This is a genomic window from Burkholderia sp. AU31652, assembly GCF_002223155.1.
Classification (GTDB): Bacteria; Pseudomonadota; Gammaproteobacteria; order Burkholderiales; family Burkholderiaceae; genus Burkholderia.
Genome location: NZ_NKFG01000005.1, coordinates 2,504,821 through 2,561,459 on the forward strand (window position 1 = coordinate 2,504,821; position 56,639 = coordinate 2,561,459).

The window sequence follows — 56,639 nt, forward strand, 5'->3', positions numbered from 1 at the left end:
GAAGTTGTCGGAGTTGTTCAGGACCTTGACCTGGTTGTCGAAGGACAGATCCTTGAACCCGGGCATCTCGGTGATCTCCTTCATCGATACGATGTGGTCCGCATGCAGCGGCTTGTCGATCGTCAGGCCCGGCAGCGCGGGATCGTCCATGCCCGGCTCGTAGTTCTCGTTGACCATCTTCTGGATCTTCGAGCTCGGCGTCTTGGCGCGCAGCTGATCGTACAGCGTGCGCGGCACGCCCTTGGTCGTGACGCGGACGTTGCCGCCGTTCGCGCCGAGCGTGTTCGGCTCGATCTCCACCTTGGTGCGGTTCAACACATCGACCGCGTTCTTCGCGGCTTCCGTGTCGGCGCCCTTCGCGCCCAGGCCGAGCAGCGCGAACCCGGCGACACCGACCATGATGTCGCCGTAGCCGGGGCCCAGCGACTCGCCCCATGAATGGAGCGCATTCAGGCCGACGTTGGCGCCGATCACGGTGCCCGCGAACAGTGCGGTGGCGCCCAGGCCGGCCGCGAGCGCGCCCAGCCCGGCCGCGCCGAGCGCGACGAAGCCAAGCACTTCGAGGGCCGTCTCGAACATCGCTTCCGTGTCGTGAATCTCCACGACGGTGACGGTCTCGCCGCCGACCGTCACGTTGTCGCTCGCCGTCTTGATGGCCGCGCCGCATTCCATCTTCATCGACAGGCGCGCCATCGGCTTGCCGTTGACGGTCACGGTGCGCGACCCCTGCGCGACCAGCAACCGCGTCTGCGGAAAATGATTGAACGGCAGGCCGTTGCATTCGTCCGCATAGTCGACGCCGGCGCGCAGCGCGGAGCGACTGTTGACCGTGACGTTCGGCGATCCCTGATGCAGCATGCCGGTGGTTGGACCGGGCAGGTTGGCCGCTTTCTGGATGCCGCGGACCAGCGCGCCGCCGGCAAGGCCGCCACCCGCCACGCAGCCGCCGATGATCGCGACGAGCGCGAGGCCGCCGGTGGCCGCGGTCGCCGTCACGATGGCCGCCGCGACCACCGCGCCGACCACCGCGCCCGCGATCATGCCGAGCAGGCCGAAGCCATGCCCGATCTCGTCGCCCATGCGGGCCGCGCGCAGGGCGGCCTCGGCACCGCTCATGACGACGCGCCGTCCGGCCGCGCGGCGGCCTGCTGACGCAGATGTGCTTCGATATCCTGCAGCGAGACCAGCGGCGGCACCCCCTCCACGGCCGTGACCGCGTCGAGCCGGCGCAGCAGCGGGAGCCCCGAATAGCCACGGCTGGGCCTCAACTCGTAGCGCCCTTCCGCCTTGAACAGCCCCTGGCGGCTGTGCTGGACAATGCTCGGTTCGAGCGGCGAGCCGTCGCTCGCGAAGAACACCCAGTCGTGACCTTCGACTTCGCGCGTGCTGATCCGCTCGCACACCGTGCGCAGGTCCGGATAGACGCGCAGCACGCGTGTCTTGGCCGACAGCGCGAACACGTGCGGCAGGCTTTCGTGCGCGGCCGCCGGCGTATCGGCTTCATCCGGCACCGGAGGCATCACGACGAACGACGCCAGGATCGACGTCCACGCGGGCACGTGCCGCTCGAAATCCTCCACGCGTGCATTGAGCGTGAACACCAGCATCGCGTCGTCGAGGCGGACCATCGCCTGCCGCTGCCGCAGCACCGTCTTGTCGCTGCGCCACTGGTAGTCGAGCATGATGCCCGGCAGTCCGCCGATCGTGACGGCCTCCCGCGCGAGCGGCTTGTAGCCCGGAAACTGGCGCTTGAACGCCGTCTGCTGCACATCCGCGTACGCGCCGGCGTCATCGAGCGGCGTGTCGTAGTCGCGCGTCACCACGAATGCGACGTCCTTGCGACCGGACGCATCCGGCAAATGGAACACATTCATGGTCTGGTCTCGCCAGCCGTCGGGCAATGCCATGCGCCCCTCGTGCAATCGGTAAGCCGCCATTCCGTTTTTCCTTTTATCGATCCACGCACATGCGTGAGGGGCGCGCGTTACTTCGCCTTCTCGCCGAAACCGACGCTCGACAGGCAATCGGGGTTGCGCTCCGCGAACCCGAACACGAGTTCGCCCCAGGGGGTCTCCGAGCGGAACGTCGTCTCCTCGTTCGGCGAGCGGCCCGTCGGCGTACCGGCGATCCGCATCCCGGCGAAATGCGCCTTCACGTCGTCGCGGCCGACGCAACGGCCGGACAGCGTCAACGTCAGCGCACCCTGCGCGCCGCCTTCATTGCTCGTGCGCAGCACGACGCGCTCGATCTGCGTGCCGTCGTCGAGCTTGATCGGCGCGCCATCGTCGTTGCTCCAGAACGTGAAGTATTCGTTGCTCGATTCGCTGCGCGCGAGCTTCGCGTGCAGCAGGTGCTCGACGGGTTCGCGCCGGATCGGCTGATGCGCGCCGATCTGGTCGATCACTTGCCAGAGACTGAGTTGAACGGTGGTGTGCATCTTCTTCGATCCTTGCGAACAAGCCGGTGTCATGCCCAGCGACAATGCGAGCAGCAGCGAGGCGGCGATCGCCGCGCCGCGGCCGCGCTTAATGGGACGGGGGGTAAGTACGGTCATACCAGCTTCCGTAGTACGTTTGATAATTGACATACTGGCCGTTGACGGGCACCGACGCGTATTCTCCCGTGCCATAGACGTGGCCGATGGCGGCCCGTGCCGCGTTCGCGTCGCCGTTCTTCACGAACTGGTTGTACGCGGCATTGTAGGCCGGCGAATTGGCCGGATTGCCGGCGATCTGGATGTCGGGGCCGCCGTGCGCGAGGATTTCGCGCTGCACCTTGATGTTGTTCATCGTCGCCGCGCCTTCGTCCGCCAGTTCGCTGTTGACGTAATTGGTCTTGCTCGATAAATCCGGCGCGCCCGGGTACAGCGCGTGTCCGGTTTCATGCGCGAGCCCCTGGACGACGGCCTGCGGATTGCCGCGGTCGTTGCCGTCGATCACGATCGTCGGCGGCTGGCCGTGCTTGTTCGTGGACGACCCCTGATTCGCCGGACCGTACTGGATATGCCAGCCGTCCTTCTGCAACTTGGCGATGTCGTGTTCGAGCGTCGGCGACTTCGCGGCGAGCTTGTCGACGTCGGCGCCGAGCCCGGTCGCCACGGCTTTCTTCGGCGCGCCTTTCGCCTGCTTTTTCCCGTGCGCCGGCGCAGCGGCGGCTGCCCCTCCGCCACCGCCGCCGCCCCCTCCTCCGCCCCCCCCTGCCGCCGGCGCGGCGGCGTTCGGCCCGGGATCGGTCGGATCGTTCACCGGCACGAGCGGCGGCGCCGCGGGCCCGGTCGCGCCATCGGGATTCAGGTCGACACTTTGTGAGCCCAGCACGACCACGCGCGTGCCGTCGAGCACGATCTGCCCGTCGGCCGACAGCGTGATCTTCGCCTTCCCGCATTCGAGCACGATCGACTGGGAGCCCTTGACGTGCACGTGCTCGGTATCGGATTCGATCTGCACGGGGCCCTTCGCCTTGAGCGCCATGTGCTGTTCCTGCGCATGCAGGATCACCGCCGTCTTCGCCGTGTGCTGGATGTGCTCGTCCTGCGACTGCACGGAAATCGCCTTGCGCACGATGCTCGCGTGCTGGCCCTGCGTGACGACGTTGGTCTGGTTCGGGCCGTTCACGACCGTCACGTGATTGTTCTGGACCGTCGTGGCCATATCCTTCTGGCTGTGGATATTGACCAGTTCCTCGCCCTTCTTGTCGTGGATCACGACTTCGCAGAACCCGCCGCCGCCGGGCGTGGAGTTGCTGTGAAAACCCATCTGGTGCGCGCCGTCGGGCAAGTCGTAGGGCGGCGTCTGTTCCGCGTTGAACATGCGGCCGACGATGATCGGCCGGTCGGGATCGCCGTTGAGGAAATCGACGATGACCTCCTGGTTCACGCGCGGAATCGCAACGGTGCCCCAGCCGCGCCCTGCCCACGGCTGCGACACGCGGATCCAGCAGGAGCTGTCCTGGTCGTTCTTGCCGTAGCGGTCCCACGGGAACTGCACCTTGATCCGGCCCATGCCGTCGGTATGAATCTCCTGCCCCTTCGGGCCGACCACGATCGCGCTCTGCGGGCCGGGCATCACCGGCTTGTCATGTTGCCGCACCGGACGATACGGAATCTTGCTGCGGATCAGCGTCAGTTCGTTGCGGAAACTGCCGGGCTGCGCCGAGGCATCGTCGAAGTTGTTCTTCGCGTCGATCCGGATCCCGACGACCAGGAACGTGTTGTCGTCCTGCTTGGCCGGGTCGAACCAGAAGTGCCCGTCGATCTTGAACTTGCGGCCGACCGTGAGCCCGCGGCAACCGGATTCGCCGCGAAATACCTTGGCCTGCCACTCGTACACCTCGAGCCGGCGCTTGGCTTCCGCCTCGCCCGCGCGGGTGTCCTTGTAGGCGAATGCCGAACTGCCGTCGTACACCTCGAGCTTCGGTGCATTGCCCTGATCGGCCAGCGTCGGCAGTTCGACGTAAGGCCGGCCCTTCGGGTGCTTGTAGTCGAACGTATGCAGCGCCACCACGCCGGGCTGGGTTTCACGGCTCGCCGATAGCGCGGTCAGGCGGTCCGCCTGCTGCACGCCGCTCGCCGCGTTGTAGGTCACGACGGGATCGTGCGCCTGGTCGGGACAGGACGCCGAATCGTCAGCGATCACGAGCGTGTGACCGTCCTGCCGGTATTCGAAGTAGTAGAACAGCCCGTGCCGCTCGAGCAGCCGGCTGACGAAATTCAGGTCGCTTTCCTGGAACTGGACGACGTAATCCTCGGGCTTCAGTTCCTGCTTGATGTGCGTCTGGTAATCGACCAGCGCGCCGTAATCGGCGAAGACCTTGCGCAGCACGTCGAGCACCGTGACCTGCTGATAGATCCGGCTGTTGACCCGCTTGCCGAGATACCAGAGCCACGGCGCCAGGTCGCCGCGATAGTGCGCGATGCCGCCGTCGTTGCGCTCGAAGCCGAACCGGACCAGATAGCCGTGAATCTGCCGCTCCGATCCGTCCTGGAGCGTGATGTTCACGGCGACCGCCTGGTTCAGCACGTCCTTGAGGTCGATCGACGGATTCTGCGTGATCAGGTCGAGCGTGTAGCCGGGCATTTCCGACAGCGCTTCGCCACCGGTGATCGCCGCGATCGACAGCGCGCGGTTGCCGGTCAGCGACGACTGGAAGCGCAGCAGGCGCGTCGTCTCGCTGAACGGCAACGACGCGGCCGAGGCGCCGGGCTGCGCGGCCGTCTGGCCCGGAACGAAGAATTGCGGTGCGGAAGCGAGATCGGAAAGCGGCTGCCCGGCGAGCGGGTGATCGTCGACAGCCGGCGGCGCGTCGGCAGCCGCCATCGGCATCGCCGAGGCGCCCGCGCCGCGCATGCCGGCCATCGCGCCGGACGCGAGTTGCCCGGCAAGCGGATTCAGCATGCCGGCCGCCGGTGCGGCCATCGACGCCGCGATCTGCGCCGGATTCCCGCCGGCGGCCAGGGCCTGCATGACGGCCGATGCGGTCGGCGCGATCTTGCCGACGACGGGATTCGCCGCCGCGGCCATTTGCATCGCGCCCGACTGCAGCGCGCCGGCAAGCGGGGACGATCCCGCGGACTCGGCCAATCCGGCGATTCCTGGCAACTCTTTCATGGGCCCTCTCGCTTTCTTTTCTGATTGCCGCGACGCAGGCGACGCGGCATTACTACATGTCGATGTCCGAAATATTAATTTCCGAATGCATCTTCGACGGAATGCGATTCGCGGCTTTCAGGCAATCAATGCAATCGCATTCGCCAGCAGGCAAACATTCGAGAAAATCGGCATTTTCTCCCACGCTTATGTCTTTTTCTTGGCGGGGATCGGCTGTCTCTCACGACAAGCGGCGCCATCATAACGGGCCGCCTCGGGCGAGTCCATACCTTTCAATTAAGTAGTCCCCTCGAATTCCGGCAGCCAGCTGATTATGCAGCCGGCCTTCATTTCCCGGGACGGGTAACTTTGACATTTCCGCGATGCAGCACGGGATAATTTACCGATACGGTAAATAACCACAAGTCGGCAATTTAAAAACAAACGAGTCCCGGCGAATCGCGCCGCAACGCGGTTTTCCGGCATTGTCAGTCATTCCGGAATGACTGGAGCCGCACACCTGTCGATCACGCAATCGACTATCGCTGGCGAATTGCGCGCGCGCATGAGATTGACGCATTTCCGGACGAAACGCCAACGGATTGTCGCCGGCGAGCGAACGTGTCGCTTCGTGGCATGACGCGCATGAAACCCGATGCGCGCCCAACCGTCGGGCATCGCGCGACGCACCCGTGCGCTCCGGAGGTATCCTCGGGTTCTGAACGGACCATGCATCTTCACGCAAGCGGTCCATCCGCTAACCCTACTCTGTCACCGTCATTCATGGATTTCGACGTCATCGTTCTCGGCGCAGGCATCGTCGGCGTCTCCGCGGCACTCCACCTGCAGGATCGCGGGCGCAAGGTCGCCCTCGTCGATCGCGGCGCGCCCGGCGAAGGCACGAGCTTCGGCAACGCGGGGCTGATCGAGCGCTCGTCGGTCGAACCGTATCCGTTCCCGCGCAGCCCGTTCACGCTGATGCGCTATGCGCTGAACCGCTCGACCGATCTCTACTGGCACAGCGCGTCGCTGCCCGCATTCGCGCCGTGGCTCGCGCGATTCTGGTGGGAATCGGCGCCGCTGCGTCACGCGGCGGCGTCGCGCGACATGCTGCCGCTGATCGAGCGCTGCATCGTCGAGCACGACGCGCTGATCGCGCGGGCCGGCGCCGGCGAGCTTATCCGCGCGAACGGCTGGCTGGAAGCGTTCCGCACGCCGGCCGCATTCGAACGCGGCGTGGCCGAAGCCGGGCTCACCGCGCGCCGCCACGGGCTCGGCATCACGCCGCTCGATGCGGCCGCGCTGAGCGCGCACGAACCGAGCCTCGCGCCCGGCTTCTGCGGCGCGCTGCACTGGCTCGATCCGAAAAGCGTCGTCGACCCGTCCGCGCTCGTCAAAGCGTACGCGCAACTCTTCGTGCAGGGCGGCGGCACGCTGCTGACGGGCGACGCGGCGAGCCTCGACGCGCTGTCGCCGGGCTGGCAGGTCAGGACGCAGGACGGCCTGGCGGCCGCGCCGGCCGTGGTCGTCGCGCTCGGCCCGTGGTCCGACACGGTGTTCGGCAAGTTCGGCTACACGATCCCGCTGCGCGAGAAGCGCGGCTATCACATGCACTACGCGCCGTCCGCGCGCGGCGTGCCGTCGGCGCCGATCGTCGATCGCGAATACGGTTACGTGATCGCCCCGATGAAGCGCGGGCTGCGGCTGACGACCGGCGTCGAGATCGCGCGGCGCGGCGTGCCGCCCACCGGCGTGCAGCTCGAACGCGCGGAACGCGTCGCGCGGCCCGTGTTCGGTTTCGGCGAGCGGCTCGACCCGCAACCCTGGCTCGGCTTCCGGCCGTGCACGCCCGACATGCGCCCGGTGATCGGCCCCGCGCCCGCGCATCGCGGGCTGTGGTTCGCGTTCGGGCACAACCATCACGGGCTGACGCTCGGCCCCGTCACCGGCCGCCTGCTGGCCGAGATGATGACGGGCGAAGCGCCGTTCACCGATCCGGCGCCGTATCGCGCGGATCGCTTCTGAACGGGCAACCGGTCACGCTTCGACGCGCGCTCAATCGAGCGCGCGGCCGAAGATGCGGATCACTTCGTCGAGATGCTCGGCCATCGCGCGGCGCGCGGCGTCCGGGTCGCGTGCGCGGATCGCATCGAGGATCGCGCGGTGTTCGAGTTCCGACCGGTGCGGCATGTCGTTCGGCATGTACAGCGACTGCAGCCGCTGGAACATCAGGTCGTACTTGTGCGCGAGCAGCTGCTTGATCATCAGCGCATACGCGGCGTTGTCGCTCGCCTCCGCGATGCGGATATGAAACAGCCGGTCGCCCGGATGCGTAAGCGAGCCACTGAGGTTGTCTGCCTGGTTGCGCAGGAACGCCTCGTGGATCCCTTCGATCTGCTCGTCCGAGCCGTGCTTCGCGGCCAGCGACGCCGCTTCCGGCTCGATCAGCCGGCGCGCCTGCAGCAACGCGAACGGCGGGATTTCGGTATCGAGGTCGAGTGCGATGCCGAGTTCGGGATCGATCTCGACGATCGTGAACGGCGCGGCCTTCTCCGCAGCGACAGGCGCGGGCTCGGGCGCGGCGGCCGCTTCGGGATGGCGCACCTTCACGCCGTCGCCGACGCGCACGCTCACGAGTCCGCTCACTTCGAGCGCGATCAGCGCCTCGCGCACCGAGGTGCGCGACACGCCGAACTGTTCGGCCAGTTCGCGCTCGGGCGGCAGGTAGCTGCCCGGCGGAAAATCGCCGGACTCGATCATCGCACTGAGCTTGTCGGCGATCTGCTGGTAGAGGCGGCGGTTCTGAATCGGCTGGATGGACATACGTCGGGACTGGTGATCGGTTTCGTTCCGGACGGCCGCGCGCATCGCACGCAACCGTTTGCGCCTATTCTAAAGGTTCGGCCCCGGGCATCGGGCGCAGCATCGATGCGGCCGCAACCATCGACACACCGTGGCGCCCGTCGTCATTCGTCCGACGAAGCCACGCCCCAACGCACACGACCGCGCGCTCACGTCGGCACCGCGTAGCAACGCGCGGCGGTGCCGCCCCACAGCGCGGTGCGCTCGGCCGCCGACAATCGCGATTCGGCCCAGCGCTCGATGATCGACGCCACTTCGTCATACGACGCGGCCAGCAGGCACACGGGCCAGTCCGACCCGAACATCAGCCGCTGCGGGCCGAACGCGTCGAGCGCCGCGTCGAGACACTGCTCGATGCGCCGGACGTCCTTCCCGCGCAGCCCGCGCTTCCAGTCGGCCTCGGTCACGAGCCCCGACAGCTTGCACACGACATGCGGCAGCGCGCCCAGCTCGCGCAACGCGGCGCGCCAGCGCGCGAGCGCCGTGTGGTCGCGCTCGAAGTCGGCGAGTGCGGGCTTGCCGACGTGATCGAGCACGAGCCAGTGCGTGTCGTGCCGCGCACAAAACGCCCACACCTCGCGCAACTGGCGCTCGAACACGAGCACGTCGTACACGTAGCCGTTCGCCTGCAGCCACGCGATGCCGCGATTGAAGCCCGGCTCCGCGACGAACGCGCCGGCATCGGCTTCGTCCTGCACCTGGTGACGAAACCCGCGCAGCTTCGGGCTGCGCCATTGGGCAATGCGATCCGCGAGCTGCGGCGCGGCGAGATCCTCCCAGCCGACCACCGCCGCGATGCGCGCATCGTCGCGCGCGAGATCGAGCAGGAACGCCGTCTCGTCGCGCCCGGCGCGCGCCTGCACCGCGATCGACGCGCCGATCGCCTGCGCATGCATCAGCGGCCACAGCGCATCGGGCAGGTAGTCGCGCGCGAGCACGCCCATGCCGGGGCCGATCCACGGGTAATCGGCGGCGCGATAGCGCCAGAAGTGCTGATGCGAATCGATACGCACTGCGCCCATGATGCCCTCGTGTCCGGTCGCCGCGGCGGCGGCGCGCGCCACCGCCGCGCGACGCAACGTTCAGTCGTACAACACCGCCGTGATCTTCGGATCGTCGATATTGGTCTTGTCGTACCAATAGAAACCGGTATCGATGACCTTCGGCAGCTTCTCGCCCTTGATCGCCTTCACGGCCGCCTCGACCGTCTTGTAGCCGATCCCGACCGGGTTCTGCGTGATCGCGCCGGCCATCAGCCCGCTGCGGATCGCGTCCTTCTGCTGCTTGCCGGAATCGTACCCGACGATCACGACCTTGCGCTTCATCTCGCGCACGCCGTTGACCACGCCGATCGCCGAGCCTTCGTTGGTGCCGAACAGCCCCTTGAGCTTCGGATACGCCTGCAGGATCGACTTCGTCACCTCGGTCGACTTCAGCTGATCGCCTTCGCCGTACTGCACGGTGACGACCTGCACCTTCGGATGCGCCGACTTCATCCGTTCGAGGAAGCCGTCGCGGCGGTCGATGCCGGTGCGGCTCGTCTGGTCGTGCGCGACCACGGCCACCTCGCCCTCGTCGCCGATCAGCGCGGCGAGCTTGTCGGCGGCGAGCGCCGCGGCGGCCTTGTTGTTGGTCGCGGCCGTCGTCACCGGGATGTCGCTGTCCACGCCCGAGTCGAACGCGATCACCGGGATCTTCTCGGCCTGCGCCTTCTTCAAGAGCGGCAGCGCGGCCTTGCTGTCGAGCGCCGCGAAGCCGAGCGCGGCCGGCTTCTTCGCGATCGCGGCCGACAGCATGTCGATCTGCTTGTCGACCATCGCCTCGGTCTCCGGCCCGTCGAACGTCACCCTCACCTTGTAGTCCTTCGCGGCCTGCATCGCGCCCGCTTTCACGGCCTGCCAGAACTGATGCTGGAAGCCCTTCGAGATCAGCGGGATGTAGGTTTCCTGCGCCTGCGCGCCGGCCGTGACGCCGACGGCAAACGTCAGCCCGACGATCGCGTTCAACACCTTGCTCCTGATCACTTCGCGTCTCCTTTTTTCGTATCGACTCAACCGACTGGAACGACTGGGACGCCGGCCGGAACCGGCGATGAAGCACCTGCCTGCGTGAATGCGACCGTCAGCGGCGCCGCCGGCGCAGGATGTCGACGTAGACGGCGAGGATGATGATCACGCCCGTCACGACCGTCTGCCATTCCTGTGCGACCGACATGATGCGCAGGCCGTTCGTCAGCACGCTCATAATGAACGCGCCGATGATGGTGCCGACGATGCTGCCCGCGCCGCCCGACAGCGACGTGCCGCCGATCACGACGGCCGCGATCGCATCGAGCTCGTAGCCCTGCCCGAGCGCGGGCTGCGCGGAATTCAGCCGCGACGCGATCAGCAGCCCGGCGATCCCGCACACCGCGCCGCTGAACGTGTAGACCGCGATCTTCCACGCATCGACGTTCACGCCCGACAGCCGCAGCGCTTCCTCGTTGCTGCCGAGCGCGAACGTGTAGCGGCCGAAGATCGTGCGGTTCAGCACGATCGACGCGCCGATCGCGACGAGGAACAGGATCAGCACCGCGTTCGGAATCGGCAGCGCGGGAATCAGGTCGCCGATCAGCGAATCCTGCGCAATCGACGTGAAGCCCGGCGTGTCGTTGAAATAGATCGGCCGCGTGCCCGAGATCACGAGCGACAGCCCCTTGAGCAGCATCATCATGCCGAGCGTCGCGATGAACGGCGGCACCTTCATCTTCGCGATCACGAAGCCCGATACGCTGCCCGACAGCGCACCGAAACACAGCGCGGCGAGGATCCCGAGCGGCAGCGGCAGGCCCCACTTCGTCAGCACGACGCCGGCCATCACCGCGCAGAACGTCATCAGCGTGCCGACCGACAGGTCGATGCCCGACGTGATGATCACGTAGGTGCAGGCGACGGCCAGCACGCCGTTCACCGCGGTGGCCTGCAGGATCGCGACGAGGTTGTCGACCTCGAGGAAGTTCGGCGACGCGACGCTGAAGAACACGATCAGCAGCACGAGGCTCGCGAACGCGAGCAGCTTCTGCCGCGCGGCCGGGTTGAAGAAGCGCGACTTCAGGCTCGATGCGCCGGCCGGCGTGTCGCCGGACGCGAGGGGCGGAACGGGATGCGTATCGTTGGACATGTCGGGTAAGCGTCTCGGCGTCTGATTCAGGACAATACGGTCGACTCGCGCTGCGTCGCGAGCTGCATGATCTTTTCCTGCGTGGCGTCGGCCGCGCGCAATTCGCCGGTCACGCGCCCTTCGCACATCACGAGAATCCGGTGGCTCATGCGCAGCACTTCCGGCAACTCCGACGAAATCATCACGATCGCCTTGCCGTCGGCGGCGAGCGCGTCGAGCAGCTTGTAGATCTCGCTTTTCGCGCCGACGTCGATGCCGCGCGTCGGTTCGTCGAAGAACAGGATGTCGCAGTCGCGCAGCAGCCACTTCGCGATCACGATCTTCTGCTGGTTGCCGCCGGACAGCAGCCGCGCCGGCTGCGCGACCGACGGCGTACGGATCGCGAGCTGCCGCACGTACGACTGCGCGGTGTCGCGCAACGCACGCGCATCGAGGAACACGCCGCGGCGCACGAAGCGGCGCATGCTCGACAGCGCGATGTTGTTCTGCACGTCCATCCCGACCGCGAGCCCGAAGTGCTTGCGATCCTCGGACAGGTAGCCGATCCCGTGCTTCACCGCATCGGCCGGCGTGCGGATCGTCACGGTCTTGCCGTGCACGCGGATCTCGCCCGCATCGACCGGGTCCGCGCCGAACACCGCGCGCGCGACCTCGGTGCGCCCGGCGCCCATCAACCCGGCGAAGCCGAGGATCTCGCCGCGCCGCAGCGTGAAGCCGACATCGCGGATCGCGCGGCCGCGCGACAGTCCGCGCACTTCGAGCGCGACGTCGTTCGCGGACGTATCGGGCGGCGTGCGGAATTCGGTCGCGAGCTGGCGGCCGACCATCATCGCGATGATCGTGTCCATCGACGTGTCCGCCATCGGCACGGTCGCCACGGTCTTGCCGTCGCGCATCACGGTCACGCGATCGGCGATCTGGCGCAGCTCGTCCATCTTGTGCGAGATGTAGACGATGCCGACACCATGCGCGCGCAGGTCGCCGATGATGCGGAACAGCTCGGCGATCTCCGCGTTGTTGAGCGCGGCGGTCGGCTCGTCCATGATCAGCACGCGCGAGTCGAACGACAGCGCCTTCGCGATCTCGACCATCTGCTGCTTGGCCACCGTGAGCCGGCCGACCGGCGTACGCGGGTCGAGATCGAGCCGCATCCGCGCGAAGATCGCGGCCGCGTCGCGATTCAGCTTGTCTTCGTCGACGAACACGCCGAAGCGGCCGCGCGGCTCGCGGCCGATGAAGATGTTCTGCGCGACGCTCAGGTGGTTCATCAGGTTCAGTTCCTGATGGATGATGCCGATCCCGAGCGCCTGCGCGGCGCGCGGATCGGCGATCTCCACCGCGCGGCCGTCCATCCGGATCTCGCCGTCGTCGCGCGGGTAGACGCCCGCCAGGATCTTCATCAGCGTCGACTTGCCGGCGCCGTTCTCGCCCATCAACGCATGCACTTCGCCGGCACGCAGGTCGAAGCGGCAGTCGTCGAGCGCCTGCACGCCCGGGAAGCGCTTGCCGATGCCGGTCAATGCGATCAACGGTGGCGCGGCGTTCGGAGTCAGGTCGGGTTGCATGGATCGCCGCCCTCAGCTGATCGCACGGTCGAGATGCGTATAGCCGCCGTCGACGAACAGCCACTGGCCCGTCGTGTGCGAGGCACGTTCCGACAGCAGGAACACGGCCGTATCGGCGATTTCGTCGGCCGTCGTGAAGCGTTGGCCGAGCGGCACCTTGCCCGCGATGCCGGCCAGCTTCGCGTCGGGGTCGTCGAAACTGTCGAGCCATCGCCGGTACAGCGGCGTCATCACCTCGGCCGGAATCACCGCGTTCACGCGCACGCCGTCGTCGCGCAACGCGACGGCCCATTCGCGCGTCAACGCGAGCTGCGCGCCCTTCGACGCGCAATAACCGCTCGTGTTGCCCTGCCCGGTGACGGCCGTCTTCGACGAAACATTGACGATCGCGCCGCGCGTCGCCTTCAGGTGCGGCACGCTGTAGTGCGCCATCACGTAGTAGTGGATCAGGTTGCGTTCGAGCGACGCGACGAATGCGTCGCGCCCGGCATCGAGCCCGATGCTGTCGTTGACGCCCGCGTTGTTGACCAGGCCGTCGAGCCGGCCGAAGCGCGTGACCGTTTCCGCAACGGCATCGCGGCACTGCGCATCGTCCTGCAATTCGACCGAGAGGCATGCGGCCTGCGGCTGCTTCTGCACGAGGGCGCGCCAGAACGCATCGTCGGGCGCGTGGCGCGCGAACACCACCGGAATCGCACCTTCTTCGGCCAGCCGCATCGAGATCGCGGCGCCGATGCCCGACGCGCCGCCGGTCACGATCACGACCTTGTGTCGCAGATTCAAATCCACTTCGCGTCTCCGTCGTTCATGTTGTCGGCACGCTCGACGCGTGTCAGCCGCGGAACCGGTACTGCTCCAGCGATTCGGGCTTCATCTCGATCGAGAAACCGGGCGCCGTCGGCGGCATGTAGGCCGCGCCGCGCACGACGCACGGTTCGACGAAATGCTCGTGCAGGTGATCGACGTACTCCGTCACGCGCCCTTCCTTCGTGCCGGCGATGCAGATGTAATCGATCATCGACAGATGCTGCACGTACTCGCACAACCCGACGCCGCCTGCATGCGGACACACGGGCAGCCCGTACTTCGCGGCCATCAGCATCACCGCGAGAATCTCGTTCACGCCGCCGAGCCGGCACGCATCGATCTGCACGACGTCGATCGCGCCGCGCGCGATGAACTGCTTGAACAGCACGCGGTTCTGGCACATCTCGCCGGTCGCGACCTGCACGGGCGCGATCGCCTCGCGGATCTTGCGATGCCCCTCGACGTCGTCGGGGCTGGTCGGCTCCTCGATGAACCACGGCCGCGCGAACGCCAGCTCGCGCACCCAGTCGATCGCCTCGTCCACCTCCCACACCTGGTTCGCGTCGATCATCAGCTTGCGGTCCGGGCCGATCACCTCGCGCGCGATCGTCACGCGGCGAATGTCGTCCGCCAGGTTCGCGCCGACCTTCAGCTTCACGTACTCGAACCCGGCGTCGACGGCTTCGCGACACAGCCGCCGCAGCTTGTCGTCGCTGTAGCCGAGCCAGCCGGCCGACGTCGTGTAGCACGGGTAGCCGTCGCGCTCGAGCAGCGCGATCCGTTCGGCCTTGGCCGGCGCCTGCCGGCGCAGCAGGTCGAGCGCTTCGTCCGGCGTCAGGCAGTCGGTCAGGTAGCGGAAGTCGATCGCGCGCACCAGCTCCTCGGGGCTCATGTCGGCCACGAGCCGCCACAGCGGCTTGCGTTCGGCTTTCGCCCACAGATCCCACACCGCGTTGACGACCGCGCCCGTCGCCAGGTGGATCGCGCCCTTGTCGGGGCCGATCCAGCGCAACTGGCTGTCCGACGTGACGTGCCGCCAGAAGCGGCCCATGTCTTCGCGGATCCAGTCGAGATCGAGGCCGACGACGAGGTGACGCATCGCGTCGATCGCCGCGCAGCAGATTTCGTTGCCGCGCCCGATGGTGAACGTGAGCCCGTGACCTTCGAGCCCGTCATGGTCGGTTTCGAGCACGACGTAGGCCGCCGAATAATCGGGGTCCGGATTCATCGCGTCGGAGCCGTCGAGCTGGCGCGAGGTCGGGAAGCGCACGTCGAGGACGCGCATCGATCGAATGATAGGCATGACGAACCGTCCGTTAAAGGAAATCAGGCCTGCACGGTGCGCTGGCGTTGCTCGCCGAGCCCGTCGATGCCGAGCGTGATCACCTGTCCGGCGCGCAGATAGACGGGCGGCTTCTGCCCGAGGCCGACACCCGGCGGCGTGCCGGTCGAGATCACGTCGCCCGGCTGCAGGCTCATGAAGCGGCTCAGGTAGCTGATCAGGTGCGGCACGCGGAACACCATCGTCGCGGTCGTGCCGTTCTGGTAGCGATGGCCGTCGACGTCGAGCCACAACCGCAGCGCGTGCGGATCGGGCACTTCGTCGGCCGTCACGAGCCACGGGCCGAGCGGCCCGAACGTGTCGTTGCCCTTGCCCTTGTCCCACGTGCCGCCGCGTTCGAGCTGGAATTCGCGCTCCGACACGTCGTTCACGACGCAGTAGCCTGCGACGTGCGACAGCGCGTCGGCTTCCGCGATGTAGCGGCCGCCCTGGCCGATCACCACGCCGAGCTCGACTTCCCAGTCGGTTTTCTCCGAGCCGCGCGGAATCTCGACGTCGTCGTTCGGCCCCGAGATCGCGCTCGTCCACTTGCCGAACACGACCGGCTCCTTCGGTACGTCCATCCCCGATTCGGCCGCGTGGTCGGAATAGTTGAGCCCGATGCAGATGAACTTGCCGACGCGGCCGACGCACGCGCCGAGCCGCGGCGTGCCTTCGACCAGCGGCAGCGACGACGGCGGAATGTCGCGCAGCCGCGCGAGCGACGCCGGCGCCAGCACGTCGCCGGCGATGTCGTCGATCACGCCGGACAGGTCGCGGATATGGCCCTGCGCATCGAGCAGGCCCGGCTTTTCATGGTGTTTGTCGCCAAATCTCAGCAGTTTCATGTCGTGTTGAGCCGATACGGAAAGTGAATGGGAGGGCGCGGTTAGTTCGACACGGCCGGTTAGGCACGGTCAGTTCGACCAGCCGCCGTCGATCAGGTGGATCGCGCCGGTCGTGAACGACGCTTCGTCGGACGCGAGGTACAGCGCGAGCGCGGCCACTTCCTCCGCGCGGCCGATGCGTCCGATCGGCTGGCGCGCGACGAACGCCTGGCGCACCTCGTCGGTCGACACGTGGCGCGTGCGCGCCTGGTCCGCGATGCGTTGCTCCAGCGACGGCGATTCGATCGTGCCCGGGCAGATCGCGTTGCAGCGGATGCCCCGCTCGACGAAATCGGTGGCCACCGCCTTGGTCAGGCCGATCACGGCCGCCTTGGTCGTGCCGTAGACGAAGCGGTTGGGCACGCCCTTCACGCTCGACGCGGCCGACGCCATGTTGATGATCGACGCGCCGCCCGCTTCGAGCATCGCGGGCAGCAGCGCGCGGATCAGCCGGTACATCGACGTGACGTTCAGGTTCAGCGAGAACGCCCATGCTTCGTCGTCGCAGTCGAGGATCGAGCCGTGGTGAACGAAGCCCGCGCAGTTGAACAGCACGTCGAACGCGCGTTCGCTCGCGGCGAGCGCCGCGACGTCCTGCGCATCGGTCACGTCGAGCCGACGCGTGGCCAGCCGGCCGCCCGCGCGCTCGGCGTCGGCCTCGAGCCGCACGAGCGCGGCTTCGTTGATGTCGGTCGCCAGCACGTCGGCGCCCTCGCTCGCGAACCGCAGCGCGGTCGCGCGGCCGATGCCCTGCCCGGCCGCCGTCACCAGCGCGCGTTTGCCCTGCAATCTCATGAGCACCTCCCGAAGAAGCCGGCCATCCGTCGGCCGATTGGCACAAAGGACTAAAGGTCCAACCAATCTTAGGAAGTGATTCCGCGTTTGTCACGGAATCAGGATTCAGTATTTACCCGGGTGGGGAAATCGGCCTGTTGAGCAAGGATTCGACGTTCGATAGCGCCCGGGAGCCCCCCCAGGATTCGGACAAATCCAATACCGGCGGGCCTTCCAGTCGATTCTTTCGCACAAGCGGGGCACGACATCCCGCCAAACTGACGAAAAAGTCATGTTCACGTCAGGGTCTCAACGGGATGCGCGCGCCATCATGACGTACCGGACTGCGCATCCGGTCCATCGCCACCCCGCCCGCGTTCGATCCCTGCGGGCACCTCCGTCCCCCCGGCGATGGGCTCCGTGACTGGGCGAGCAGACACGGCGCGCAGGCCGATTTTCCGCCCCGGGCTTCGTGTCCGGGGCGTTTTTGTCTGTGGTTTCCAAGAAAATAAGCCTGGATTGTTTCTAAATCGGCAAAAGGTAATTTGAGCCAGACAGGATGTTTTTTCCGGTCACAGACGCTTACATTTAGCGCACCACTCATGGAAACCGCTACGGATTCGCCATCGGGTAGTGACATCCACTGCCATGACCGAACCGCACGAGCTTTAGGAAACGGCAAAATGAAGGCCTCCAAATCCCTGCCTGTGCTCGATCCCGCCGACGTCCACGTCGAAATCCTCGAACGTTCCGATACGCTGCTCGTCGTCCGCTGGGTCGAGCCCGGCCGCTGTCACTACGGTGAGCAGCGCTGGCGCCGCCGCTTCGCGCAACGCACCGGCACCTGCGCGCTGTCGCGCCAGGTGATCCACCGCGGCGACGAAGTCTTCCGCCCGGCCGAACGCCCGGCGCCCGCGAACGCGGCCGCGATGATCTCCGCCGCCGAAGTGCTCGCGCTGGCCGGCGGCAGGTAAATCCTGCCGGCCGCGCGTCACTGCACGCGGCGCCATCCGATGCGCCGGCCCTAGAAGCGCCGGTCTAATTCCCCCGCTTGTCTGCCACGCCCGCGCGCACTATCGTTACACCACTCAATGTAATGATTACGCGCCGCGGCCGCCCGGCCGCGCCGATGGAGGCAGACATGCATGCATGGAGCGCGCGCCACGTCCCGGCGCAAGGCGGCAAGGTCGCGGTCGTGACCGGCGCCAACAGCGGGCTCGGCTGGCAGCTGGCGGAAACGCTGGCCGCGAAAGGCGCGACGGTCGTGATGGGCTGCCGCGACGCGGCCCGCGCCGCGCAGGCGGCCGACGCGATCCGCCGGCTCCATCCCGATGCCCGCGTCGAAGTCGACGCGCTCGACCTCGCCGATCTCGCGTCGATCGCACGCTTCGCGGCCGATGTGGCCGAACGCCATGGGCGCGTCGATATCCTCTGCAACAACGCCGGCGTGATGTTCCTGCCGCTGCGCCATACGCACGACGGCTTCGAGATGCAGTTCGGCACCAACCACCTCGGCCATTTCGCGCTCACCGGCCATCTGCTGCCCGCGTTGCGCGCCGCGCGCCGCGCGCGGGTCGTGACGATGTCGAGCGGCTTGAACCGCGGCGGCCGGATCCGCGTCGACGACCTGCGTGCCGAACACCGCTACAACCGTTATCTCGCCTATTGCGACAGCAAGCTCGCGAATCTCGTGTTCGCGATCGAGCTGCAACGCCGTTTCGAGCGCGCGGCGTTCGCCGGGATCAGCGTGGCCGCGCACCCGGGCTACGCGGCGACCAACCTGCAGTTCGCGGGTCCGGCGATGGACAGTTCGCCCGCCCGTGCCGCACTGATGCGCGCCGCGAACCGTTATCTCGCGCAGCCGGCCGACCAGGGCGCGCTGCCCGCGATTCATGCGGCAACCTCGCCTGATCTCGCCGGCGGCGCGTACATCGGGCCGTCCGGCTGGTTCGAGTCGCGCGGGCTGCCGGCGCCCGCGAGCGTGCCCCGCGCGGCGCGCGACGTGGCCTCCGCGGCGCTGCTGTGGGAAGCCTCGGAAGCGGCGACGGGCGTGCGTTTCCTCAGTTCGGGCGCACCGGCCGGACGCGCGCCGGGCCGGTCGTTCGACACGGCGGCCGAGGTGCGCTGAACCGCGCTTCGCCGTCCGCAAGATTCGCGATACTTGTTGCACCGACCGAAAAGAAAGCCGGTTGAAAGCCTGATTCGACGCGCCACTGTTACCACCCAGGAAACAATTTATCGTCAAAACCAGCGTTTACCCTGAACCTTCCGATGACTAAGATTTGATCAATCGCTTAAGACATGGTGTCGAGAGCGAACTCAATAAAACACCGGAGGTCATCATGAAATCGCTCGTTTCCGCAGTCGTTGCCGCTGCCGCCCTGTCCGCTTCGTTTGGCGCATTCGCTCAAAGCACCGTGACCCGCGCTCAAGTGCGCAACGAACTGGTCCAGCTCGAACAAGCCGGCTACAAGCCGGGCGTGGCGAGCCCGTACTACCCGAACGACATCCAGAGCGCCGAAGCGCGTGTTCATGGCGCCGACACCAGCGGCTACGGCGCACAACCGGCTCCGGCCGTCCACGCGGGCGCCCCGGCCGCATCGTCGAACGCTCGCGACTCGATCTTCTTCGGCCAGTAAGCCGATGCGCCCTCGGCGGGCGCCGCGCGTCGCGCGATGAAGCACGAAAGTCAGGACAAGCCCCCTTGCGGGGCTCGTCCTTTTTGATGAAACGCATACCTCCGCCGCCCGGCAACGGGGGGCTTCGCCCGGGCGCCTGGCGTCCGGGTGTTTTTTCATTTCCGAGGGATGCGTGCGAGCAGGACGAAACCGCGCGCGCCCGTCAGCGCGACGCGGCCGCGGCAGGCGCCGAACGCGACAGCACGCGCCACCGCGACAGCAGTTCGTCGCGATCGATGTAGCAGCCCTGCAGGTGCCGGCGGCCGGTAGACGGATCGAACTCGGTGCGCGCATGCAGCACGCGGCGGTTGTCGAACGCCCACATGTCGCCCGCCCGCAGCCGGCGCTGCACGCGAAAGCGCGGCTCGCGCGCCAGCGCGAGGAACCGCCGGTACGCGCGATAGACGGCCGCGACCGAGCCGGCCGGCGCATCGAGCGGCCCGCGCAGGAAGTTCGCGACGCGCACCTCGGTCACGTTGCCGCGCGCGTCGAGCCCGATCACCGGCGCCGAGCAGCGGTAGTCGCTGTTCGCACTCTTGTTCCAGAACTCGAACGGCGTCACCGCAAGCTGTTCGAAATCGGCCGGATGCTCGCGCCGCAGCGCATCAGCCAGCGCGAAGCCGTCGAGGAACACGCTGTCGCCGCCGGTCGCGTCGTTCGCGAGGCAATGCAGGAACTGCACACCCGGCTGCAGCTCGCGGGTCGGCAAATCGGTATGCGGCGGCAGGTTCAGCGACGTATACGCATTGCTGTCCGGGCGCGGCTTCGATTCGACGTCGAACAGCACGCCGAAATTGCTCTCGCGGATCAGGCCGATGCGGCGCGCAATCTCGTCGACACGGCCACGCTCGGCCGGCACGCCTTCGACGAGCGTCAGCCCCGTGCGTTGCAACGCGGCGAGCCACGCGAGCAATGCGCGGTCGTCCTCCATCACGTCGCGCCACGCGAACACGCCGATGGCCGTCGCGTCGTCGCCGGCCCACACGTGCCGCCCGTGCGCGGCCTGCCGCTCCGCGCGCGACGCGTCGTCGTACGCATGCGCGCGCAACCAGCCCGGCGACCACGCGCTGCGGTGTCCGTCATTCCACTCGACATGCAGCGCGCCGTCGGTTTCGACGTGCACCGTGAGCGCGGAGAGATCCTCGCGCGCATCGGCGATCTCGAACACCTGTTCACGCGTGACGGCATGCACGCACGCGGAACACGCGCAGTTGTCGCGCAGCCAGTCGAAATGAAACGGCGATCGTCGCGTGTCGCTCCATTCGACGTCCACCGCGCCGTCGCCAATCGTCGCCGCCGCAATGGCCGCGTCGGCCGAAAACGTCCGCCAGTCCTCGATACGGTGTTGCGCTGCCTGCATCGTTGCCTCCCGGAAACGCCCGCTACGCGTGTGGTGCGAGCAGAAACCCGCCGACCGTCCGGTGCAGCCGCGCCGCCTGCGGGCTCGTTCCGAGCGCGCGCCAGCAGCCGTGCACCAGCCCTTCTCCCATCCAGTAATGCGCGGCCCCGCCGGCCGCGCGAATCCGTTCGACGTACACGCGCGCGTCGTCGCGCAGCGGATCGTGTTCCGCGCCGATCGCGAGCACGGGCGGCAGGCCGTCGAAACGCGCCGCCGCGAGCGGTACCGACGCACGCAGCAGCGGGTCACCGTCTCCCAGCGCATCGAGCAAGCCGCCTTCCCAGTACAGCGCGCGATAGCGATGGACGTCGTCGAGCGTCAGCATCGGCGCGTGCGCTTCCGTTTCGCGCGCGGGCGATTGCGGTTCGAACCCGAGCATCGGATAGACGAGCGCGATGCCGTCAATACCGCCTTCGCCCGCATCGCGCAGCGCGGTGGCCACCGCCGCCGCGAGCATGCCGCCCGCGCTGTCGCCCGCGAGCGTCAGCGGATGCGTGCACGGCCCGAACGGCCAGCGTGCGTCGCGCGCGGCGCGCGTGACCTCCAGGCAATCTTCGAGCGCGGCCGGCGCGCGATGCTCGGGCGCGAGCCGGTAGTCGGCCGCGATCACGTCGAGCCCCGTATCGGCCGCCAGTTGCGCGGTGATCAGCGCATGACTGTCGAGCGAGCCGACGACGAAGCCGCCGCCATGAAAGAACAGCACCGTGCCGCGTGGCGTGCGGTGCGCGGACGTGTAACGCCGCAGCGCGATCGCACGGCCGTCGGCGGCGTGCCAGACGGCGTCCTGCTGCACGATGCCGGCCGGCAGCGCGGCCGGCGTCCATTCGGCCGCGAAGCGGTCGTACAGGCGGCGCTGTTCGGCGGGCGAGCGCGCCGCCGCGTCGGCCGGATACCACGCGTCCACGGCGGCAACGAACGTCGCGATTTCCGGTTCGAGCATCGTGTGCGCTCCGAGGTCGAAGGTTCGCGCAGGTTATCGGCGCGGCGGCAGCCCGATCACGCGGCCCGCATACGCGGGCGCCGCGCCATCGCGCTGCAACGCATGCAGCTCGGCCACGCGGGCGGCCACGTCGTCGTCGAACGGCGCCGATTTCGCGCCGTCGCGCGTATCGACGTGCAGCAGCATCTGCTCGCTCGCCGACACCGCATCGTCGTGCCCGTCAGCGAACAGCTCGAGATACAGGTGCAGCCGCTTCGCGTCGTGTGCGAGCACGCGCGCGTCGACGCGCACCGGCGTGCCCTCCTTGATCTCGTGCAGGTAGTTCACATGTGCTTCGAGCGTGTAGACCGAGCGACCCCGCTCGCGACGCGCGGCGTCATCGAGGCCGATGCGATCCAGCAGCGCATCGGTCGCGAAGCTGAAAATCAGCAGGTAGAACGCATCGCGCAGGTGGCCGTTGTAGTCGACCCATTCGGGCCGCACCACGTCGCGGTAAATCGTCAGCGGGGTATCGCCGGTCATTGTCTGTCGTCCTCAGTCTTCGAATCGCATCCCGTGCCGCGCCTTCACCGCGGCGATCGACTTCAGCACCTCGGTGATGCACTCGTCGCGATAGCGTTCGAGCTCCTTGATGCTGCGCGTGCCCTGCTGTTCGGTCGTGCCTTCGACGACGCTGTCGATCAGCGCGTCGGTCAACGTGGGCGCGACCAGCTTCGTCCACGGCAATTCGAGCGCGGGGCCGAACTGCTGCATGAAGTGTCGCATGCCCGCATCGCCGCCCGCGAGCGTGTAGGTCAGGAACGTGCCCATGAACGACCAGCGGATGCCCGCGCCGAAGCGGATCGCATCGTCGATCTCGCCGGTCGTCGCGACGCCTTCGTTGACGAGGTGCAGCGCCTCGCGCCACAACGCTTCGAGCAGGCGGTCGGCGATGAAGCCCGGCACTTCCTTGCGCACGTGCAGCGGCCGCATGCCGAGCTTGCGATAGACCTCCATCGCGCCTTCGACCGCTTCCGGCGACGTGCGCGCGCCGCCGAGCACCTCGACGAGCGGCAGCAGGTAGACGGGATTGAATGGATGGCCGACCACGCAGCGCTCCGGATGCGTCGCCCGCGCGTAGAAATCCGTCGGCAGCAGCCCCGACGTCGACGACGCGATGATCGCGTCGGGCTTCGCCGCGCGGCTGATCTGCTCGTGCAGTTCGAGCTTCAGCGCCTCGCGCTCGGGCGCGCTTTCCTGGATGAAATCCGCGTCGGCGACGCAGGCCTCGATCGTCGAGACGAAACGCAGCCGCGCGGGGTCGGCGCCCGGCGCGAGGCCGACGCGCTCGAGCGCGGGCCACGCGTTCGCGACGTTCGCGCGCAGCCGCTCCTCCGCGCCCGGCGCCGGGTCCCATACGACCACGTCGAGACCGTGCGCGAGCGCGCGGGAAATCCATCCGCTGCCGATCACGCCGGTGCCGATGGCGGCGAACGTCTTGATGTCGGTCTTCACAGCCATGTCAACGCATCCTTCAAATCAGGGGAAATCGGTGGGCGGCCGCGCCTGTGCGTGCCGCCGCGTCATGTCAATCAGTCTCGTAAAAACTCACGCGAACTCGGCGATCGCACGGCGTTCGAGCGGACGCTCGCCGCGTGCCGGCAAGCCGAGCTTGCGGCGGCCTTCGGCCGGCGTCAGCACGCGGGCACCGAGCCGTTCGATGATCTCTCTTGCACGCTCGACGAGCGTGCCGTTGGTCGCATGCACGCCGCGATCGAGCCAGATGTTGTCTTCGAGGCCGACCCGCACGTGGCCACCAAGCAGCATCGCCTGTGCGACCATCGGCATCTGCATGCGGCCGATGCCAAAGCCGGCCCAGTGCGCGCCCGGCGGCAGGTTGTCGACCATCGCCTTCATCGTGCCGGTATCGGCCGGCGCGCCCCACGGAATGCCGAGGCACAGCTGGAACAGCGGCGGATCGTCGAGCAGCCCTTCCTTCAGCAACTGCTTCGCGAACCACAGATGGCCCGTGTCGAAGATCTCAAGCTCCGGCTTCACGCCGAGTTCCTGAATGCGCTTCGCGCCGGCGCGCAGCTGCGCGGGCGTCGATACGTAGATGTAGTCGCCATCGCCGAAATTCAGCGTGCCGCAGTCGAGCGTGCAGATCTCGGGCAACAAGTCCTCGACGTGCGCGAGCCGCGTGAGGCCGCCGACCAGGTCGGTGCCCTTGCCGAAACGCATCGGGTCCTCGCCGGGGCCGATCTCGAGATCGCCGCCCATGCCGGCCGTCAGGTTGATGATCACGTCAACGTCGGCCGAGCGGATGCGGTCGACTACTTCGCGGTACAGGTTCGGGTCGCGGCTGCCGCGCCCCGTCTGCGGATCGCGCACGTGGCAGTGCGCCACCGTTGCGCCGGCCTTCGCGGCCTCGATCGCGGCGGCCGCGATCTCCTTCGGCGTGACCGGAATCGCCGGATGCTTGCCGACCGTATCGCCCGCGCCGGTGACGGCGCAGGTGATGATGACTTCGTGGTTCATGCTGGTTGCCTCGCTTGAATCGGGTTGTGTCGCAATGCGGATGTTTCGTCGGCGCGCGCCGCGTGCGGCGCGCGGGCCATCCATCACAGGCCGAGATACGCCTTCACGGCCGGCAGGCCATCCTTGCCGTCGAACGTCTTGACGCCCGCGAGCCACGGATCGAGCACCTGCGGGTTCTTCTTCAGGTACGCCTTCGCGGCCTCGGCCGGCTTCGTCTTGTTCATCACCGACTGCATCAGCTGGTTCTCGAGCTGCGTCGAGAAGCGCAGGTTCGTGACGAGCTTGCCGGCGTTCGGGCAGCGTGAAATGAAGTCGGGGGCCGTGAGCGTGTACACGCGCGCTTCGCCGTAGTTCGGCCCGAACGACGCATCGCCGCCGGACAGATAGTTCATGCTGATCTGGATGTTCATCGGATGCGGTTCCCAGCCGAGGAAGACCACCCACTTCTTCTCGCGGATCGCGCGCTCGACGGTCACCAGCATCCCAGCCTCGCTCGATTCGACGAGCTTGAAGCCGCCGAGCCCGTACTGGTTCGTGTCGATCATCTTCTGGATCGTCGCGTTCGCGCTGCTGCCCGGCTCGATCCCGTAGATCTTGCCGTCGAGTTCCGCGCGGTGCTTCGCGATGTCCTCGAAGGTCTTCAGGCCCGCCTGGTATTCATAGCTCGGCACCGCGAGCGTCGCCTTCGCGCCCGACAGGTTCGGCGGTTCGACGACGTTGATCGACTTGCTGTCGAGGAACGGCTGGAGCTGCTTCTGCTGCACGGGCCACCAGTAGCCGAGCGATATGTCGAGCTGCTTGCTCTTCAGGCCGGCGAACGAGATCGGCACCGACGCGATCGTCGTGGTCGGCTTGTAGCCGAGCGCCTCGAACACGGTCGACGCGAGCGCCGTGGTCGACGTGATGTCGGTCCAGCCGATATCCGCGAAACGCACGGTGCGGCAGGCCGCGGCATCCGTTTCGGCCTGCGCCGCGTGCGTGAACGCGCCGGTCGCCAGCACGGCCGCGACAAGCGCGGCGATCTTCGTCGACTTCATGGTTCGTTACCTCCCGGTTTGACTCGCGGCAGCCGGTGCGCGGGGTGTGCCCGGCCTGCATCGTGGGAGTAAAAGTAACGAGCCATATTGGTCGCGAGAAGACCGGCGGCGACCTGTTCTTGACTATTTGCGACTATGAGTGGAAACCACTAGATTTCTTGAGAGGCTTGATGGGCGGGGTTTTTACGCGTATTTCCGATGGATCCGGCTTGTCCGCATGCGGCGCGATGTTTTCGATTCCGGCCCGGACGAAACGGCATGCCGGCGCGGCTACGGTTCAGCGCCGCTCGCGCCGCCCCGACGAACGGGTGTCACGGGCGCGTGTGAAGCTGGCCCGGCCTCCAGCAGCCGAAAGAGCGTTTCGTATTGCGGAATCCCCGCCAATTTCCCGCGCCGCGCCCTTTTCGTCGCTTGAAAACTTGTTTTGCATTGCAAAAATCGCTGCGTAACTCATTGAAAATCAATCAAAAATAATGTCTTATGTCTTATATAAGACATCGCCAAAAGCGCGATGGGCGGCGTTACTATTTATCCCATGCAGTCCGCTTCGACAGACGTAGCGGGCACGCTCAACCAGTTACTCAAACGCGCTTTGCTCCCAGGAGATTGACATGGCCCAGTATCAAGACGACATCAAGGCAGTTGCCGGTTTGAAGGAAAACCACGGCAGCGCGTGGAATGCGATCAGCCCCGAGTACGCCGCCCGCATGCGTGCCCAGAACAAGTTCAAGACGGGCCTGGACATCGCCAAGTACACCGCGAAGATCATGCGCGCCGACATGGCCGCGTACGACGCCGACCCGTCCAAGTACACGCAGTCGCTGGGTTGCTGGCACGGCTTCATCGGCCAGCAGAAGATGATCTCCATCAAGAAGCACTTCAACAGCACCGAACGCCGCTACCTGTACCTGTCCGGCTGGATGGTCGCTGCGCTGCGCTCCGAGTTCGGCCCGCTGCCGGACCAGTCGATGCACGAAAAGACCTCGGTCAGCGCGCTGATCCGCGAGCTGTACACGTTCCTGCGCCAGGCCGACGCCCGTGAGCTCGGCGGCCTGTTCCGCGAACTCGACGCCGCCAAGGACGCCACGGCGAAGGCCGCGATCCAGGAGAAGATCGACAACCACGTCACGCACGTCGTGCCGATCATCGCCGACATCGACGCCGGTTTCGGCAACGCGGAAGCCACGTACCTGCTGGCCAAGCAGTTCATCGAAGCAGGCGCATGCTGCATCCAGATCGAAAACCAGGTGTCCGACGAGAAGCAGTGCGGCCACCAGGACGGCAAGGTCACGGTGCCGCACGAGGACTTCCTCGCGAAGATCCGCGCGATCCGCTACGCGTTCCTGGAGCTGGGCGTGGACGACGGCATCATCGTCGCCCGTACCGACTCGCTGGGCGCCGGCCTGACCAAGCAGATCGCCGTGACCAACACGCCGGGCGACCTGGGCGACCAGTACAACGCTTTCCTCGACTGCGAAGAACTGTCGGCCGACCAGCTGGGCAACGGTGACGTGGTCATCAAGCGCGACGGCAAGCTGCTGCGTCCGAAGCGCCTGCCGAGCAACCTGTTCCAGTTCCGCGCCGGCACGGGCGAAGCGCGCTGCGTGCTCGACTGCATCACGTCGCTGCAGAACGGCGCCGACCTGCTGTGGATCGAAACGGAAAAACCGCACATCGCCCAGATCGGCGGCATGGTCAGCGAAATCCGCAAGGTCATCCCGAACGCGAAGCTGGTGTACAACAACAGCCCGTCGTTCAACTGGACGCTGAACTTCCGCCAGCAGGCGTACGACGCGCTGAAGGCCGAGGGCAAGGACGTGTCGGCCTACGACCGTGCACAGCTGATGAGCGTGGAATACGACGACACGGAACTGGCCAAGCTGGCCGACGAGAAGATCCGTACGTTCCAGGCCGATGCATCGCGTGAAGCCGGCATCTTCCATCACCTGATCACGCTGCCGACGTACCACACCGCCGCGCTGTCGACCGACAACCTGGCCAAGGAATACTTCGGCGACCAGGGCATGCTGGGCTACGTGGCCGGCGTGCAGCGCAAGGAAATCCGCCAGGGTATCGCCTGCGTGAAGCACCAGAACATGTCCGGCTCGGACATCGGTGACGATCACAAGGAATACTTCAGCGGCGAAGCAGCGCTGAAGGCGGCCGGCAAGGACAACACGATGAACCAGTTCTGATACCGGTCATCGCCACGCGAAACGCCAACCCGTGACGTTACGGGTTGGCGTTTTTTTATGCCCCGATCACCCGCACGAACGCGTCCGCCAGCACCGTCGGCGCGACCGGCAACACCAGCGCGCACACCGACCTGGCGTCTTCATCGGAAATCGGCACGAAGACGACGCCGTCGATCCCGAGACTCGCCATCCGTTCCGGCACGATCGCGACGCCGTGCCCGGCCGCGACGAGATTCAGCATCGACGTCTTCGGCGACACGATCCGGGCGATCGCCGGCACGAAGCCGCGCTTCAGGCAAAGATCGATCACGACGCGCGCGAGCCCGCCCCGCTCCCGATAGACGGCCGATACGAACGGTTCGTGCCGCAGTCGCGAGATCGCCATGCGCTTGCGGCCCGCCAGCGGATGATCGGCCGGCACCGCCGCACACAGACGCTCGGCCGCGAGTTCGACGAAGCGCACGCGCGAATCGCGGCGCAGCACCGGCAGACGAACGATCCCGATATCGGCGTTGCCGCTCGCGACCTCCAGCACCTGATCCTCGGACGACGCGCGGTCGAGATCGATCCGTGCGCCCGGACACGCGCGCATGAAGCGCTCGAGCACCGGCATCAGGCTGCCGACGGGAACGGTGCTCGAATGCAGGAGCCGCAAGACGCCCGCTTCGCCGCGCGACAACTGCGCGCCCTCGTCGGCCGCGGCGGTCAGGGTCGTGGGAATCGACGCCACGCGATCGCGATAAAGCGCGCCGGCCGGCGTGAGCCGCACACCCCGCGGCTCCCGGTCGAACAGCGGAAACCCCAGCTCGTCTTCCAGTTGACCGATCTGCCGGCTGAGCGCCGACTGCGCGACGTGGAGCGCGCTCGCGGCCGGCGTGAAGCCGCCGAGATCGGCCACGGTCAGGAAATACTGGATTTGCCTCAGGGATGGCATGCCGAAAAGAGATGGATGAGCGCCTGATTTGATATTTGCGTTATACCGTCGCGCTTTCCAGAATGGAAGCCTGCCGTGCCGGAGCCGCCGTCACGGCCACTTCGCCGGAGCCTGCCTCGTCGTGACTACTCTCCTGTCCTATCTGCTGGTCGTGGCCGCCGGCGTCAGCGTGGCGTTGCAACAGGTGCTCAACGCCAATCTCCGTGCGCAGCTCGGCTCGCCGTGGTGGGCCGGCTCGGTCAGCTACCTCGTCGGCCTGGCCGCGATGCTCGCGGTCGCGCTGCTGTCCCCGCATCCGCGCTTGAGCGGGGGCGCCACCGGTGCCGCGTCATGGTTCAGCTGGACCGGCGGGTTCTTCGGCGCGGTGTTCGTCGGCATCGCGATCCTGATGGTGCCGCGACTGGGCGCCGCGACGACGCTCGCGCTGATCGTCGTCGGGCAGATGACCGGCGCGCTCGCGTTCGACCACTTCGGCGTGCTCGGCATCCAGCAGCATGCGGCCAGCCCGATCCGCCTGGCCGGCGCGGCGTGCCTCATTCTCGGGGTGGTGCTGGTTCGGGCGTGACGACGTCTCGCGTCGCTGCCCCATGCGTGGGCGTTGCCGAACCGCCGGCAACGCATGCACCCGCCGCGACGCTCACGCGTAGTTCATCATCACCGACTTGCTTTCCGTGTACTGGTCGATCACCGCACGGCCGAGTTCGCGACCGAAACCCGACTGCTTCATCCCGCCGAACGGCATCGCGTTGTCGAGCAGCGAGTGGCAGTTGACCCACACCGTGCCGGCCGCGATGCGCGGGATCAACTTGTGGATCGCGGAAAGGTCGTTCGACCAGATGCTCGCGCCGAGGCCGTACGGCGTGTCGTTGGCGAGCTGCACGGCCGTGTCGACGTCGTCGAACGGCATCGCGACGAGCACCGGCCCGAAGATCTCCTCGCGCACGACGCGCATCGCCTGCGTCGTGTCGACCAGCACGGTGGGTTCGACGAAGAAGCCGGGGCCATCGATCGCCCGGCCGCCCGCGGCGGCGCGCGCGCCCTCGCCGAAGCCCGAGTCGATATAGCCGCACACGCGCTGGCGCTGCTTCGCCGAGACGAGCGGGCCGATCTGCGTCGACGGGTCCAGCCCCGGGCCGATCTTCAGGCTCGCGGCGATCTTCGCGACGCGCTCGATCACGTCGTCGAACACCGTCGCATGGATGTACGCGCGCGACCCGGCCGTGCACACCTGCCCCTGGTTGAAGAAGATCGCGTTCGCCACGCCCAGTGCGGCCTTGTCGGGATCGACGTCGGGCAGCACGATCACCGGCGACTTGCCGCCCAGTTCGAGCGACATCCGCGTCATGTTGTCGAGCGCCGCGTGGCCGATCGTCTTGCCCGTCTGCGTCGAGCCCGTGAATGCGATCTTGTCGACGCGCGGATCGCGCGACAGCGCGGCGCCGGCCGTGTGACCGTAACCGGTGACGATATTGACGACGCCGTCAGGAAAGCCGGCCGCCTGAATCAGCTCGCCGAGGCGCAACGCGCTGAGCGGCGTATCTTCCGCGGGCTTCAACACCACGGTGCAGCCCGTGGCCAGTGCGGGCGCAAGCTTCCACGCGGCCATCAGCAGCGGGAAATTCCACGGAATGATCGCACCGACCACGCCGACGGGCTCCTTGCGCGTATAGGTGAAGATCTCGCTGTCCGGCATGTAAGGCATGCCCGCGTCGATCACGCTGCCTTCGATCTTCGTCGCCCAGCCGGCCATGTAGCGGAAGCACTGCGCGGCCATCGCGACGTCGAGCCCCTGCGCCACCATCACGGGCTTGCCGTTGTCGAGCGACTCGATCTCCGCCAGCTCGCGCGCATTCGCTTCGATCAGGTCGGCGAGCGCGAGCAGCAGGCGTTCGCGGTCGGTGGTCTTCGCGGCGCGCCACGGCCCCGCGTCGAATGCGCGCCGCGCAGCGGCGACGGCCTGCTGCACGTCGTGCTCGCCCGCTTCGGGCACGTGCGCGAGCACGGTGCCGTCGGCCGGGTTCACGACGTCGAGCTGGCGGCCCGACGCCGCGTCGCGCCACTCGGCGCCGATCAGCATCTTCTTCGGCTTCGCGAGAAACGCGCGCGTGGCGTCGAGCAGCGGGAAATGTTCGTTCGTCTCCATCTTCCTGATTCCTCGTTTTCCTGAATGAGTCGGTCAATAGCGATCCGCGACACCGTCGATCCCGCGCGCCTGCAACGCGCGCACGAGGCCGGCGCGCACGGTCGCGACGTCGGACAAGGCGGGACGGCGATGCGCGGCGACTTCGGCGGCCGTATACGGCTTGAAGTCGCGCGGCAGTGCGTCGCGGTTCATGGTCGTGAGTACCCAGTTGAGCACGTCGGCGAGATCCTGGTCCGACAGCGCCGAATTCGACGCGCCGGGCACGCGCATCACGTACTCGCGCCCGGCCGGCAGATGCGTGAAATAGCCGAGCGAGTTGGCGAGCGGCGGCACCTTGCCGGGGATGCCGCTGCCCGTCGCCGTATGGCAGCCCATGCAGTTGAGCACCCAGTGCTGCCGCGCGCGCGCCGCGTCGGCCGCGCCTTCGGCATGCACGGGTGCCGTGGTCAAACCTGCGACTGCTCCGGCCAGCATCAGCAACGACGACAGGCGACGCGACACGCTGCCGAGCCACGACGACACCGCGCACCGCGTGCGGGCCGCGGCGTCGCCAGCACGGGGCGCGCACGCGAGCGTCACAGGCCGAGCCCCTTGATGACGACGTCGCGTTGCGCATGAACGGCCGTGCCATCCATTGCCTTCGCGCGCGCCGCACGGATATCCGCCGCCGTGAACGGCTTCGCGTCACCATGCTGCGCGTTGAGATCGAACACGACGTAGTTGAGCACGTGCGCGATGTCGTCATCGCTCGCGCTCGCAAACGACGGCATCTTGAAGTTGTAGTGCTTGTCGCGCACCTTGATCTCGCCGAACATCCCGTGCAGCAACGTTGCGACCAGTTGCGCGCGCCCCGGCTCGGCCGTCGCGTACTTGCCCGGATACTCGGTCAGCGGCGGCGCGAGGCCGTCCTGCCCCTTGCCGCCCGCCTGGTGGCACACCGCGCACTGCGCGTCGAACAGACTCTTGCCGGCCGGGTAATGCACGGTTTCCTGCGCGCCGGCGGCGGCCGGCAACGCGAAGGCCGTCACGGCCGTCATGCATGCGACGGCGAACTTCCCTGCTTGCTTCCCTTTCATTGTTTTGCCGCTCCCAGCAGAACCGAAACCGAACAGTGATAGTTCGAATTTCCGTTGGCCATGCACCAGTTGATGTCGTTGTTCAGCGACAGCTTGTACAGCGGCTTCTCGCGCTCGTTGCGGTTGCAGAAGCATTTTCCGCACGATGTCTTGCCGCAGCAGTCGTTGTACGACACGATGTAGTCCGAACCGTCGTGCGGGTTACGGCAGGTGCCGATCCACGTGATCGGCGAAGGCGTCGTGCCCGGTGGGCAACTGCTCGACGTGCCGCCGCAGCAACTGCACAGCCAGCCGTCGATCGCGCAGTATTTCCAGTAGTCGCAGCTCATCGGATCGTCGCTCGCCGCCGTCGCGGCGCCCCCGGACGCAGCCGATGCCGCATCGGCCGCATACGCGGTGCGATCGATGGGCAGCAGCGGCAGCAGCGCCGATCCCACCAGCACCTTGCCGAGCTTCGCCATCGCGCTGCGCCGCGAACTGTGCTGCGCGACGCCGCGCGCCGACCGCTCGAACCATGAATCAAACAGGCCCATGTCGTTGTTCTCCCTTGACGTTGAAAGAGGGGCGGCCGGTCATGCGTGCTGCGCGTGCGCGTCGTGGTCGTGGTCGTGGCCGTGATCGCCGTGCACGAACTGCTGCAGGGATGCGACGCCGCGCTCCTTCGCTTCGAACAGGCTCTCGAGATGCTCGCGCGTATTGACGAGCCCCTTCGCTCGCACCGTGCCGGTTTCGTCGAGCAGCACCGCGTACGGCAGCTTGCCGATCTGGTACGCGAGGCCAAGCTCCTGCGACAGCACGTACGGGAAGCGCCCGAGGTCGTGCTTGCGTGCGAAGCGCGTGTGTTCGTCGGCATCGCCATCGCTCGCGAGCACGATGTTCACCGGCGTCGCCTCGCTCGCCTGCAGCGACGGCAGCAGCGGCAGCAACTTCTTGCAGACGGGGCACGTCGGCGACAGGAAGAACAGCAGCGTCGCCTTGCCCGACGCATCGAAGCCGCCGACCTTCACCTGCGCGCCGCGAATGTCGGTCAGTTCGAACGTCGGCGCGATCGCGCCGACCGCCGGCCCCTTGTCGATCATCAACGCGCCGGCCGGCATGATGCGTTCGTACAGGATGCCGATCTGGCGCACGAGCGCGAGACAGATCGCGCCGAGCGCGACGACGGCCACCCACAGCAGCGCGGTGGAAACGGTGAGAGCGGTTTGCATCATGAATTCCTCAAGTGGGAAAGGCGCGGTAGGTTGGCGAGCAGCACGTCGACGGTGAGCAATGCGCAGACGATCAGCAGCACGGAGAAGAACAGCGTCAGGTAGTCGAACCACACGACCGCGCGTGCACCCGGCTCGACGAGCGCGGTCGCGGCCAGCGCGGCGAGCAGCAGCGCGCGCCCGACGTGCAGCCAGCCGATGCCGCGCGGCGCATCCGCGCGCGCCGCCGCGAAGCCGGAGCAGCCGCAGTCGATGTCGGTGTGGCCGCGCACGAGATTGATCGCAATCGCGGCGGCGAAGGCCACGAGCAGCGCGACCAGGCCGATCGCGCCGGCCGTGCGCGTATCGGGAAACAGCAGCGCCGCGGCGCCGATCGCTTCCGCGAGCGGAATCGCGAACGCGACGGGCGCGGTCAGCGCGTCGGGCAGCAGTCGGTAGCCGGCGAGCGCCTGGCTGAACGCGGCGGGCCGCCGCATCTTCGCGAACGCGCCGAGCAGCACGACGACGGCAGCGCCGGCCTGCGCGCTGGTGGCAAGTACGGGATCGATCGTCATCGCGGCCTCACGGGTTGACGAGCAGCGACGACGTGTTGCCGATCTGCTTCTCGACGTGCTGCAGCTTGCCGGTGCGCGCATCCATCACGACGAGGTCGGACGTCGCCGTCAGCCCATAGAACAGCGGCTTGTCGTCCTCGCTGACCTGGATCGACACGAGCGGATCGACCTTCTGCTGCGCGAGATCCCAACGCGCGACACGCTGCTTCGACTTCAGGTCGACCACCCACACCTGCGTGCCGGGATCCTTGTGCGAGCCGTCGCCGCCCTTGTGCATCAGCACGTAGTAGCGGTTTTGCCGGGCCTGCACGGCCGTCTGCTGCATGCCGCCCGGGCGCCAGCCTTCGGCGCGCTCGGCATCCGTCACGAGCGGCCACGGCTTGCCGAACGCGGGCTTGTCGCCGCTGAAATCCGCGCTGCGCACGTTGCCGCCGTACGTCGTGAACAGATAGGCGCCCTGGTAGCGCGACGCGTTCACGAACGCCGGATCCTTGTCGACGTCGATGAACGCCTCCGACATCGTGCGCTTCGCTTCCTTGCCGTTCGCATCGAGCGTGACGGTCAGCGCCTTGCCGCTTTCGCACAGCGCGGTGAAGCGGTCGTTGCCCGACGGATACGCGAGCACGCAGGCCGCCGTGTCGATCTCCGACAGCACCTGCTTCGACACCGCGTCGATCACCGTCACCGAGGCCGCCGGCGTGATGTTCGCGACGTACAGCCGCTTGCCGTCCGCGCTGAACGTGGTGTTGTACGGCGACGGCACATGCTGCGCATGCTTTGCCGGAATCACGATCTCGCCCGCATGATCGAGCGTCGTGTTGTCGGTCATCTCGACGACGTCGGTGCGCGTGCCGTGCGAGCCGCGCGAGAAGTAGGTCGTCGCGACGAAGCTCGTCCGATGGTCGGGCGAAATCGCGAAGCCGGGGCCGAAGCCGCCGTCGATCTGGCCGAGCAGTTTCTTCGCATCGGCGTCATATACGTAGATGCGTCCGTCGGTCATCGACGGCATCGAGATGTCGACGATATAGACCTCGTGCGGATGCCATGGCGGCATCTTCTGCACGACCAGTTCCTCCGGCTTTTCCGTCGCGTTCGCGCTGCCGGCCCATGCCGCCGCGAACGCCAGCGTCGCCGCGAGCACCGCGGTTCGTCGCCTTGTCCTCATGTCGCCTCCAGTTGGGGAATCACGTGATGTGGGGCGACTGTAGTTCGACAATAAATTCGGTCAGCACCCGGACCGGCACCGCGTGCTTGCCGATTCGGGATATTGGAAAACCGCCTGAAAGCCGCGCCGGCCGGACGCTTCCGACCCTCTGACAAATGCGCGCGGAATAGCGCTCCCCCTTATTGCGCCGACCAGGCGGTCGGTTTAATCTTGCGCGGTCCTGATCGACGCACCCGGAGGCGCTGTGTTCGTGTTTCACGAGAGGTTCGACAACGCGGACCGGCATGCCGAGGCGCTGCGCGGCTGGAACCAGCGCTACGACCAGATCGGCTCCGGCGCGTATCGCAGCGCGGTCAAGCATGCGGTGCTGGACGGCATGCAGCTGTTCCAGGAAGCCGCCAACGTGCGCATCATCCAGCGCGGAAGACTGCCGCACGACCATACGGTGTTCGGCATGCCGCTCACCGGCTCGGGTGCATTCGCATTCGGCGGTGCGCGCATCGAGCGCGGCACGATGGTGATGGCGCGCGGCGGTGCGCCGTTCGAGCTGCATTCACCCGACGACATGTCGCTGATCGGTGTCGTCGCCGATCGCGCGCTGATGCAGCAGGTCGAGGATGCGGCCGATGTGCGCGTCGACGAAGCCACGTTGCGGCGCGGCGTCGTCGACATGCCCACCGCCGTGCTGATGCGCGCGAGCGTGCAGGTCGCCACGCAACTCGAGCGCGTGCTGGCGGCACCCGACGCCTACCGCGACGCACGCGCGCAGCGCGAACTGCGCGGCGAGATCGGCAACGTGCTCGTCGATCTCCTCACGTACCGGATTCCCGAACCTTCGAACCGTCTCACGCACGCCTGTCGCGCCGACATCGTGCGCCGCGTGCACGACTACGTGATCGGCCATCCCGAAGCACCGGTCGACGTACTGAGCCTGTGCACGCAATTGCGCGTGAGCCGGCGCACGATGCAGAACAGCTTCCAGTCGGTCGTGCAGACCAGCCCGTTGAACTACGTGCGCTCGCTGCGCCTGTCGCAAGTGCGGCGGATGCTGCTCGATACGAGGCAGGCCGACCTGCCGATCAGCGACGCGGCCGCGCGCTGGGGCTTCATGCATCTCGGGCATTTCGCGAGCGCGTACAAGGCGCAGTTCGGCGAGTTGCCGTCGACCACCGCGCGCCGGGCCGTGCGCGACGCAAAAACGCGCTGAGCCCGCGCAAAACCCGCGATAATCTCCCGCTGACCGTTCGGCGCGCGCGAGCCGGCCGCGGCGCCTGCCCGTCCGCTCGCTGCCGCGCACGATGCGCGACGACGACTACCCGATTCCATCTCTTGCCCCGATGCCCGAGGATTTCCATTTCCTGCTGCTGCCCGGCTTCTCCGCACTCGGCTTCATGTCCGCGGTCGAGCCGCTGCGCGTCGCGAACCGCTTTCGCACCGAGCTCTATCGCTGGCACGTGATCAGCGCCGACGGCGCGCCCGTCGCCGCGAGCAACGGCATACCGGTCGCCGCCGAGGCCGCGTGCGCGGAGGTCGACAAGGTCGATACGGTGTTCGTCGTCGCGGGTTTCGATCCGCTCGTGTGCTACACCCGCGCGATCGGCGACTGGCTGCGCCGCCAGCACCGTCATGGTGCAACGCTCGGCGGTATCGACACGGGCAGCTTCGTGCTCGCGGAAGCCGGGCTGTTCGACGCATCGCAGCCGCTCACGCTGCACTGGGAAGCACTGGCCGCGTTCCGCGAACGCTACCCCGGGCTGAACGCGACGCAGGAGCTGTTCGAGATCGACGACCGGCGCATCACGTGCGCGGGCGGCACCGCGTCGATCGACATGATGCTCGACCTGATCGGGCGGCGGCATGGCGCCGATCTCGCGGCGGCGATCTCCGAGCAGTTCGTCGTCAGCCGGATCCGGCAGCGCTCCGACAGCCAGCGGCTCGAGATCGCCGCACGCTACGGCGTGCACAACCGCAAGCTGATCCAGGTGATCGGCACGATGCAGCGGCACATGGAAACCCCGCTCGGCTCCGATGCACTCGCGCAGGAGGTGTCGATCACGCGCCGCCAGCTCGAACGGCTGTTCAGCGCGACGCTGAACGACACGCCGACGCACTTCTACCTGAACCTGCGCCTCGATCGCGCGCGTGAACTGCTGCAGCAGACGGACATGAGCATCACGTCGGTTTGCGTCGCGTGCGGGTTCGAATCGCCGTCGCATTTCTCGCGCACATATCGCACGCGATTCGGGCTGAGCCCGCGCAACGACCGGCGCGCGACGCGCTGATCGTCGCCGGTTTCACACACAATCCGGCGCGGAATTGTGCGTTCGGGCAGCGATTCCTGCCGCTTGCTGAACAATGCCGGCGATTGATCGACGGACCGAAGCGGTCGTCGAAAATAAATTGGAATGTCGTTGAAAATATTCTGTAACATACCAAAAAAAGTTAGATAGGCAGCCTAACGACATGCATGCCGCATCGCGACGTGCGTCGCGCCATGCGGGCTGCCGCCGATATCGATCCGATCCGAGGGGTATGACATGACGATGCTCGCTTCGCCGTCGCCGCACCTGCCTGCCGTTCGCTTCTTCTCCCGCTTCTCCCCCTCTTCGCCTGCCTGTTTCTTTTCGACCTGACATTTAGGGTTCCTTAGTCAGTCGACGCTCCCAACACCGCTTCGCCGCACCGGCGCCATCGCGCCGGCGCGCGGGCCGTGTCGTGCCTGCGCGCCACGAACGCGCGGGCGTATCCAACCGTTGAGATGAGGATCACGTATGCAGACATCACGCAAAGCACTGCCGCTCGCCCTGGGTCTCGCGCTCGGTTTCGGCATCGTCGGCGGCACCGCGGCCGATACGAAAGTGTCGAACCCGCAAGCAACGAGCCTGCGCGAAAGCCTGACGCGCGGCGTCGCGCCGCCGGCCGCCAAGGCCGATACGGCCGCCGGGCAGTTCCGCGCAGACGGCGTCGCCGTCACGCTGTACAACCCCGCGTATCGCGCGAAGAAGACCGCCACGACGCCCGCCGCCACCGCGCGCGACTTCGTCGCGTCGCAGGCCGCGCAGCTCGGGCTCGATGCGACCGCGCTCGCGAGCCTCGTCGTCACGTCGGAGCGCAACGATGCCGATTTCACCGTCGTGCGCCTGCAGCAGCAGGCAGCCGGCTTGCCCGTGTACGGCAGCGATATCGCGGTGACGGTCGCGAAGGACGGCCGCATCCTGTACGTCGCGAGCAACACGATCAACGGCGTGGTCGCGACGTCGCGCAAGTCGCAGGCCGTCGACCAGCAGCAGGCGCTCGATCGCGCCCGCGCGTATCTCGGCGTGAGCGGCTTCACGAACCTGGATGCGCAGCTCGTCGCGTTCGTCGACAAGACCGGCACGCATACCGCGTGGAAAGTGCGCGGCCGCCCGAACGACGGCCCGAAAGGCGACTGGGAGCTGCTGATCGACGCGGGCAGCGGCGACGTGCTGCGCGCCGAGGACAAGGCGTTCTATGCGACCGACGGCACGGGCTTCGTGTTCCGGCCCGACCCGCTGTCGCCGACCAGGAGCAGCTACGGCAGCACGGGATTCAAGGACAGCAACGACGCTGACTCTTCGCAGCTCACCGCTGCACGCGTGCGCGTGACCTTGAAGGATCTCGCGCAGTCGGGCGGGCGCTACACGCTGACGGGCCCGTACGCGTCGTGCATCGATTTCGACGCGCCGCTCGACAAGGCGTGCCCCGTGCAGTCGACGCCCGCGTTCGAGTTCACGCGCGGCAACCTGTATTTCGAGGCCGTGAACGTGTACTACCACATCGACACGTTCCTGCGTTACGTGAACCAGACGCTCGGCATCAAGGCGATGCCGTACCAGTACACCGGCGGCGTGCAGTACGACCCGCACGGCGAATCGGGCGACGACAACTCGTCGTACTCGTCGAGCAGCGGCCGGCTGACCTTCGGGCAAGGCGGCGTCGACGACGCGGAGGATGCGGACGTCGTGATCCACGAGCTCGGCCACGGCATCCACGACTGGGTGACGAACGGCGGCCTGTCGCAACAGGAAGGACTGTCGGAAGGCACCGGCGACTATCTCGCCGCCGCGTACAGCCGCGACTTCAACCAGTGGAGCCCGTCGGATGCCCAATACCACTGGGTCTACAACTGGGACGGCCACAACGAGTTCTGGGGCGGCCGCGTGACCAACTGGAACGTCGGGCGCACCTACGCGCAGGCACGCGGCGCGGAGATCCATACGGCCGGCCAGTACTGGGCGTCGTGCAACCTCGTCGCGCGCGATGCGATCGGTGCGCAGGCGATGGACAAGGCGTTCCTGAAAGGGTTGTCGATGACCAACAGCTCGACCAACCAGAAGGCCGCCGCGCAGGCCGTGCTGACGGCAGCGTCCGCGCTCGGCTACAGCAGCGCGCAGCTGACCGCGATCGGCAATGCGTACAACCAGAGTTGCACGTACGGCGTGACCGTACCGAAGAAGTCGTAATTCCGCAGCAGGCGGGGGCGCCTCGCACGACCTGCGGCGCGCCCTCTTCCTCGACATCGCCATCCTCACGAGATCGAACATGCCTACTCTGAAACTGACCCGCCTGAGCGCCGCGCTGGGCGGCATGCTGCTGACCGCCGTAGCACACGCGACGCCCGTGTGGATCACACTCGGCGACGCGGCGTTCCGCCAGTTGCAACGCATCGACGCCGGCGCCACCGCGCAATACAGCACGACCCTCGACGCCGGCAAGACGGCCGACGGCGTCGCGCGTCGCGAAACCGTTCACGTCGTCGAAATCGACAATTCACGGCTCGGCGAGCTGGCCCACGCCGTCCACCATGCGCGCGGCCACGGGCCCGGCTATGTCGTGCACGACTCGTTCGACGACGCGCGCCAGGCGCTGCAGCCGTTGCCGCCGACGCTCGCGAAACAGGCCGCCGCCTCCGTGTACAAGGTATCGAACGCGCCGCAGATCGGCGCGTGGGTCCAGCAGCTGCAGGCCAGCAACATCGTCGGCACGATCACGTCGCTGTCCGGCTTCACGAACCGCTACTACACGACGTCACACGGCGTCGCCGCATCGGACTGGCTCGCCTTGCAGTGGAAGCAGCTGGCGGGTTCCCGCGCCGACATCGCCGTCGAACAGTTTGCACACACGGGCTTTCCGCAGAAATCCGTGATCCTGACGATTCGCGGCAGCGATCCGGCCGCGGGCACCATCGTGCTGGGCGGCCACCTCGATTCGACGGTCGGCCGCACGACGGAGAACACGCGCTCGCCAGGCGCGGACGACGATGCGTCGGGCATCGCCAGTCTCACCGAAGCGCTGCGCGTGCTGCTGGCGAACAACTATCGGCCGAAGCGGACGATCAAGTTCGTCGGGTACGCGGCCGAGGAAGCCGGGCTGCTCGGTTCGAAAGCGATCGCGAAGCAGTTCCGCGCGCAGAATGCGAACGTGGTCGGCGTGCTGCAGCTCGACATGACGAACTACAAGGGCGATCCGAAGGATATCTACCTGATCACCGACTACACGAACGCGTCGCAGAACACCTACCTGACGAATCTGGCGAAGACCTACCTGCCGGAACTCGCGATCGGCACGTCGCAGTGCGGGTATGCGTGCTCGGATCACGCGTCGTGGAATGCGCAAGGGTATCCGGCGTCGTTCCCGTTCGAGGCCGACCAGAACGACAGCCCGTATATCCACACCGTGAACGACACGCTGGAGAATTCGGATCGGCAGGCGAATCACGCGCTGAAGTTCGGCAAGCTGGCGCTGGCCTACGCGGTCGATCTCGGCGGGGATGGCAGCGCGACCGTCAAGCGTTGACCCGGCGACGGCCGGGGGCGGTGGAACGGGCGCGTGGTGCGGGCGCGCCCGTTCGAACCCGGCCAAACCCGTTTGCCGTTCCGGATAGAATCGTCATTCGCTCACTTCTGCAACACGGTGCAATGCCATGACCGATATCTCCCGCTCGTTCGACGATCTCACGCCCGAACGCGTCACGACCGCATTCGACCTGCCCGGCCACTCGACCGTCCGCTCGCTCGGCGTCGCACAGGGGATCATCGTGCGCTCGCGCTCGATCGTCGGCTCGTTCGGCGCGTCGCTGCAAACCCTCTTCGGCGGCAACATCACGCTGTATACGTCACTGTGCGAGAAGGCGCGCCAGCAAGCGTTCGACAAAATGCTCGGCGACGCGCGCAAGCTCGGCGCGAATGCGATCGTCGCGATGCGCTACGACTCGACCGAGATCGGGGCGGGCGTCACGGAAGTCATCTGCTACGGCACGGCCGTGCGGGTCGCGCGCGACGCCGGCGCCTGACCGTCAACCGTTACGCGCCGGCCACCCACACGATCGCAAAAACGGCGTCGGTATTGCCTCAGCGCTCTCGTTCCAGCGAAGTCATGTTTCGCAGTTGCGGGAACAACCGCATCCACGTGAGCGCGACCGCAATCGTCGCGGCGCCACCCACGACGATCGCCGCCGGCGCGCCCCACCATGCGGCCGTCACGCCCGACTCGAATTCGCCGAGCTGGTTCGACGTACCGATGAACAGCGAATTGACCGCGCTCACGCGCCCGAGCATGTCGTCGGGCGTACGCAGTTGCACGAGCGACAGCCGCACGACGACGCTGACGACGTCCGACGCGCCGAGCGCGGCCAGCGCCACGAGCGACAGCGCGAAGTGCCGCGACAACCCGAACACGATCGTCGCGATGCCGAATGCGATTACGCCGCCGAACATCGCGCGGCCCGGCCGCCCCTTCAGCGGGAACCGCGTGAGCCACAGCGTGCCCGCGAGCGCGCCGACCGCAGGCGCCGCACGCAGCGCGCCGAGCCCCCACGGGCCGACCTGCAGGATGTCGCGCGCGTAGATCGGCAGCAGCGCGGTCGCGCCGCCGAACAACACCGCGAACAGGTCGAGCGACAGCGCACCGAGAATCGCCGGCTCGCGCCGGATGAACGCGATGCCCGAAAACACCGAGCGCAGCGTGACCGGCTCGCGGGCGGGCGGTGCGCTGCGCAACGGAATCGTGCCGCTCAGCACCGCCGCGATCGCGAATGCAACGACGCTCGTGCCGAACGCGGCGGGCGCGCCCACGCCATACAGCAGCCCGCCGAACGCGGGCCCGAGGATCTGCGCGGCCTGGTTCGCGGACGTCGACAGCGCGGTTGCGCGCGGCAGGTCGGTACGCGGCACGACGGCCGGCAGCAGCGACGACACCGACGGCGACTCGAACGCGCGGGCCGTGCCGACGATCGCCGCGAGCGCATACACAGCCGGTGCGGCCAGCCACCCTTGCGTGGCGCCGAGCAGGAACACGCCGGCGGCCAGCGCCTCGACGCCCTGGCAGATCGTCGCGATGCGTCGACGATCGTAGCGGTCGGCCACCTGCCCGACGACGAGCGTCAGCGCGAACATCGGCACGAACTGCGCGAGGCCGACGAGACCGAGCGCGAACGCGCTGTGCGTGAGCGCGTAGACGTACCAGCCGATGGCAACCGACAGGATCTGGAAAGCCAGGGAAGACATGACGCGCGTGCCCCAGAAACGCTGGAACGGGACATGGCGGAACAGGTTGGCGGGTAACGGGGATAAAGGGCTGGGGTCGGGCACGGAGTCGGTCATCGAGGTCTCGGCGGTCGGCGCTGCGCGCCGGTACCGTTCGAGAAACGACGGCGCACGCCGACGCGTGCGCGCGACAACGGTGCCGACGCGGCCAAAGCGCGATGATATGCCAACCGCGAAAAACGGGCCGCAGGTGTGGGTGCCGACGATTCCGGCGGCCACGCCGATCGCGGCCGCCGGGTCGATGCCCGGCTACAGGATCTTCCGATGCAGGCGGCCCGCGCGCTTTACTGCGGCAGGCCACCTGTATCGCTCGAACCCATCGCGATGCCGAACAGACGTTGCCCTTCCGGCGTGTCCTCGACTCTCCAGCCCTCTGCGCTCAATGCTGCCCGGATCCGGTCGGCTTGTGCCCAGTCCTTGTCCGCCCGCGCGCGCTCGCGCTCACCGAGCAACCCGCGGACATGTTCCGGAACGTCGAACGCAACCGGCCGCCATTCGCGCAACCCGAGGCCCAGCACCGAGTCGAAGCTGTCGACGGTCGCCTTCAGCGTTGCAGGCGGCAGGTTGCTCCTGACCAGATCCCACAGCACCGCGAGCGCCCTCGGCAGGTTCAGGTCCTCGTTCACTTCGGCATCGAAGCGGGCCGCGAAATCCGCATCGACCCGCCCGCCGTCCGGCCAGCCGGCATGGAGGTGCCGCAGTCGATTCAGCGCGGTGTGCGCCGCGTCGAGCGACGCCCACGTGAAATGCAGCTTGCTTCGATAATGGGCCGTCAGGCACAGGTAGCGGTACGCGAGCGGATCGACACCGCGGCTCTGCAAGGTCTGCAGACGAACGAAGTCGCCGCTCGACTTCGACATCTTCGTATCGGCGTCGAGCGTCAGGAAGTGCCCGTGCATCCAGTAGTTCGCGAGCTGCGTGCCGTGGGCCGCCCGCGTCTGCGCGATCTCGTTGCTGTGATGCACGGCGATATGATCCTCGCCGCCGCAATGGATATCGAACAACGTCCCGAGATACTTCGCCGACATCGCCGAGCATTCGATATGCCAGCCTGGAAAGCCGCGCCCCCACGGGCTGTCCCATTCCATTTGCCGCTTGACGCCGGCCGGGCTGAACTTCCACAACGCAAAATCCGTGATGCTCCGCTTTCCGCCCAATGCCACCCGCTTGCCCGCCTGCAACCCCGCGCGGTCCAGCCGCGCGAGATACCCGTAGTCGTCCTGCCGACTGGTGTCGAAGTAGAGGCCGTCGTCCGTCCGATAGACGTAGCCGGCCCGGTCAAGCGTATCGATGAACGCGATCTGTTCGGCGATGTGATCGGTGGCGCGGCACCACACCGTCGGCTCGAGCAGGTTGAGCGCGTGCCAGTCCCGGACGAACGCGTCGGTGTAGCGCCGCGCGATGGCCCATGCCGATTCGCCGGTCCGACGGCTGCCCTTCTCCATCTTGTCTTCGCCTTCGTCCGCATCCGACGTCAGATGGCCGACGTCGGTGATATTGACGACGTGCCGAACCGCGTAGCCGTTGCGCTCCAGTACGCGGCGCAGGAGGTCCTCGAACACGTAGGTTCTCAGGTTGCCGATGTGGGCATCGTCGTAGACCGTCGGGCCGCAGCAATACATGCCGACCTGCCCGGCCCGGATAGGCGTGAAGGAGCGCACGGTACGCGACCAGGTGTCATACAGCGCAAGCGGCATCGAGTTTCTCCGTCTGGAAAGTGTCGGCCCAAAAACAAAAAGGCCGCCTGTCTTGCATCACAGGCGGCCGGAAGGCGATTGCTTGAATGTTCAGCGAATTCGCTAGACGCAACGTCCCCCTGGCATGTTCTGACAACATGCATCGATGAACGAGGAGGGGGAAATGGCGCGATTCAGCATGCGGACGATGCTAGCGCCTATAGACGGCAATGGTCAATACCATCCGAGCGCTGCTCCCCCGGTGGGGGCCAGGCTGCCGGCACGGGACGGACGGCTTTCGTGCCCGCTCACGGCGGCAAAAAAAAGCGCGAACCGAGGTTCGCGCCAAAGAGAGACCGCTCGCTGAAGACGTCGCTGCCCCACCCCATCCCGCTCAGAACGAATGCCGCATCCCGATCCGCACGTCGGCCTGCGTCTGCGTCGTCGACGGCGTGAAGCTGTAGCCGATCACCGCATCGACGCCTTGCGACGCGCGCAGGTAATCGCCGGAGATGTAGATGTCGGTGCGCTTCGACAGCAGGTAGTGCAGGCCGGCCGTGCCCTGGTTCCAGTGGTGGCCTTCGAAGCGCGTGTGCTGGTAGCCCGCGATGAGGCTCAGCGCCGGCGTGAACTGGTACAGGCCGCCGCCTTCGTACACCTGCATGTGCGACGACTGGCCGAAGCCCTTGATCGTCGTGTACGAGTAGTTGGCGTCGAGCGTCAGCTTGCCGATCGTGTAGCTGGTGCCGATGCCGAACGTGCCCTGGCTGTCGACGTCCATCGCGGTGTTCGAGAACAGGTCGGTGCGGGCGCCGGTTGCCGGATCGACGGTGACGGTCTGCTGGCCGAGGAACGTATGCGTGCCGATCATCGCGTACGGGTCGAACGCATAGATGCCGTTCGGGTTGTTCAGGCGCGTGTACGCGGCGCCGATCGAGAAGTCGCCCTTCGTGAAGCTCGCGCCCGCGCTCCATGCGCTGTTGCGGTGGAAGTTGCCCGCGACGTTGCCGAACGAGTACATCGCGCCGAACTTGAAGCCGCTCAGGTCGTTCGACAGGAACTTCACCGAGTTCGGCAGGCGGTCGCCGTTGAAGCGGTCGAAGTCGCCCTGGTGGATCGCATAGCCGCTGCCCCACGCGGAGATGTTGTAGATCGAGACGAGCTCGTTCGTGATGTCGAGCTGGTTGCCGAACGACAGCGTGCCCCAGTCGTTCTGCAGGCCGACATACGCCTGGCGGCCGAACTCCGCGCCGCCGAAGCCGAGTTGCCCGTTGCCGAGGTGGAAGCCGCTCTCGAGCGTGAACACGGCCTTCAGGCCGCCGCCGAGATCTTCCGTGCCCTTGAGGCCGAAGCGGTTCCCGTACGCGACGCCGTCGTCGAACTTGACCACGTGCGAGCCGCCCGTGTTGTTCACGTACGTGATGCCGGCGTCGAGAATCCCGTACAGCGTCACGCTGCTTTGCGCATGGCCAATGGCGGGAATACAGGCCGCGCATGCAAGCGCGGCGGCTACGGCAACTTTCGTATGCTTCATTATCGACCACCCTCCCTGAACCGTTCGATGGATAGAATCTCGTCCCGGCGCGTGCCGCGATGCGCCGGTGGATTCGATTTCGGTACGCCCGCTGGCTTTGGTATTTCGTTTTCCGCAATAACGCAGCCATTGGCGAAAAATACAAACCCATATTTCGGGTCACCCGTCTGAAGGCGACACTAAATGGTCACGATGCGACGGATCGGGAAAACACGTAGACAGGCGGCACGGTAAAAACCGGCCGCCGGAAGGGAGGAAATCAGCGGCCGTCGAGGGCCGCGCGCACGGCCGGCAGGCCCGGTGCGCCGGCCGCCGTCGTCACGCCGTCGAGCCAGCCGGCGACCAGCGCCGGGTCGGCCTTCAGCGCATGCTGCGCCGCGAGCGCGGCCGACGTCTTGTGGTCGAGCATGTCGGCGATCATCCGGTTCTCGACGTCGACGGAGAACGTCATCTGCCGGAACAGCCTGGCGAGGTTCGTGCACTGGCCGGCGAACCCGGCACGCGTGACCGTATTGACCGTCGCACCGCCGTAGTTCGGGCCGAAATACGCATCGCCGCCCGACAGGTAGGTCAGGTGGAACTTCGTGTTCATCAGGTGCGGCTCCCACGCGAGAAACACGATCCAGCGCTTGTCGCGCACCGCGCGCTCGACCTGCGTGAGCATGCCCGTCTCGCTCGATTCGACGAGCGACCAGTTCGCGGCCCCGAGCGCATGGTCGGACAGCAGCCGCTTGATGTTCTGGTTCGCGGGCGCGCCGGGCTCGATCCCGTAGATCTTGCCGCCGAAGCGGTCCGCATAGCGCGCGAGATCGGCGAACGTATGCACGCCGGCAGCCGCCACGTAATCGGGCACCGCGAGCGTGAATTTCGCGCCGCTCAGGTTCGCGTGCAGCACGTCGATCGATTTCTCGTCGACGAACGGCTTCACGAGCGGCGCCTGCGCGGGCATCCAGTTGCCGAGGAACACGTCGACCTGCCCTTTCTTGAGCCCCTGGTACGTGATCGGCACCGACAGGTTCGCCACGTCCTGCCGATAGCCGAGCGCCTTCAGCACGACGCCCGCCATCGCGTTCGTCGCATCGATGTCGGTCCAGCCGGGCGCCGCCATCTTCACGTCGCTGCACGTCTGCGGGTCGGCCGCGTGCGCGGCCTGCGTCGTCATCAGGCACGCGGCGGCGGCGAGCGCCGCGCCGATCCTTCGGATTGCTGCATTGCGTTGCCGTTTCATGGTTCGCTTCCTCCGTCGTTCTTCAATGATCACGATGCGGTACGCTCAGCGCCCGACTCGCGGAAACCGCGCCATCGCCTCGAGCGTGTCGAGTTCGATGTGATTGCGCATGTAGCGCTGGCTCGCGTCGGTGAACGGCTGCCAGTCCCACGCCTGAATGCGGCCCTGCGTCGTGGCCGCGTAATGGAAGCGCCGGCGCCGCTGGCTCGCGCGCACCTGCCGGTCCAGCTCGGGCAGGTTCCAGCGCTGCGCGGCTTGCGCGCGGAACGCGGCAAGCACGTCGGCCGCTTCCGGCGTGTCGGCCAGGTTCGTCAGCTCGCGCGGGTCGTCCGACAGGTTGTACAGCTGGTCGGGATCGAGCGGGCAATGCACGTACTTCCAGTCGCCGCTGCGGATCATCACGACCGGCGCAACCGCGCCTTCCGCCAGATATTCGCCGAGCGCGACGTCGTGCGCCGGCGTGCCGTGCAGGTGCGGCACCAGGCTCGCGCCATCGACCGGGTCGGGCCAGCCGCCGGCCGGCGCGGCGCCGGCGAGGTCGACGAGCGTCGGCAGCAGGTCGACGTGCGACACGGGCCCGCGCACGCGCGCGGCGTCGAAGCGGCCCGGCGCATGCACGATCAGCGGCACGCGGCAGCCGCCTTCGAAGAACGTCATCTTGTACCAGAGCCCGCGTTCGCCAAGCATGTCGCCGTGGTCGGACGTGACGATCACGATCGTATCGTCGGCGAATCCGCATTGTTCGAGCGCGGCCAGCACGCTGCCGAACTGAGCGTCGACGTAGGACGTCGCGCCGTAGTAAGCGCGGCGCGCGGCGCGGATCTGCGCATCGGTGGGCGGCGTGCGGTCGTTCTCGCAGACGAAGCGCAGCCGCTGCGAATGCGGGTCGCTTTCGGCCGCATCGAGGTACACGGCCGGCATGTCGATGTCGTCGTCGCGGTACAGATCCCAGTAGTCGCGCGTGATCGCATACGGGTCGTGCGGATGGGTCAGCGACACGACCATGCAGAACGGCCGCGCATCGTGCCCGGCCGCGCGCTCGCGCGCGACGTCGTACAGCTTCTGCTTCGCGGCGAACGTGACCTCGTCGTCGAAATCGAGCTGGTTCGTGCGCACGCACGGGCCGGCCTCCAGCACCGAACTCATGTTGTGATACCAGCTCGGCCGCTCGGTCGGACTGTCCCAGTCGGGCACCCAGCCGAAATCGGCCGGATAGATGTCGGTCGTGAGGCGCTCCTCGAAGCCGTGCAGCTGGTCGGGCCCGCAGAAATGCATCTTGCCGGACAGCATCGTCCGGTAGCCGCCCGCGCGCAGGTAGTGCGCGAAGGTCAGCGTTTGCGCCGGCAATTCGGCGGCGTTATCGTAGGCGCCGATCCCCGACGGCAGCTTGCCCGTCAGCAGCGAGAAGCGCGACGGCGCGCACAGCGGGCTCGCGCAGTACGCGGCGTCGAACACCACGCCTTGCGCGGCGAGACGGTCCAGCGTCGGCGTGCGCGCGACGCGATTGCCGTAAGCCGGCAGCGCGAACGGCGTGAGCTGGTCGGCCATCAGGATCAGGATGTTGGGTGTCGGGTTCGTCATCGGCTGTCGTGGGGAAAACGGTGTTCGAATGGACCGGCGCGCCGCTCGCGCAGCGGGACGTCCGGCATGACGGAAGCGGCTCGACGAAAGTGCCGCACGGGCGGGCCGCGCTGGCTAGAATCGCGGAATGCGTGGCGCGGCGCCCGTGAAGCAGGCTTTGAAGCGGGCTTTGAAGCAGGCCGCGAAGCGCAGGTACCGCACCGTCCGAAGCACTATCGCCCGCCCGAATTCGCGCGGGTAGGCGTCCGGCCCTTATGGGGCCATTAGAGAGACTTATGTCGAAATCCGAACCGTTACCGTCGATGCAGGCGCTGCGCGCGTTCGAATCGGCCGCCCGGCTCGCGAGCTTCACGGCCGCAGCGCGCGAGCTCGGCTCCACCCAGCCGGCCGTGAGCCAGCAGGTGTTCCAGCTCGAAGCCGAACTGGGCGTGCCGCTGTTCGAGCGCAGCCCGCGCGGTGTCACGCTGACGGCCGACGGCGAGTGCCTGTACGAAGCCGTGCGGCTGAGCCTCGACACGCTGCGCGGCGCGACCGCGACCCTGCGCGCGCGCCGCGAGCACGGCGCGCTCACGATCGTCACCGACTTCGGCTTCGCGACCTACTGGCTGATGCCCCGCCTGGCCGGGCTGAAGCGCGTGATGCCGGATGTCGACGTGCGCGTCGTCACGTCACAGGATTACGACGCGCAGCGCGACCACGGCGACATCGCGATCCTGTTCGGCGACGGCCACTGGCCATCGTGCACCGCCGCGCGACTCTTTCCGGAATCGGTCACGCCTGTCTGCTCGCCCGCGTTCCGTGACGCGCACCCGCACGTCGCGCGGGCCGAGCACCTGCCGGCCCTGCCGTTGCTGCACGTGCAGCCGACGCGCCCCGAGCGCTGGCTGTCGTGGTCCGGCTGGTTCGACGCGCACGGCCTCGATACGGCCGTCGCCGCGCGCGGCGTGACCTTCAACAGCTACGCGCTCGTGATCCATGCGGCGCTGCTCGGCGAGGGCGTCGCGCTCGGCTGGTCGCCGCTCGTCGACGAACTCGTCGCGTCGGGGCAGCTCGTGAAGCTCGTCGACGCGCCGGTCGTCACGTCGCGCGGCTACTTCCTGGTGCGGCCGCCGCAGCGGCCCGAGCCGGACGCGACCCACGTGTTCCGGCGCTGGCTGCTCGACGCGTGCGCGAGCGCGTGACGGGCGCCCCCTGCCCCCGCGTGCTGGCGCGCCGATACCAGCCACACGGCGCGTTGGTTCTATCCGCCCCGAAATCGTCCTGATTTACTTGAGCCTCCCGCAACCCGCGCGGCGCGGCGCTTTCGTGCGCCGCCGCACGGACGTGCGCCCATGCCATCCGAGGAATCTCATGACCGCCGAGCACCGCCCCGATCAATTCGTCCTGACACTGTCGTGCGCGAGCGCGGCCGGCCAGGTCGCCGCCGTCGTCGGCTTTCTCGATCGCCATCGCTGCTATGTCGATGCGCTGAACGTGTTCGACGACGATCTCAGCAACCGCTTCTTCGTGCGCTGCGTCTTTCATCCGACGGATGAAACGCTGCAGATCGATGCGCTGCGCCACGAATTCGCACCGATCGCGGCCAGCCTCGGCGGCCAGCAAGGCGACATGCAGTGGGCCATCCACGACGTGAACGCCCGGCCCAAGGTGCTGATCATGGTGTCGAAGCTCGAGCACTGCCTCGCGGACCTGCTGTTCCGCTGGCGGATGGGCGAGCTGAAGATGGACATCGTCGGCATCGTGTCGAACCATCCCGACTTCGAGCCGCTCGCCGCGCAGCACGGGCTGCCGTTCCGCCACTTCCCGATCACGGCCGAGACGAAGGCGCAGCAGGAAGCGCAGTGGCTCGACTTCTTCGAATCGAGCGGCGCCGAACTCGTGATCCTCGCGCGCTACATGCAGGTGCTGTCGCAAGAAACCAGCGCGAAGCTCGCGAACCGCGCGATCAACATCCATCATTCGTTCCTGCCCGGCTTCAAGGGCGCGAAGCCGTATCACCAGGCGCACGCGCGCGGCGTGAAGCTGATCGGCGCGACCGCGCACTTCGTCACCGACGATCTCGACGAAGGCCCGATCATCGAGCAGGTCGTCGAGCGCGTCGATCATGCGCTGCGGCCGGAGCAGTTGCTTGCGGTCGGGCGTGATGTCGAATCGCTCACGCTCGCACGCGCGGTGAAGGCGTTCATCGAGCGGCGCGTGTTCCTGAACGGGGACCGGACGGTGGTGTTTCCGTAAGCGAAAAGGCGTCGCGTTCGGCACGCGGCAGAAACGAGAAAGGCTCGACCGGTAGGTACCGGTCGAGCCTTTTTTGTCGCCGCGATGCGCCACGCGACGCTCCGGGTGCGGTTTCCGGAGCCGCCGCGCGCCGCAGCGCGTGCGCTACCGCGTCACTTTACCCACGCGAAGTAATACGACAGCCAGATCGTCAGCCCCGCGCCAACCAGCGCAACGTAAGGCATCAGGTTCAGCCACATCGCGCGCTTCGGCACTTCGAGCTCCATGTCGCGCTGCATCTGCGCGGGGAACCGGCCGCGGTCCTGCCAGTAATGGCGGAACAGGAACACCGGCACGATCAGCAGCATCGCGATCAGCCCGTTGCGCAGCGTGCCGTCGCCCTGCAGGTTCGCACCGGCGCCGACATAGACGAGGTTCGCATACCCGCAGATCGCGCCGCCGACGAGCAGCCACGTCGGGCAGCGGAACGGCCGATCCCAGTTGCCGCGATCCATCCGGTGGATCCAGCCCGACTGAAGATTCAGGAATACGAACAGCATGTAGCAGACGTTCGAGATCGACAGCACCGTCATGTAGTCCGACATCATCAGCAACACGAGGTTGAAGCCGAGATCGGTCCACATCGCGCGCGTGGGCGAGCCGTGCTCATTCACGTGCGACAGGTACTTCGGCAGCCAGCCGTCGACCGATGCCTGGTACAGCGTACGCGACGAGCCCATCATCGACGTCATCACGATCAGCAGGATCGACAGCATCAGCATCACGACGACCGCATTCGCGACCCACGCGCCACCGCCGACGATCTTGGCCATCGCGGCCGCGACGCCGGTGCCGTCGCCGATCGACGGATCGAGCATCGCCTGCGTGCCGAGCGCGCCCTGGAACGCCATCGGCACGAGCGTCATCACGACGAGGCACAGTGCGCCCGACCAGAAGATCGCCTTGGCGGTATCGCGACGCGGGTCACGGAATTCACGCGTGTAGCAGACGGCCGTCTCGAAGCCATACGACGCCCAGCCGGCCATGAACATCGCACCGAGCGCCATCGTGACGCCTTGCCCGTTCCACGAGCCGAACGTCGCGGCCGTGAGATTGCCGTGCGCGTCGTGACCGAGCGGCAGCAGCGGGAGCAGGTTCGACATCGGCACGTCGCCCGTGACGAACGGCACGATGCCGACGATCAACAGCGGCGTGAGCGACGCGATGCCAAGAATGCGCTGCGTACGCGCAGCCTTCGATGCACCGCTGTGCTGAAGCTTGAACGTAATGAGAAGCAGGATCGTCGCGATGATGAACGTCGCATTGATCCGCAGGGACAGACCCGGCTTGATGAACCCGAGATCCGCAACCTTGAGCTGCCAGTGCAGCACCGCCGCGTCGGCGGGAAAGAGACTCGTGAGCGCATAGCTCGCCGCGAGGCCGCAGCCGAGCGCGAGCATCGGCGACCACGCGAGCCAGTTGCACCACACGGAAACCGGGGCAATCAGCTTGCTGTAACGGACCCAGCCGATCGCGCCATATACGGACGCGCCGCCCGATTTATGGGGAAATAGCCCCGATATTTCCGCATAAGTCGCGCTTTGAACCAGCCCCATCGTGATCGCGGCGATCCAGATCGCCCACGCGGGCTGGCCGATCGTCGCGCATACGCCGCCGATCGTGAACAGCACGCCTGCCGGCACGCCGCTCGTTACCCAAAAAGCGTCTTTCCAAGTCAGGCCACGATGCAGCGTGTGGCCCGGCGAATCATGTGAGATGGTTGCCTCAACATCACTGGTGCGATTCGCACGCAGTCCTGCCTGACTCATCCAATTCCTCCTGTGATGACTCCGCACAAGGGCGCTAGTGTAACAACTTACGCACTTTTCTGCAGAATCAAAAAAATAATTCCGGGATAAGGTCGTGTCGCAGTGCAATTATTTCGCATTACTACCGACCTTTCCCGGACTGTCTCTTCATCTAGTTATCGAGGCGATTCACTGCCGGCTTACTGCACGCCTTCCGTCCATGCATTCACGCGATCCGCATGGGCTGCAATCCACGCATCGGCGGCTGCTTCCGGCTTCGAGCCGTTCTGGATCGCCAGCATCACGCTGTCGATTTCACCCGGCTTCCACTGGAATTTCTTCAGGAACGCGACCACCGGCTTCGCCTTCGTTTCGAGCCCCGGATTCACGACGCTGTCGACGTGCTCCGCGCCGCCGAACACCTTCTTCGGATCCTCGAGGAAGCGCAGCTTCCACTTCGCGAACATCCAGTGCGGCGCCCAGCCCGTCACGATCACCGGCTTGCTCGCATTGACCGAACGCGACAGCTCGGCCGTCATCGCGCTGCCCGAGCTCGGCATCAGCGTGTAGTTCAGCCCGTAGCTCTTGATCGCGTCGTCGGTCTTGCGCATCACGCCTGCACCGGCATCGATGCCGACGATCCGGCCGCCGAAGCTGCCCTTCTCCGCGTTCAGGTCGTCGATGCTCTTCGCCTTCACGTAGGCGGGCACGATCAGGCCGATCTTTGCATCCGGGAAATTCGCGCCGAGGTCGACGACCTTGGCCTTGTATTCATCCCAGTACGAGCCGTGCGTGACCGGCAGCCACGCGGACAGCGTCGCATCGAGATCACCGCGCGCGACGCCCTGCCACATGATCCCGGCAGCGACCGGCACGAGCTTCACTTCATAGCCGAGCTTCTTCTCGATCACGCGCGCCGCGACGTTCGACGTCGCCACGCTGTCGTCCCAGCCTTCGACGTAACCGATCTTCAGCGTGGGCTTCGTATCGGCAAGTGCGGACGCGCTCAGCGCCACCATGGCCGACAGTGCGCCGGTCCACAACAGTTTTCCGAACAGCTTCATGGTCGATCTCCTTGATATGCGCACCGTGCGCGTTGCCTCTCTAGGTTCTTCAACCACAAATCCGCGGTATCGTTGTTTTCCGACGGATGCTTGTCCGGACGCGACGCGCCCGGGCAGCCGATGGCGTGTTGCGACTACTTGTCGATCACGAGATCCGACAGCGGCTTGCTGCAGCACAGCAGCACCATCCCCTGGTCGATCTCGCGCTGGCGGATGCCGCCGTTGTGCTTCATTTCAACCTGCCCCGACACGAGCTTCACCTTGCAGGTGCCGCACATGCCCTGCGTGCACGAGGCCGGCAGCCGCACGCCCGACTGGCGCGCCGCATCCAGCACGTGCTGCTCCGAGCCGCACGAAATCTCGCGATTGCTCTTGGCGAAGCTGACCGTGTACTGCTTCGTTGCGGTGTCGGTGTCGGCGCCGTCGGCCAGCGGGGCGAGATCGGCGAGCAATTCGTCGCTTGCGGTTTCGGCAAGCGTTTCGAACGAGAAGCTTTCCTCGTGATACTGCTTGCGATCGAAGCCGGCTTCGTCGAGCAGGTCGCGCACGGCCTTCATGTACGGCGCGGGGCCGCACGTGAAGATTTCGCGCTCCATGAAATCCGGTGCGATCAGCTTCAGCAGCGGCAGCGTCAGGAAGCCCGTGACGCCCGGCCAGTTGGTGCGGGCGCCGACGCGCTCGACGACGAACGACGTGCGGAAATTCGTGTGGTTCGACGCGATCAGGTCGAGCTCGCGCGCGAAGATGATGTCGTCCGGCGTGCGCGCGCTGTGCACGAACAGGATGTCGCGATCCTCGGCGAGATCATGATGCGCGCGGCTCATCGACATCAGCGGCGTGACGCCCGAGCCGGCCGACAGGAACAGGTACTTGCGCGCCGGATGCCGCGCGCACGTGAATTCGCCGGCCGGGCCGAGCACGCGCACCGCGGCGCCCGGCTGCAGGTTGTCGTGCAGCCAGTTCGACACCTTGCCGCCCGGCACGCGCTTCACCGTGATCGACACCGTGTGCGGCCGCGCGGGCGACGACGAGATCGTGTAGCAGCGATTGATCGTTTCGCCGTCGATGTCGAGCTCGAGCGTGAGGAACTGCCCGGGCTCAAACGAGAACGAGCGGCCTTGCGGCGAACGGAAGAAGAAACTCTTCACGTCGTGCGTTTCCTGCCGCACGTGGCAGCACACCAGCGTTTCCTCGACGTCGCTCGTCCAGCGCTCGGGAAGGGCGTTCCAGAACGCCGGGCGCGTCACCCGGCTGTCCGTCGGCTCGAAGTTGGCCGCATCTCGCATCATGTCTTGCTCCGCTTGTCCGCTTCTGGGTACTACGCGCCGGTTTTTTCGGCGAGCCGGCCGATATACCAGGCCGAGAATTTTTCGACGAGACCTTCCGTGAACGGCGAATACGGGCCCGGCTCGTACGCGCTGCTGGTCGCGCCGCGCTGCGAGAATTCGACGAGCGCGCGATCCTGGTCGTTGGTCGCGTTCCACACGGCCGTGAGGTTCTTCACGTCGTAGTCGATGCCTTCCTTCGCGTCCTTGTGCACGAGCCACTTCGTGCGCACGAGCGTCTTGCCGGCCGACAGCGGGATCACCGAGAACGTCACGATGTGATCGCTCATGAAGTGGTGCCACGAGTTCGGCTGCGTCCAGAACGACAGCCCGCCGAGGTCGGCCTTGTCAAAGCCGCCGAGCAGCTTCTTCGATGCGACCTTCGCATCGAGCGTCTGCGATTCGCCGTGGCGATCGAGCGGCAGGCGCTGCGTGCGGAAGCCCGTCACGTCGAGCAGCTTCTCGATCTCCTCGGACGGCAGGCCCATCTCGGCCCACTCCTTGCCGCGCCGCACGCAGGTTTCCGCGAACGCGTCCATGCCTTCGGCGTTCGCGTCGGAGCGCTGGTAGCCGAAGCCGTATTCGTACAGCGAGATGGTGAGCTCCGGATGGTTCGCGACGCAGTGATAGCACTCGCGGTTGTTCTCCATCGTGAGCTTCCAGTTGCCTTCCTCGATGATGTCGACCTGCGCGGCGATCTTCGTGTTCGGCAGATCGTGCGGCAGCAGGTACGGCTCCATCTCGGCGCGCAGCTGCGCGAAGTCGGCGGGCGGCTCGTCGGCGAGGCAGACGAAGATCAGGCCCGCGAGGTTCTCGACGTGCACCGACTTCAGGCTGTGCTTGCAGCGGTCGAACTTCTCGCCCATGTGCTCGGCGAACATCAGCTGGCCCGTCAGGTTGTAGGTCCAGCTGTGGTACGGGCACACGATGTTGCCGACCGAGCCTTTGTCTTCATTGCACAGGCGCGCGCCGCGGTGACGGCACACGTTGTGGAACGCGCGGATCGCCATGTCGTCGTCGCGCACGATCAGGATCGAATCGCTCCCCAGTTCCACGGTCACGTAGTCGCCCGGCTCCGGAATGTCCGGCTCGACCGCCACCTGGATCCAGTGCTGGCGGAAAATCGCCTCCATGTCGAGCGCGAAGATGTCCTCGCTCGTGTAGAACGGCGCTTCGAGGCTGTGCCCTTCCTTGCGCCGCTCGATCAATGCACGAATGTCTGCCGATACTTTCATCGTTTGCTCCGGATTCCTTGCATCCCTGGGTTCTTGCCGACAGGCATCAAAATCAGTAGTCGATGAGCTGATGCTCGCGCAAATACGCGAGGATCACTTGTGCTTTTTCGACCGAACTCCCTTCATTTACGACGTTGCCGCCACGGCTTTCGGTCGTCGTCGCGGACAGCATCCGGGCATGCCCGGAGCGCTTCTCGGCAGCGACCAGCTTTACGGGTTTACGCTCGATCGGGCCGACCTTCCACGCGGCCGCGTCGGCGTCCGCGCCGGGCGCCGCGAGCGCCGGCCGGATCGCGCCGGCGCGCAGCCGCGCATACGCATAGCGCGGCTCGGCATTGGCAAGCGGATGGACGGCGACGACGGCCGGCAGCGCCGCGTCGACACGCCGCCGCAGCCCCTTCGGCAAAAATTGCCGGACGGCCACGCGACCGCCTTCGACCGTCACGTCGACGGCCGAACCCACCAGCGGATAGCCGAGCGCCGCGGCGACGCGATACGGCAGCATGCCGGTGTCGTACGCGCCCTCGGCGCGCGTGCCGGTCAGCACGAGGTCGTAGCCCTCGACACGTGCGGCGAGCGCATGCACGGCGTCGTCGCCGTCGC

General features: G+C 66.9%; 52 protein-coding genes (2 of these 52 only partly in view). 15 read left to right on the plus strand and 37 right to left on the minus strand.

Annotation, left to right across the window (positions count from 1 at the left end):
- The 4 genes from CFB40_RS28775 to CFB40_RS28790 all read right to left on the minus strand — a co-directional run.
- A protein-coding gene (locus CFB40_RS28775) for a PAAR domain-containing protein (protein ID WP_089426881.1) crosses the window boundary here: on the minus strand, positions 1-1,116 show its 5' portion. 186 nt of this gene lie to the left of the window's left edge; the window shows 1,116 of its 1,302 coding nt (coding positions 1-1,116); it begins with the start codon at positions 1,114-1,116; its stop codon lies beyond the left edge, outside the window.
- Positions 1,113-1,907, minus strand: a complete 795-nt coding sequence (locus CFB40_RS28780; protein ID WP_174973737.1) for a DUF1795 domain-containing protein — start codon at positions 1,905-1,907, stop codon at positions 1,113-1,115. Before CFB40_RS28780 ends, CFB40_RS28775 begins: the two co-directional genes overlap by 4 nt.
- Positions 1,908-1,984: 77 nt before the next feature.
- A complete protein-coding gene (locus CFB40_RS28785) occupies positions 1,985-2,437 on the minus strand; it encodes a hypothetical protein (protein WP_089496388.1) in 453 nt (150 codons plus the stop codon).
- An 88-nt stretch (positions 2,438-2,525) separates the two neighbouring features.
- The gene (locus tag CFB40_RS28790) at positions 2,526-5,393 is read right to left on the minus strand and encodes a type VI secretion system Vgr family protein (protein ID WP_179255314.1); all 2,868 of its coding nucleotides are present in this window, start codon (positions 5,391-5,393) and stop codon (positions 2,526-2,528) included.
- Between CFB40_RS28790 and CFB40_RS38840 the strand changes: the two genes are divergently transcribed.
- Positions 5,392-5,850 carry a hypothetical protein gene (locus CFB40_RS38840; RefSeq protein WP_174973743.1) on the plus strand — a complete coding sequence of 153 codons (459 nt, stop codon included), beginning with the start codon at positions 5,392-5,394 and terminating at the stop codon, positions 5,848-5,850. The genes CFB40_RS28790 and CFB40_RS38840 overlap by 2 nt on opposite strands.
- A 518-nt stretch (positions 5,851-6,368) precedes the next feature.
- Positions 6,369-7,610, plus strand: coding sequence for an NAD(P)/FAD-dependent oxidoreductase (locus CFB40_RS28795; RefSeq protein WP_089433100.1), 1,242 nt, complete (start codon positions 6,369-6,371; stop codon positions 7,608-7,610).
- Between the two features lie 30 nt (positions 7,611-7,640).
- Here CFB40_RS28795 and CFB40_RS28800 read toward each other — a convergent pair whose 3' ends face one another.
- The 9 genes from CFB40_RS28800 to CFB40_RS28840 all read right to left on the minus strand — a co-directional run bounded on the left by CFB40_RS28800 (position 7,641) and on the right by CFB40_RS28840 (position 16,981).
- Positions 7,641-8,408 (minus strand): FadR/GntR family transcriptional regulator, encoded by a 768-nt coding sequence (locus CFB40_RS28800; RefSeq protein WP_089433101.1) that lies wholly within the window; start codon positions 8,406-8,408, stop codon positions 7,641-7,643.
- 188 nt (positions 8,409-8,596) lie between these two features.
- Positions 8,597-9,469 carry an amidohydrolase family protein gene (locus CFB40_RS28805; RefSeq protein WP_089433344.1) on the minus strand — a complete coding sequence of 291 codons (873 nt, stop codon included), beginning with the start codon at positions 9,467-9,469 and terminating at the stop codon, positions 8,597-8,599.
- A 60-nt stretch (positions 9,470-9,529) separates the two neighbouring features.
- On the minus strand, positions 9,530-10,471 hold the full coding sequence (locus CFB40_RS28810; RefSeq protein ID WP_089426875.1) for an ABC transporter substrate-binding protein: 942 nt from the start codon (positions 10,469-10,471) through the stop codon (positions 9,530-9,532).
- 97 nt (positions 10,472-10,568) lie between these two features.
- Complete coding sequence (locus CFB40_RS28815) at positions 10,569-11,606, minus strand: ABC transporter permease (protein WP_089426874.1); 1,038 nt, start codon at positions 11,604-11,606, stop codon at positions 10,569-10,571.
- A 26-nt stretch (positions 11,607-11,632) separates the two neighbouring features.
- Positions 11,633-13,171 carry a sugar ABC transporter ATP-binding protein gene (locus CFB40_RS28820; RefSeq protein ID WP_089433102.1) on the minus strand — a complete coding sequence of 513 codons (1,539 nt, stop codon included), beginning with the start codon at positions 13,169-13,171 and terminating at the stop codon, positions 11,633-11,635.
- A gap of 12 nt (positions 13,172-13,183) precedes the next feature.
- A complete protein-coding gene (locus tag CFB40_RS28825; protein WP_089433103.1) occupies positions 13,184-13,960 on the minus strand; it encodes an SDR family oxidoreductase in 777 nt (258 codons plus the stop codon).
- 43 nt (positions 13,961-14,003) lie between these two features.
- A complete protein-coding gene (locus CFB40_RS28830; RefSeq protein ID WP_089426871.1) occupies positions 14,004-15,281 on the minus strand; it encodes an L-fuconate dehydratase in 1,278 nt (425 codons plus the stop codon).
- A gap of 23 nt (positions 15,282-15,304) precedes the next feature.
- Complete coding sequence (locus tag CFB40_RS28835; RefSeq protein ID WP_089426870.1) at positions 15,305-16,147, minus strand: ureidoglycolate lyase; 843 nt, start codon at positions 16,145-16,147, stop codon at positions 15,305-15,307.
- A 69-nt stretch (positions 16,148-16,216) separates the two neighbouring features.
- On the minus strand, positions 16,217-16,981 hold the full coding sequence (locus CFB40_RS28840; RefSeq protein WP_089433104.1) for an SDR family oxidoreductase: 765 nt from the start codon (positions 16,979-16,981) through the stop codon (positions 16,217-16,219).
- Positions 16,982-17,643: 662 nt separating this feature from the next.
- Here CFB40_RS28840 and CFB40_RS28845 point away from each other — a divergent pair.
- The 3 genes from CFB40_RS28845 to CFB40_RS28855 all read left to right on the plus strand — a co-directional run bounded on the left by CFB40_RS28845 (position 17,644) and on the right by CFB40_RS28855 (position 19,599).
- Positions 17,644-17,934, plus strand: a complete 291-nt coding sequence (locus tag CFB40_RS28845) for a DUF3331 domain-containing protein (RefSeq protein ID WP_069252332.1) — start codon at positions 17,644-17,646, stop codon at positions 17,932-17,934.
- A gap of 167 nt (positions 17,935-18,101) precedes the next feature.
- A complete protein-coding gene (locus tag CFB40_RS28850) occupies positions 18,102-19,088 on the plus strand; it encodes an oxidoreductase (RefSeq protein ID WP_089429043.1) in 987 nt (328 codons plus the stop codon).
- Positions 19,089-19,302: 214 nt separating this feature from the next.
- A complete protein-coding gene (locus CFB40_RS28855; RefSeq protein WP_089433105.1) occupies positions 19,303-19,599 on the plus strand; it encodes a DUF4148 domain-containing protein in 297 nt (98 codons plus the stop codon).
- A 202-nt stretch (positions 19,600-19,801) separates the two neighbouring features.
- Here the strand turns inward: CFB40_RS28855 and CFB40_RS28860 are convergent, their stop codons facing one another.
- The 6 genes from CFB40_RS28860 to CFB40_RS28885 all read right to left on the minus strand — a co-directional run bounded on the left by CFB40_RS28860 (position 19,802) and on the right by CFB40_RS28885 (position 25,531).
- Positions 19,802-20,998 carry a TauD/TfdA family dioxygenase gene (locus CFB40_RS28860; protein WP_089426867.1) on the minus strand — a complete coding sequence of 399 codons (1,197 nt, stop codon included), beginning with the start codon at positions 20,996-20,998 and terminating at the stop codon, positions 19,802-19,804.
- 22 nt (positions 20,999-21,020) lie between these two features.
- Positions 21,021-21,977, minus strand: a complete 957-nt coding sequence (locus tag CFB40_RS28865) for an alpha/beta hydrolase (RefSeq protein ID WP_089433106.1) — start codon at positions 21,975-21,977, stop codon at positions 21,021-21,023.
- 33 nt (positions 21,978-22,010) lie between these two features.
- Positions 22,011-22,499, minus strand: coding sequence for a thioesterase family protein (locus CFB40_RS28870; RefSeq protein ID WP_089426865.1), 489 nt, complete (start codon positions 22,497-22,499; stop codon positions 22,011-22,013).
- 12 nt (positions 22,500-22,511) lie between these two features.
- A complete protein-coding gene (locus tag CFB40_RS28875; protein ID WP_039366226.1) occupies positions 22,512-23,477 on the minus strand; it encodes an L-carnitine dehydrogenase in 966 nt (321 codons plus the stop codon).
- Positions 23,478-23,564: 87 nt separating this feature from the next.
- Complete coding sequence (locus tag CFB40_RS28880; protein ID WP_039366557.1) at positions 23,565-24,494, minus strand: 3-keto-5-aminohexanoate cleavage protein; 930 nt, start codon at positions 24,492-24,494, stop codon at positions 23,565-23,567.
- An 83-nt stretch (positions 24,495-24,577) separates the two neighbouring features.
- Positions 24,578-25,531 carry a choline ABC transporter substrate-binding protein gene (locus CFB40_RS28885; RefSeq protein ID WP_089426864.1) on the minus strand — a complete coding sequence of 318 codons (954 nt, stop codon included), beginning with the start codon at positions 25,529-25,531 and terminating at the stop codon, positions 24,578-24,580.
- A gap of 62 nt (positions 25,532-25,593) precedes the next feature.
- Here CFB40_RS28885 and CFB40_RS38280 point away from each other — a divergent pair, with 62 nt between their 5' ends.
- Together CFB40_RS38280 and CFB40_RS28890 are read left to right on the plus strand one after the other, a co-directional pair.
- Positions 25,594-25,980: a hypothetical protein gene (locus CFB40_RS38280; RefSeq protein ID WP_179255287.1), complete on the plus strand. Its 387-nt coding sequence runs from the start codon at positions 25,594-25,596 to the stop codon at positions 25,978-25,980.
- A 162-nt stretch (positions 25,981-26,142) separates the two neighbouring features.
- Entirely contained in the window at positions 26,143-27,726 is a 1,584-nt protein-coding gene (locus tag CFB40_RS28890) for an isocitrate lyase (RefSeq protein ID WP_089433107.1), read from the plus strand.
- A gap of 55 nt (positions 27,727-27,781) precedes the next feature.
- Here CFB40_RS28890 and CFB40_RS28895 read toward each other — a convergent pair whose 3' ends face one another.
- The gene (locus CFB40_RS28895) at positions 27,782-28,660 is read right to left on the minus strand and encodes a LysR family transcriptional regulator (protein ID WP_089433108.1); all 879 of its coding nucleotides are present in this window, start codon (positions 28,658-28,660) and stop codon (positions 27,782-27,784) included.
- Between the two features lie 121 nt (positions 28,661-28,781).
- On the opposite strand from CFB40_RS28895, the gene CFB40_RS28900 reads away from it, so the two are divergent.
- Positions 28,782-29,225, plus strand: coding sequence for a DMT family transporter (locus CFB40_RS28900; protein WP_089433109.1), 444 nt, complete (start codon positions 28,782-28,784; stop codon positions 29,223-29,225).
- Positions 29,226-29,297: 72 nt separating this feature from the next.
- Here the strand turns inward: CFB40_RS28900 and CFB40_RS28905 are convergent, their stop codons facing one another.
- The 7 genes from CFB40_RS28905 to CFB40_RS28935 form a co-directional block, all read right to left on the minus strand.
- Complete coding sequence (locus tag CFB40_RS28905) at positions 29,298-30,803, minus strand: aldehyde dehydrogenase family protein (protein WP_089433110.1); 1,506 nt, start codon at positions 30,801-30,803, stop codon at positions 29,298-29,300.
- 33 nt (positions 30,804-30,836) lie between these two features.
- Complete coding sequence (locus CFB40_RS28910; RefSeq protein WP_256976934.1) at positions 30,837-31,277, minus strand: c-type cytochrome; 441 nt, start codon at positions 31,275-31,277, stop codon at positions 30,837-30,839.
- Positions 31,278-31,378: 101 nt separating this feature from the next.
- On the minus strand, positions 31,379-31,879 hold the full coding sequence (locus CFB40_RS28915; protein WP_089433111.1) for a c-type cytochrome: 501 nt from the start codon (positions 31,877-31,879) through the stop codon (positions 31,379-31,381).
- Complete coding sequence (locus CFB40_RS28920) at positions 31,876-32,412, minus strand: methylamine dehydrogenase light chain (protein WP_089433112.1); 537 nt, start codon at positions 32,410-32,412, stop codon at positions 31,876-31,878. The genes CFB40_RS28915 and CFB40_RS28920 overlap by 4 nt, the downstream gene beginning before the upstream one ends.
- Before the next feature lie 39 nt (positions 32,413-32,451).
- Positions 32,452-33,090, minus strand: coding sequence for a methylamine dehydrogenase accessory protein MauD (mauD, locus tag CFB40_RS28925; protein WP_089433113.1), 639 nt, complete (start codon positions 33,088-33,090; stop codon positions 32,452-32,454).
- Positions 33,087-33,641 (minus strand): MauE/DoxX family redox-associated membrane protein, encoded by a 555-nt coding sequence (locus CFB40_RS28930; protein ID WP_089426856.1) that lies wholly within the window; start codon positions 33,639-33,641, stop codon positions 33,087-33,089. Before CFB40_RS28930 ends, mauD begins: the two co-directional genes overlap by 4 nt.
- 7 nt (positions 33,642-33,648) lie before the next feature.
- The gene (locus tag CFB40_RS28935) at positions 33,649-34,806 is read right to left on the minus strand and encodes an amine dehydrogenase large subunit (RefSeq protein WP_089433114.1); all 1,158 of its coding nucleotides are present in this window, start codon (positions 34,804-34,806) and stop codon (positions 33,649-33,651) included.
- Positions 34,807-35,050: 244 nt separating this feature from the next.
- On the opposite strand from CFB40_RS28935, the gene CFB40_RS28940 reads away from it, so the two are divergent.
- From CFB40_RS28940 to CFB40_RS28960, 5 genes are all read left to right on the plus strand, one after another.
- A complete protein-coding gene (locus CFB40_RS28940; RefSeq protein WP_089426854.1) occupies positions 35,051-36,013 on the plus strand; it encodes a helix-turn-helix domain-containing protein in 963 nt (320 codons plus the stop codon).
- A 130-nt stretch (positions 36,014-36,143) separates the two neighbouring features.
- Complete coding sequence (locus CFB40_RS28945) at positions 36,144-37,088, plus strand: GlxA family transcriptional regulator (RefSeq protein ID WP_089426853.1); 945 nt, start codon at positions 36,144-36,146, stop codon at positions 37,086-37,088.
- 489 nt (positions 37,089-37,577) lie between these two features.
- Positions 37,578-39,290 carry a M36 family metallopeptidase gene (locus CFB40_RS28950; protein ID WP_089426852.1) on the plus strand — a complete coding sequence of 571 codons (1,713 nt, stop codon included), beginning with the start codon at positions 37,578-37,580 and terminating at the stop codon, positions 39,288-39,290.
- 79 nt (positions 39,291-39,369) lie between these two features.
- Complete coding sequence (locus tag CFB40_RS28955; protein ID WP_089433115.1) at positions 39,370-40,623, plus strand: M20/M25/M40 family metallo-hydrolase; 1,254 nt, start codon at positions 39,370-39,372, stop codon at positions 40,621-40,623.
- Between the two features lie 127 nt (positions 40,624-40,750).
- On the plus strand, positions 40,751-41,119 hold the full coding sequence (locus CFB40_RS28960; protein ID WP_089433116.1) for a YbjQ family protein: 369 nt from the start codon (positions 40,751-40,753) through the stop codon (positions 41,117-41,119).
- A gap of 58 nt (positions 41,120-41,177) precedes the next feature.
- Here the strand turns inward: CFB40_RS28960 and CFB40_RS28965 are convergent, their stop codons facing one another.
- The 5 genes from CFB40_RS28965 to betC form a co-directional block, all read right to left on the minus strand.
- A complete protein-coding gene (locus CFB40_RS28965; RefSeq protein WP_089433346.1) occupies positions 41,178-42,428 on the minus strand; it encodes an MFS transporter in 1,251 nt (416 codons plus the stop codon).
- Between the two features lie 227 nt (positions 42,429-42,655).
- Positions 42,656-44,068, minus strand: coding sequence for a cysteine--tRNA ligase (gene cysS / locus CFB40_RS28970; protein WP_089433117.1), 1,413 nt, complete (start codon positions 44,066-44,068; stop codon positions 42,656-42,658).
- Between the two features lie 373 nt (positions 44,069-44,441).
- Positions 44,442-45,581: a porin gene (locus CFB40_RS28975; protein ID WP_089426849.1), complete on the minus strand. Its 1,140-nt coding sequence runs from the start codon at positions 45,579-45,581 to the stop codon at positions 44,442-44,444.
- Positions 45,582-45,840: 259 nt separating this feature from the next.
- Positions 45,841-46,809, minus strand: coding sequence for a choline ABC transporter substrate-binding protein (choX, locus tag CFB40_RS28980; protein WP_089433118.1), 969 nt, complete (start codon positions 46,807-46,809; stop codon positions 45,841-45,843).
- Positions 46,810-46,854: 45 nt separating this feature from the next.
- Complete coding sequence (betC, locus tag CFB40_RS28985; protein ID WP_089433119.1) at positions 46,855-48,390, minus strand: choline-sulfatase; 1,536 nt, start codon at positions 48,388-48,390, stop codon at positions 46,855-46,857.
- Between the two features lie 275 nt (positions 48,391-48,665).
- On the opposite strand from betC, the gene CFB40_RS28995 reads away from it, so the two are divergent.
- Together CFB40_RS28995 and purU are read left to right on the plus strand one after the other, a co-directional pair.
- Positions 48,666-49,571 (plus strand): choline sulfate utilization transcriptional regulator, encoded by a 906-nt coding sequence (locus tag CFB40_RS28995; RefSeq protein ID WP_089426846.1) that lies wholly within the window; start codon positions 48,666-48,668, stop codon positions 49,569-49,571.
- 169 nt (positions 49,572-49,740) lie between these two features.
- Positions 49,741-50,625 carry a formyltetrahydrofolate deformylase gene (gene purU / locus CFB40_RS29000; RefSeq protein ID WP_089433120.1) on the plus strand — a complete coding sequence of 295 codons (885 nt, stop codon included), beginning with the start codon at positions 49,741-49,743 and terminating at the stop codon, positions 50,623-50,625.
- A 152-nt stretch (positions 50,626-50,777) separates the two neighbouring features.
- Here the strand turns inward: purU and CFB40_RS29005 are convergent, their stop codons facing one another.
- The 5 genes from CFB40_RS29005 to CFB40_RS29025 form a co-directional block, all read right to left on the minus strand.
- Complete coding sequence (locus CFB40_RS29005) at positions 50,778-52,433, minus strand: APC family permease (protein WP_089426844.1); 1,656 nt, start codon at positions 52,431-52,433, stop codon at positions 50,778-50,780.
- A gap of 179 nt (positions 52,434-52,612) precedes the next feature.
- Positions 52,613-53,476, minus strand: a complete 864-nt coding sequence (locus CFB40_RS29010) for a glycine betaine ABC transporter substrate-binding protein (protein WP_089426843.1) — start codon at positions 53,474-53,476, stop codon at positions 52,613-52,615.
- Positions 53,477-53,610: 134 nt separating this feature from the next.
- Positions 53,611-54,765, minus strand: a complete 1,155-nt coding sequence (locus CFB40_RS29015) for a hybrid-cluster NAD(P)-dependent oxidoreductase (protein ID WP_089426842.1) — start codon at positions 54,763-54,765, stop codon at positions 53,611-53,613.
- 29 nt (positions 54,766-54,794) lie between these two features.
- The gene (locus CFB40_RS29020) at positions 54,795-56,036 is read right to left on the minus strand and encodes an aromatic ring-hydroxylating oxygenase subunit alpha (RefSeq protein ID WP_089426841.1); all 1,242 of its coding nucleotides are present in this window, start codon (positions 56,034-56,036) and stop codon (positions 54,795-54,797) included.
- A gap of 52 nt (positions 56,037-56,088) precedes the next feature.
- A protein-coding gene (locus CFB40_RS29025; protein ID WP_089433121.1) for an electron transfer flavoprotein subunit beta/FixA family protein crosses the window boundary here: on the minus strand, positions 56,089-56,639 show its 3' portion. 235 nt of this gene lie beyond the right edge of the window; the window shows 551 of its 786 coding nt (coding positions 236-786); the start codon falls outside the window, past its right edge — the gene reads right to left on this strand; it ends in the stop codon at positions 56,089-56,091.

Excerpts from the sequence above, each read along its gene's own strand:
- CFB40_RS28780 (WP_174973737.1), bottom strand. The coding sequence starts at position 1,907 with ATGGCATTGCCCGACGGCTGGCGAGACCAGACCATGAATGTGTTCCAT.
- CFB40_RS28785 (WP_089496388.1), bottom strand. The coding sequence starts at position 2,437 with ATGCACACCACCGTTCAACTCAGTCTCTGGCAAGTGATCGACCAGATC.
- CFB40_RS38840 (WP_174973743.1), top strand. The coding sequence starts at position 5,392 with ATGCCGGCCGCCGGTGCGGCCATCGACGCCGCGATCTGCGCCGGATTC.
- CFB40_RS28790 (WP_179255314.1), bottom strand. The coding sequence starts at position 5,393 with ATGCTGAATCCGCTTGCCGGGCAACTCGCGTCCGGCGCGATGGCCGGC.
- CFB40_RS28795 (WP_089433100.1), top strand. The coding sequence starts at position 6,369 with ATGGATTTCGACGTCATCGTTCTCGGCGCAGGCATCGTCGGCGTCTCC.
- CFB40_RS28800 (WP_089433101.1), bottom strand. The coding sequence starts at position 8,408 with ATGTCCATCCAGCCGATTCAGAACCGCCGCCTCTACCAGCAGATCGCC.
- CFB40_RS28805 (WP_089433344.1), bottom strand. The coding sequence starts at position 9,469 with ATGGGCGCAGTGCGTATCGATTCGCATCAGCACTTCTGGCGCTATCGC.
- CFB40_RS28815 (WP_089426874.1), bottom strand. The coding sequence starts at position 11,606 with ATGTCCAACGATACGCATCCCGTTCCGCCCCTCGCGTCCGGCGACACG.
- CFB40_RS28820 (WP_089433102.1), bottom strand. The coding sequence starts at position 13,171 with ATGCAACCCGACCTGACTCCGAACGCCGCGCCACCGTTGATCGCATTG.
- CFB40_RS28830 (WP_089426871.1), bottom strand. The coding sequence starts at position 15,281 with ATGCCTATCATTCGATCGATGCGCGTCCTCGACGTGCGCTTCCCGACC.
- CFB40_RS28835 (WP_089426870.1), bottom strand. The coding sequence starts at position 16,147 with ATGAAACTGCTGAGATTTGGCGACAAACACCATGAAAAGCCGGGCCTG.
- CFB40_RS28840 (WP_089433104.1), bottom strand. The coding sequence starts at position 16,981 with ATGAGATTGCAGGGCAAACGCGCGCTGGTGACGGCGGCCGGGCAGGGC.
- CFB40_RS28845 (WP_069252332.1), top strand. The coding sequence starts at position 17,644 with ATGAAGGCCTCCAAATCCCTGCCTGTGCTCGATCCCGCCGACGTCCAC.
- CFB40_RS28850 (WP_089429043.1), top strand. The coding sequence starts at position 18,102 with ATGCATGCATGGAGCGCGCGCCACGTCCCGGCGCAAGGCGGCAAGGTC.
- CFB40_RS28855 (WP_089433105.1), top strand. The coding sequence starts at position 19,303 with ATGAAATCGCTCGTTTCCGCAGTCGTTGCCGCTGCCGCCCTGTCCGCT.
- CFB40_RS28860 (WP_089426867.1), bottom strand. The coding sequence starts at position 20,998 with ATGCAGGCAGCGCAACACCGTATCGAGGACTGGCGGACGTTTTCGGCC.
- CFB40_RS28865 (WP_089433106.1), bottom strand. The coding sequence starts at position 21,977 with ATGCTCGAACCGGAAATCGCGACGTTCGTTGCCGCCGTGGACGCGTGG.
- CFB40_RS28870 (WP_089426865.1), bottom strand. The coding sequence starts at position 22,499 with ATGACCGGCGATACCCCGCTGACGATTTACCGCGACGTGGTGCGGCCC.
- CFB40_RS28875 (WP_039366226.1), bottom strand. The coding sequence starts at position 23,477 with ATGGCTGTGAAGACCGACATCAAGACGTTCGCCGCCATCGGCACCGGC.
- CFB40_RS28880 (WP_039366557.1), bottom strand. The coding sequence starts at position 24,494 with ATGAACCACGAAGTCATCATCACCTGCGCCGTCACCGGCGCGGGCGAT.
- CFB40_RS28885 (WP_089426864.1), bottom strand. The coding sequence starts at position 25,531 with ATGAAGTCGACGAAGATCGCCGCGCTTGTCGCGGCCGTGCTGGCGACC.
- CFB40_RS28890 (WP_089433107.1), top strand. The coding sequence starts at position 26,143 with ATGGCCCAGTATCAAGACGACATCAAGGCAGTTGCCGGTTTGAAGGAA.
- CFB40_RS28895 (WP_089433108.1), bottom strand. The coding sequence starts at position 28,660 with ATGCCATCCCTGAGGCAAATCCAGTATTTCCTGACCGTGGCCGATCTC.
- CFB40_RS28905 (WP_089433110.1), bottom strand. The coding sequence starts at position 30,803 with ATGGAGACGAACGAACATTTCCCGCTGCTCGACGCCACGCGCGCGTTT.
- CFB40_RS28910 (WP_256976934.1), bottom strand. The coding sequence starts at position 31,277 with ATGCTGGCCGGAGCAGTCGCAGGTTTGACCACGGCACCCGTGCATGCC.
- CFB40_RS28915 (WP_089433111.1), bottom strand. The coding sequence starts at position 31,879 with ATGAAAGGGAAGCAAGCAGGGAAGTTCGCCGTCGCATGCATGACGGCC.
- CFB40_RS28920 (WP_089433112.1), bottom strand. The coding sequence starts at position 32,412 with ATGGGCCTGTTTGATTCATGGTTCGAGCGGTCGGCGCGCGGCGTCGCG.
- mauD (WP_089433113.1), bottom strand. The coding sequence starts at position 33,090 with ATGATGCAAACCGCTCTCACCGTTTCCACCGCGCTGCTGTGGGTGGCC.
- CFB40_RS28930 (WP_089426856.1), bottom strand. The coding sequence starts at position 33,641 with ATGACGATCGATCCCGTACTTGCCACCAGCGCGCAGGCCGGCGCTGCC.
- CFB40_RS28935 (WP_089433114.1), bottom strand. The coding sequence starts at position 34,806 with ATGAGGACAAGGCGACGAACCGCGGTGCTCGCGGCGACGCTGGCGTTC.
- CFB40_RS28945 (WP_089426853.1), top strand. The coding sequence starts at position 36,144 with ATGCCCGAGGATTTCCATTTCCTGCTGCTGCCCGGCTTCTCCGCACTC.
- CFB40_RS28950 (WP_089426852.1), top strand. The coding sequence starts at position 37,578 with ATGCAGACATCACGCAAAGCACTGCCGCTCGCCCTGGGTCTCGCGCTC.
- CFB40_RS28955 (WP_089433115.1), top strand. The coding sequence starts at position 39,370 with ATGCCTACTCTGAAACTGACCCGCCTGAGCGCCGCGCTGGGCGGCATG.
- CFB40_RS28960 (WP_089433116.1), top strand. The coding sequence starts at position 40,751 with ATGACCGATATCTCCCGCTCGTTCGACGATCTCACGCCCGAACGCGTC.
- CFB40_RS28965 (WP_089433346.1), bottom strand. The coding sequence starts at position 42,428 with ATGACCGACTCCGTGCCCGACCCCAGCCCTTTATCCCCGTTACCCGCC.
- cysS (WP_089433117.1), bottom strand. The coding sequence starts at position 44,068 with ATGCCGCTTGCGCTGTATGACACCTGGTCGCGTACCGTGCGCTCCTTC.
- CFB40_RS28975 (WP_089426849.1), bottom strand. The coding sequence starts at position 45,581 with ATGAAGCATACGAAAGTTGCCGTAGCCGCCGCGCTTGCATGCGCGGCC.
- choX (WP_089433118.1), bottom strand. The coding sequence starts at position 46,809 with ATGAAACGGCAACGCAATGCAGCAATCCGAAGGATCGGCGCGGCGCTC.
- betC (WP_089433119.1), bottom strand. The coding sequence starts at position 48,390 with ATGACGAACCCGACACCCAACATCCTGATCCTGATGGCCGACCAGCTC.
- CFB40_RS28995 (WP_089426846.1), top strand. The coding sequence starts at position 48,666 with ATGTCGAAATCCGAACCGTTACCGTCGATGCAGGCGCTGCGCGCGTTC.
- purU (WP_089433120.1), top strand. The coding sequence starts at position 49,741 with ATGACCGCCGAGCACCGCCCCGATCAATTCGTCCTGACACTGTCGTGC.
- CFB40_RS29005 (WP_089426844.1), bottom strand. The coding sequence starts at position 52,433 with ATGAGTCAGGCAGGACTGCGTGCGAATCGCACCAGTGATGTTGAGGCA.
- CFB40_RS29010 (WP_089426843.1), bottom strand. The coding sequence starts at position 53,476 with ATGAAGCTGTTCGGAAAACTGTTGTGGACCGGCGCACTGTCGGCCATG.
- CFB40_RS29015 (WP_089426842.1), bottom strand. The coding sequence starts at position 54,765 with ATGATGCGAGATGCGGCCAACTTCGAGCCGACGGACAGCCGGGTGACG.
- CFB40_RS29020 (WP_089426841.1), bottom strand. The coding sequence starts at position 56,036 with ATGAAAGTATCGGCAGACATTCGTGCATTGATCGAGCGGCGCAAGGAA.